Annotated in this window: 46 protein-coding genes, 2 tRNA genes and 1 pseudogene; 21 read left to right on the top strand and 28 right to left on the bottom strand. The window is 70.6% G+C overall.

Annotated features, from left to right (window positions below):
* Together PV410_RS40145 and PV410_RS40140 are read left to right on the top strand one after the other, a co-directional pair.
* Positions 1 to 1,039: pseudogene (locus PV410_RS40145) on the top strand (peptidase); the annotation flags it as partial.
* A 70-nt stretch (positions 1,040 to 1,109) separates the two neighbouring features.
* Positions 1,110 to 1,182, top strand: a tRNA-Lys gene (locus tag PV410_RS40140).
* 88 nt (positions 1,183 to 1,270) lie between these two features.
* On the opposite strand, the gene PV410_RS40135 is transcribed toward PV410_RS40140, so the two are convergent.
* The 5 genes from PV410_RS40135 to ehuB form a co-directional block, all read right to left on the bottom strand.
* The gene (locus PV410_RS40135; protein WP_500331431.1) at positions 1,271 to 2,026 is read right to left on the bottom strand and encodes an IclR family transcriptional regulator; all 756 of its coding nucleotides are present in this window, start codon (positions 2,024 to 2,026) and stop codon (positions 1,271 to 1,273) included.
* A 214-nt stretch (positions 2,027 to 2,240) separates the two neighbouring features.
* Complete coding sequence (gene ehuA / locus PV410_RS40130; protein ID WP_499512043.1) at positions 2,241 to 3,050, bottom strand: ectoine/hydroxyectoine ABC transporter ATP-binding protein EhuA; 810 nt, start codon at positions 3,048 to 3,050, stop codon at positions 2,241 to 2,243.
* Positions 3,040 to 3,675 carry an ectoine/hydroxyectoine ABC transporter permease subunit EhuD gene (gene ehuD, locus PV410_RS40125; RefSeq protein ID WP_500331429.1) on the bottom strand — a complete coding sequence of 212 codons (636 nt, stop codon included), beginning with the start codon at positions 3,673 to 3,675 and terminating at the stop codon, positions 3,040 to 3,042. The genes ehuA and ehuD overlap by 11 nt, the downstream gene beginning before the upstream one ends.
* 11 nt (positions 3,676 to 3,686) lie before the next feature.
* Positions 3,687 to 4,352, bottom strand: a complete 666-nt coding sequence (gene ehuC, locus PV410_RS40120) for an ectoine/hydroxyectoine ABC transporter permease subunit EhuC (RefSeq protein WP_500331435.1) — start codon at positions 4,350 to 4,352, stop codon at positions 3,687 to 3,689.
* 54 nt (positions 4,353 to 4,406) lie between these two features.
* Positions 4,407 to 5,324, bottom strand: coding sequence for an ectoine/hydroxyectoine ABC transporter substrate-binding protein EhuB (ehuB, locus tag PV410_RS40115; protein ID WP_500331427.1), 918 nt, complete (start codon positions 5,322 to 5,324; stop codon positions 4,407 to 4,409).
* 141 nt (positions 5,325 to 5,465) lie between these two features.
* Here ehuB and PV410_RS40110 point away from each other — a divergent pair, with 141 nt between their 5' ends.
* Positions 5,466 to 6,950, top strand: a complete 1,485-nt coding sequence (locus PV410_RS40110; RefSeq protein WP_500331425.1) for an NAD-dependent succinate-semialdehyde dehydrogenase — start codon at positions 5,466 to 5,468, stop codon at positions 6,948 to 6,950.
* Positions 6,951 to 7,171: 221 nt separating this feature from the next.
* Here PV410_RS40110 and PV410_RS40105 read toward each other — a convergent pair whose 3' ends face one another.
* Positions 7,172 to 8,266 (bottom strand): LLM class flavin-dependent oxidoreductase, encoded by a 1,095-nt coding sequence (locus PV410_RS40105; RefSeq protein ID WP_500331423.1) that lies wholly within the window; start codon positions 8,264 to 8,266, stop codon positions 7,172 to 7,174.
* A gap of 67 nt (positions 8,267 to 8,333) precedes the next feature.
* Positions 8,334 to 10,187, bottom strand: coding sequence for a putative bifunctional diguanylate cyclase/phosphodiesterase (locus PV410_RS40100; protein WP_500331421.1), 1,854 nt, complete (start codon positions 10,185 to 10,187; stop codon positions 8,334 to 8,336).
* A gap of 315 nt (positions 10,188 to 10,502) precedes the next feature.
* Here PV410_RS40100 and PV410_RS40095 point away from each other — a divergent pair, with 315 nt between their 5' ends.
* Positions 10,503 to 11,753, top strand: coding sequence for a M6 family metalloprotease domain-containing protein (locus tag PV410_RS40095; protein ID WP_500331433.1), 1,251 nt, complete (start codon positions 10,503 to 10,505; stop codon positions 11,751 to 11,753).
* 4 nt (positions 11,754 to 11,757) lie between these two features.
* On the top strand, positions 11,758 to 12,990 hold the full coding sequence (locus tag PV410_RS40090) for a M6 family metalloprotease domain-containing protein (RefSeq protein WP_500331420.1): 1,233 nt from the start codon (positions 11,758 to 11,760) through the stop codon (positions 12,988 to 12,990).
* A gap of 71 nt (positions 12,991 to 13,061) precedes the next feature.
* On the opposite strand, the gene PV410_RS40085 is transcribed toward PV410_RS40090, so the two are convergent.
* From PV410_RS40085 to PV410_RS40055, 7 genes are all read right to left on the bottom strand, one after another.
* Positions 13,062 to 13,134 (bottom strand) — tRNA-Lys (locus PV410_RS40085).
* A gap of 53 nt (positions 13,135 to 13,187) precedes the next feature.
* Entirely contained in the window at positions 13,188 to 13,736 is a 549-nt protein-coding gene (locus tag PV410_RS40080) for a bifunctional DNA primase/polymerase (protein WP_500331418.1), read from the bottom strand.
* Positions 13,737 to 13,848: 112 nt separating this feature from the next.
* Entirely contained in the window at positions 13,849 to 14,220 is a 372-nt protein-coding gene (locus tag PV410_RS40075; protein WP_499512035.1) for a DUF8844 domain-containing protein, read from the bottom strand.
* Positions 14,221 to 14,296: 76 nt separating this feature from the next.
* Positions 14,297 to 15,622: an AAA domain-containing protein gene (locus tag PV410_RS40070; protein ID WP_500331416.1), complete on the bottom strand. Its 1,326-nt coding sequence runs from the start codon at positions 15,620 to 15,622 to the stop codon at positions 14,297 to 14,299.
* Positions 15,619 to 17,178: a hypothetical protein gene (locus tag PV410_RS40065; RefSeq protein WP_500331414.1), complete on the bottom strand. Its 1,560-nt coding sequence runs from the start codon at positions 17,176 to 17,178 to the stop codon at positions 15,619 to 15,621. The genes PV410_RS40070 and PV410_RS40065 overlap by 4 nt, the downstream gene beginning before the upstream one ends.
* On the bottom strand, positions 17,169 to 18,263 hold the full coding sequence (locus PV410_RS40060) for a hypothetical protein (RefSeq protein ID WP_500331412.1): 1,095 nt from the start codon (positions 18,261 to 18,263) through the stop codon (positions 17,169 to 17,171). Before PV410_RS40060 ends, PV410_RS40065 begins: the two co-directional genes overlap by 10 nt.
* Positions 18,264 to 18,341: 78 nt before the next feature.
* The gene (locus PV410_RS40055) at positions 18,342 to 19,226 is read right to left on the bottom strand and encodes a phosphatase PAP2 family protein (RefSeq protein WP_500331411.1); all 885 of its coding nucleotides are present in this window, start codon (positions 19,224 to 19,226) and stop codon (positions 18,342 to 18,344) included.
* A 260-nt stretch (positions 19,227 to 19,486) separates the two neighbouring features.
* Between PV410_RS40055 and PV410_RS40050 the strand changes: the two genes are divergently transcribed.
* A complete protein-coding gene (locus tag PV410_RS40050) occupies positions 19,487 to 20,170 on the top strand; it encodes a TetR/AcrR family transcriptional regulator (protein ID WP_499512030.1) in 684 nt (227 codons plus the stop codon).
* 94 nt (positions 20,171 to 20,264) lie between these two features.
* Here the strand turns inward: PV410_RS40050 and PV410_RS40045 are convergent, their stop codons facing one another.
* Both PV410_RS40045 and PV410_RS40040 read right to left on the bottom strand, forming a co-directional pair.
* Complete coding sequence (locus tag PV410_RS40045) at positions 20,265 to 21,761, bottom strand: cellulose binding domain-containing protein (protein ID WP_500331409.1); 1,497 nt, start codon at positions 21,759 to 21,761, stop codon at positions 20,265 to 20,267.
* A 534-nt stretch (positions 21,762 to 22,295) separates the two neighbouring features.
* Positions 22,296 to 22,661, bottom strand: a complete 366-nt coding sequence (locus PV410_RS40040; protein ID WP_500331407.1) for a hypothetical protein — start codon at positions 22,659 to 22,661, stop codon at positions 22,296 to 22,298.
* A 327-nt stretch (positions 22,662 to 22,988) separates the two neighbouring features.
* Between PV410_RS40040 and PV410_RS40035 the strand changes: the two genes are divergently transcribed.
* Both PV410_RS40035 and PV410_RS40030 read left to right on the top strand, forming a co-directional pair.
* On the top strand, positions 22,989 to 24,014 hold the full coding sequence (locus PV410_RS40035; protein WP_500331405.1) for an HNH endonuclease: 1,026 nt from the start codon (positions 22,989 to 22,991) through the stop codon (positions 24,012 to 24,014).
* Between the two features lie 796 nt (positions 24,015 to 24,810).
* Positions 24,811 to 25,809 (top strand): hypothetical protein, encoded by a 999-nt coding sequence (locus tag PV410_RS40030; RefSeq protein WP_500331403.1) that lies wholly within the window; start codon positions 24,811 to 24,813, stop codon positions 25,807 to 25,809.
* A 250-nt stretch (positions 25,810 to 26,059) separates the two neighbouring features.
* Here PV410_RS40030 and PV410_RS40025 read toward each other — a convergent pair whose 3' ends face one another.
* Both PV410_RS40025 and PV410_RS40020 read right to left on the bottom strand, forming a co-directional pair.
* Complete coding sequence (locus PV410_RS40025; RefSeq protein WP_500331401.1) at positions 26,060 to 26,653, bottom strand: P-loop nucleotide/nucleoside kinase family protein; 594 nt, start codon at positions 26,651 to 26,653, stop codon at positions 26,060 to 26,062.
* A complete protein-coding gene (locus tag PV410_RS40020; RefSeq protein WP_500331399.1) occupies positions 26,623 to 27,381 on the bottom strand; it encodes a GntR family transcriptional regulator in 759 nt (252 codons plus the stop codon). Before PV410_RS40020 ends, PV410_RS40025 begins: the two co-directional genes overlap by 31 nt.
* Positions 27,382 to 27,836: 455 nt before the next feature.
* Here PV410_RS40020 and PV410_RS40015 point away from each other — a divergent pair, with 455 nt between their 5' ends.
* Genes PV410_RS40015 through PV410_RS40005 form a run of 3 tightly spaced genes read left to right on the top strand, consistent with a single transcriptional unit; the run spans position 27,837 to position 29,364 of the window.
* Entirely contained in the window at positions 27,837 to 28,100 is a 264-nt protein-coding gene (locus tag PV410_RS40015; protein ID WP_500331397.1) for a DUF6284 family protein, read from the top strand.
* Positions 28,097 to 28,969, top strand: coding sequence for a DUF2637 domain-containing protein (locus PV410_RS40010; RefSeq protein WP_500331395.1), 873 nt, complete (start codon positions 28,097 to 28,099; stop codon positions 28,967 to 28,969). The genes PV410_RS40015 and PV410_RS40010 overlap by 4 nt, the downstream gene beginning before the upstream one ends.
* Entirely contained in the window at positions 28,969 to 29,364 is a 396-nt protein-coding gene (locus tag PV410_RS40005) for an RRQRL motif-containing zinc-binding protein (RefSeq protein ID WP_500331393.1), read from the top strand. Before PV410_RS40010 ends, PV410_RS40005 begins: the two co-directional genes overlap by 1 nt.
* Before the next feature lie 62 nt (positions 29,365 to 29,426).
* Here the strand turns inward: PV410_RS40005 and PV410_RS40000 are convergent, their stop codons facing one another.
* Positions 29,427 to 29,696 (bottom strand): hypothetical protein, encoded by a 270-nt coding sequence (locus PV410_RS40000; protein ID WP_500331392.1) that lies wholly within the window; start codon positions 29,694 to 29,696, stop codon positions 29,427 to 29,429.
* Positions 29,697 to 29,837: 141 nt separating this feature from the next.
* Here PV410_RS40000 and PV410_RS39995 point away from each other — a divergent pair, with 141 nt between their 5' ends.
* Both PV410_RS39995 and PV410_RS39990 read left to right on the top strand, forming a co-directional pair.
* Positions 29,838 to 31,952: an ATP-binding protein gene (locus PV410_RS39995; RefSeq protein ID WP_500331390.1), complete on the top strand. Its 2,115-nt coding sequence runs from the start codon at positions 29,838 to 29,840 to the stop codon at positions 31,950 to 31,952.
* Between the two features lie 204 nt (positions 31,953 to 32,156).
* Positions 32,157 to 32,624 carry a hypothetical protein gene (locus PV410_RS39990; RefSeq protein WP_500331389.1) on the top strand — a complete coding sequence of 156 codons (468 nt, stop codon included), beginning with the start codon at positions 32,157 to 32,159 and terminating at the stop codon, positions 32,622 to 32,624.
* Between the two features lie 6 nt (positions 32,625 to 32,630).
* Here PV410_RS39990 and PV410_RS39985 read toward each other — a convergent pair whose 3' ends face one another.
* A complete protein-coding gene (locus PV410_RS39985) occupies positions 32,631 to 32,945 on the bottom strand; it encodes a hypothetical protein (protein WP_500331387.1) in 315 nt (104 codons plus the stop codon).
* 186 nt (positions 32,946 to 33,131) lie between these two features.
* Between PV410_RS39985 and PV410_RS39980 the strand changes: the two genes are divergently transcribed.
* The 6 genes from PV410_RS39980 to PV410_RS39955 all read left to right on the top strand — a co-directional run bounded on the left by PV410_RS39980 (position 33,132) and on the right by PV410_RS39955 (position 38,341).
* A complete protein-coding gene (locus PV410_RS39980; RefSeq protein ID WP_500331385.1) occupies positions 33,132 to 33,860 on the top strand; it encodes a DNA methylase in 729 nt (242 codons plus the stop codon).
* Entirely contained in the window at positions 33,857 to 34,747 is an 891-nt protein-coding gene (locus PV410_RS39975; protein WP_500331383.1) for a bifunctional DNA primase/polymerase, read from the top strand. Before PV410_RS39980 ends, PV410_RS39975 begins: the two co-directional genes overlap by 4 nt.
* A gap of 169 nt (positions 34,748 to 34,916) precedes the next feature.
* Positions 34,917 to 36,065, top strand: coding sequence for a DUF3631 domain-containing protein (locus PV410_RS39970; protein ID WP_500331382.1), 1,149 nt, complete (start codon positions 34,917 to 34,919; stop codon positions 36,063 to 36,065).
* Between the two features lie 180 nt (positions 36,066 to 36,245).
* Positions 36,246 to 36,464 carry a helix-turn-helix domain-containing protein gene (locus PV410_RS39965; protein ID WP_500331380.1) on the top strand — a complete coding sequence of 73 codons (219 nt, stop codon included), beginning with the start codon at positions 36,246 to 36,248 and terminating at the stop codon, positions 36,462 to 36,464.
* 75 nt (positions 36,465 to 36,539) lie between these two features.
* Positions 36,540 to 37,715: a site-specific integrase gene (locus tag PV410_RS39960; protein WP_500331378.1), complete on the top strand. Its 1,176-nt coding sequence runs from the start codon at positions 36,540 to 36,542 to the stop codon at positions 37,713 to 37,715.
* 386 nt (positions 37,716 to 38,101) lie between these two features.
* Positions 38,102 to 38,341 (top strand): hypothetical protein, encoded by a 240-nt coding sequence (locus PV410_RS39955; RefSeq protein ID WP_500331376.1) that lies wholly within the window; start codon positions 38,102 to 38,104, stop codon positions 38,339 to 38,341.
* Positions 38,342 to 38,411: 70 nt separating this feature from the next.
* Here the strand turns inward: PV410_RS39955 and PV410_RS39950 are convergent, their stop codons facing one another.
* Together PV410_RS39950 and PV410_RS39945 are read right to left on the bottom strand one after the other, a co-directional pair.
* Positions 38,412 to 39,800 (bottom strand): sensor histidine kinase, encoded by a 1,389-nt coding sequence (locus PV410_RS39950; RefSeq protein WP_500331374.1) that lies wholly within the window; start codon positions 39,798 to 39,800, stop codon positions 38,412 to 38,414.
* Positions 39,797 to 40,474, bottom strand: coding sequence for a response regulator transcription factor (locus tag PV410_RS39945; RefSeq protein ID WP_500331372.1), 678 nt, complete (start codon positions 40,472 to 40,474; stop codon positions 39,797 to 39,799). Before PV410_RS39945 ends, PV410_RS39950 begins: the two co-directional genes overlap by 4 nt.
* Before the next feature lie 108 nt (positions 40,475 to 40,582).
* Between PV410_RS39945 and PV410_RS39940 the strand changes: the two genes are divergently transcribed.
* Positions 40,583 to 41,137, top strand: a complete 555-nt coding sequence (locus PV410_RS39940; RefSeq protein WP_500331370.1) for a hypothetical protein — start codon at positions 40,583 to 40,585, stop codon at positions 41,135 to 41,137.
* On the opposite strand, the gene PV410_RS39935 is transcribed toward PV410_RS39940, so the two are convergent.
* Both PV410_RS39935 and PV410_RS39930 read right to left on the bottom strand, forming a co-directional pair.
* Positions 41,134 to 41,997, bottom strand: coding sequence for a spermidine synthase (locus PV410_RS39935; protein WP_500331368.1), 864 nt, complete (start codon positions 41,995 to 41,997; stop codon positions 41,134 to 41,136). The two genes, PV410_RS39940 and PV410_RS39935, sit on opposite strands and share 4 nt — an antisense overlap.
* Positions 41,998 to 42,030: 33 nt before the next feature.
* Positions 42,031 to 42,429 (bottom strand): hypothetical protein, encoded by a 399-nt coding sequence (locus tag PV410_RS39930; RefSeq protein WP_500331366.1) that lies wholly within the window; start codon positions 42,427 to 42,429, stop codon positions 42,031 to 42,033.
* A 177-nt stretch (positions 42,430 to 42,606) separates the two neighbouring features.
* Here PV410_RS39930 and PV410_RS39925 point away from each other — a divergent pair, with 177 nt between their 5' ends.
* Positions 42,607 to 43,929: an NsdA family TPR-like regulatory protein gene (locus PV410_RS39925; RefSeq protein ID WP_500331364.1), complete on the top strand. Its 1,323-nt coding sequence runs from the start codon at positions 42,607 to 42,609 to the stop codon at positions 43,927 to 43,929.
* Positions 43,930 to 43,942: 13 nt separating this feature from the next.
* Here PV410_RS39925 and PV410_RS39920 read toward each other — a convergent pair whose 3' ends face one another.
* From PV410_RS39920 to PV410_RS39905, 4 genes are all read right to left on the bottom strand, one after another.
* Positions 43,943 to 44,983 (bottom strand): hypothetical protein, encoded by a 1,041-nt coding sequence (locus tag PV410_RS39920; protein WP_500331362.1) that lies wholly within the window; start codon positions 44,981 to 44,983, stop codon positions 43,943 to 43,945.
* A gap of 71 nt (positions 44,984 to 45,054) precedes the next feature.
* Positions 45,055 to 49,839, bottom strand: a complete 4,785-nt coding sequence (locus PV410_RS39915) for an RHS repeat-associated core domain-containing protein (protein WP_500331360.1) — start codon at positions 49,837 to 49,839, stop codon at positions 45,055 to 45,057.
* Positions 49,840 to 49,938: 99 nt separating this feature from the next.
* Positions 49,939 to 50,124, bottom strand: coding sequence for a hypothetical protein (locus PV410_RS39910; RefSeq protein WP_500331358.1), 186 nt, complete (start codon positions 50,122 to 50,124; stop codon positions 49,939 to 49,941).
* 10 nt (positions 50,125 to 50,134) lie between these two features.
* The gene (locus PV410_RS39905; RefSeq protein WP_500331356.1) at positions 50,135 to 50,755 is read right to left on the bottom strand and encodes a hypothetical protein; all 621 of its coding nucleotides are present in this window, start codon (positions 50,753 to 50,755) and stop codon (positions 50,135 to 50,137) included.
* Positions 50,756 to 50,874 lie beyond the last annotated feature (119 nt).

Raw genomic sequence — 50,874 nt, 5'->3', positions numbered from 1 at the left:
GTCATCAGGGACAAGATCATCGGACACTCCGCAGACCCTGCCGATGAAGATCATTGACTGCCAGCCGACACGCCGATCTCATTCTGAAACGATCAGTTACTACGGCCGGACGAAGGCCCCGGGCGGTGGCTTCCGCTACAACATCCCCTCCTACGGCCCCGGCTTCGGCTTCGGCGAGCGCGAGAGCTACCCCTCGCTGCGCACCGAGTGGCTGACCCCGCTGCGCGGCGCGGCCTTCTGGTACGAGGACCACTCCGTCCTCGGCCCGCAGGACGAGACCCTGCAGGAGATGCGCAGCGGCAACGACCGCGTGACGGCCGGCCGTCACTACCGCACCGAGTGGTTCGCCCCCGTCCAGCGCCCGCGCCTCGGCCAGGGCTTCTGGGGCCCCAGCCGTGACGCCGCCGGTGGCCTGCAGTTCAACATCACGCCGTGGACGGACTCGGGCGCCGGCCACTCCGGATCCATGCCGGACGACGAGTACGACACCGGCACCATCGCGCTGTACCAGGGCGACACGCTGCTGCGGAAGTCCGCCGGCCGGGCGCTGTACCTCTTCGACCCGGTCCCCGCGCAGACCCTGCCGTACCGCCTCGTCCTGGACGCCTCGCGCGACGCCGGCCGCTGGCGCACCTCGGTGCGCAGCCGTACGGAGTGGGGCTTCCGCTCCGGCGCGGTCCCGGACGGCGTCTGGGAGCAGGACATCGAGCTGCTCCAGCTGGACTACGACGTCACCACGGACCTCGCCGGCGACGTGCGGGCCGGCGCCAAGGTGCCGCTCGGCCTGTCCGCCGCCACCCAGGAGTGGCTCGACGACGTGACGCGGGCCACGTCCGCGACGCTGTCCGTGTCGTACGACGACGGGAGGACCTGGCGGCCCGTGCCCCTGCGGCGTGCCGCCGGCGGCACCGGCCACTGGTCGGCCGAGCTGCGAACTCCCCGTACCCCGGGCGGGTTCGTGTCCCTGCGGGCCACGGCCTCCGACGGCCGGGGCGGCACGGTGGAGCAGGAGGTCGTCCGGGCGTTCGGCCTGAGCTGATCCGGTCCGGTACGGGGTCGGAGGGAGCGGTCATGAGCACCCCCTCCGACCCCGTATGATTGTCCTGCACGCGCCGCTAGCTCAACTGGCAGAGCAGCTGACTCTTAATCAGCGGGTTCGGGGTTCGAGTCCCTGGCGGCGCACAGCGAGAGGGCGCCCCTCCTTCGGGAGGGGCGCCCTTCGTCGTGTTCCGGTGGGCGTCATGCCTCGTGCGCCGGACGGCCCCGGGCCTCAGAGGGCCAGTGACAGCAGCACCGGCGCCGCGCGTTCGTTGAGGGTGTCGGCCGCGCCCTTGAGGCGGTGGGCCTGGGTGACGGGGAGGGAGAGGGCGAGGCAGCCGACCGTCCTGCCGACGGTGATCGGGATGGCGGCGCAGACCGTGCCGATCGCGTACTCCTGCAGGTCCAGGGTGGGAGCGCTGGCCGGCTGGCTCTCCAGCTTGGTCAGCAGCACCTTCTCGCTGATCGTGGTCTTGGAGGTGAGCCGTACCGTCTTGTGCCGGGACAGGTGGTCGCGGCGCCCGTTGTGGTCGAGCTGGGTGAGCAGGCACTTGCCGACCGCGCTGGCGTGGGCGGCGAAGCGGAAGTCCACCCACTCGTTGACCTTGGGTGCTTCCGGGCCGTCCGCGAAGTCGACGATCTTGACCTCGCCGTCGTCGTAACGGCTGAAGTAGACGGCGGCGCCGACCTCGTCGCGCAGCGCCGCCAGGATCTTCTTGATCTTCTCGCCGAGCGCCAGGTCGCGGCTGGCGCTGCCGAGCAGGACCAGCGACTCGCCGACGGCGTAGCCGCCGCCGGGCAGCGCGTTGAGGTAGCGCTCGCGGTTGAGCATGGCGAGGAGTTGGCCGAGATAGCCGATGGGTACTCCGATCTCACGGGCGAGCTGCTCGGCGGTGACGCCGTTCCTGTGCTTGTCCACGGTCTCCAGCACGCGCAGTGCGTGCTGGACCGCGTAGACCGGCGCGACCTGTCGGTGCTCAAGCGCCACGGTGTCCCCCTACAGGTGTGACCGTTTGCGTCCTTGCTGTAGCTAGTGGTCACGGCTGCCGGGCACGACAGCGAGCCCGGCAGCTGGGCCGGATTCCACGATAGCCTCAATGCGGTTTGCAGTAGAGCCCGTTGAAGCTTTATGTGGGCGGCCGCAGGCGTATACGCAGGAACGGGCCACTCTGGCATATGCCAACGGCACGGCCCACTTTTCCTCAGAGCACCGCACCGAGGAATTCCCGGGTCCTGTGGTGCTCCGGGGAGCCGAAAATGCGCTCCGGCGGACCCGACTCGACGACCCGTCCGCCGTCAAACATCAGTACGCGGTCCGAGACGTCCCGGGCGAACCCCATCTCGTGGGTGACGCAGAGCAAGGTGATGTCCGTGCTGCGGGCGACGTCCCTGAGCACGTCCAGCACCCCGGCCACCAGTTCGGGGTCGAGCGCCGAGGTCACCTCGTCCAGCAGCAGGATGTCGGGCCGCATCGCCAGCGCGCGGGCGATGGCCACCCGCTGCTGCTGGCCGCCGGAGAGCCGGGTGGGGTGGGCGTCCTGCTTGTCGGCCAGGCCCACCAGCTCCAGCAGCCCGCGGGCGCGCTCGGCGGCCTCGTCCCGGTCCAGGCCGAGGACGTGCACCGGGGCCTCGGTGACGTTGTCCAGCACCTTCATGTTCGGGAAGAGGTTGAAGTGCTGGAACACCATGCCGATCCGGCGGCGCGTGCCGCGCAGGTGCCTCTCGTCGGCCGGCACGAGCCGGCCGCCGCGGCCCGGCATGTGCGAGAAGGGCTCGCCGTCCACGTGGATGACGCCCTCGGTGGGCCGCTCCAGGGTCATCAGCAGCCGCAGGATGGTCGTCTTGCCCGAACCGCTCGGGCCGATCAGGGTGACGCGCTCACCGCGCCGGACCTCCAGGTCGAGGTGGTCCAGCACGGTGTTGTCCCCGTACCGCTTGACCACCTGGTCGAAGCGGACGGCGGGCGCCGCCGGGCCGGACTTGGCGGGGGTGGGGGACTCGTCAGTGAGCAAGGCGCTTCTCCAGCTTCCGCATGAGGACCGAGGTGGGGCAGCTCGCGACCAGGAAGATCACGGCGGCGATGGTGAACGCCTCCAGGTAGGCGAAGTGGTCACTGCCGAAACGATTCGCCTCGTGCACCATCTCGTCGACGGTGATGACCGACAGGAACGGTGTCTCCTTGAACATCGAGATCACGTAGTTGCCGAGGGCCGGCACGATCTTCCGCACCGCCTGCGGCAGCACCACGGCGGACCAGGTGCGCGCCCGCGGCAGCGACAGCGCGACCGCCGCCTCCCACTGCCCCCTCGGCACCGCCTCGATGCCCGCCCGGTACACCTCCGAGGTGTACGTCGCGTAGTGCACGCCCAGCACGGTGATGCCGATCACCAGCGGGTCCAGTCCCGGGACCAGCACCCACACCGCGAAGAGCTGGATCATCACCGGAGTGGAGCGCACGAACTCCACGACCGCCCGCAGCGGCAGCGTCACCCAGCGGCTGGGGGTGCGCCGCAGCACCGCGATGCCCAGACCCAGCGTGACGGCGAGCAGCGAGCCGAGCACCGTGGCCAGCAGGGTGATCCCGAAGCCGTGCAGGATCAGCGGCAGGCCCTCGCGGGCCGTCTCCCAGTCCCACATCAGACCCGACCTCACGCCGGCTGTCCGAGCCGCGCCTTGGCCACGGCCTCCAGGCCGTTCATGGCCAGTGTCAGCGCGTACGCGAGGACGAAGTAGATCACCAGGAGCAGCAGGTACGCCGTCGCGGTGTCGCCCGTCGTCGAACGGAGCTGGTCCATCTGGAAGGTGACGTCCGAAATGGTGATCAGCGACATCAGCGGGGTGCACTTCAGCAACTGGATCAGCAGGTTGTTGAACGGCGGGATCATCTGCGGCCAGGCCTGCGGCAGGACGACCAGGCGCATCCGCTGCCACGGCGTCATGCTCAGCGCGACGGCCGCCTCCCGCTGCCCGCGGGGCACGGCGTCCAGGGCGCCCCGGACGACCTCCGAGCCGTACGCCCCGTAGTTGAGCCCGAAGGCGACCACGGCGCAGGCGAGCGGCACGAGCTTGAAGCCGAGGATCGGCAGCGCGAAGAACAGCCAGAACAGCTGGACGTACAGCGAGGTGCCGCGGAAGAACTCCACGACCACCCGGGAGGTCCCGCGCACGGGCATCCGCCGCGAGCGCGCCATGAAGCCGAGGACGAAGGCGATCAGCAGCGCGAGCGCCGCGCCGAGGACGGTGGCCTGCACGGTGACCCACAGACCCGCGCCCACACTGGGCAGCGAGTGCGTGAACTGCGTGAAGCCGGACATGGATTCACCGGCGAGGTCACCGGCGGGGAAGGGGTACGAGGACAAGGCGCCGCCTCACGCCGCGCACAGCTGCGCCGTGCGCAGCGTCGCCGGCGGGACCTCCGCCTTGGTGAAGCCGTACTTCCCGATGAGGGACGTGTAGCGGCCGGGGTCGGCGGTGATCTTCTTGAGTTCCTTGTTGAACGCGTCGCGCAGGTTCGTCGCGTCCCGCCGGAACACCGCGCCGCCCGGGCTGTACTGCTTGCGGCCGCCGACCACCGGCAGGAAGGGGTCGAGCACCTCCACCGCGGCGCCCTTGTTGGTGCGGGCCAGCCAGCGCAGCGAGATCCCGGTCAGCGCGAAGGCGTCGATCCGGCCGGCGAGCAGTGCGTCCACCCCGTCCTGCTGCTTGGCCAGGGACTTCACCGAGGTCAGCGGCACCCCGGCGGCATCCGCGTAGTCCGCCTCGACCGCCGCGCTCAGCACGCCGACGGTGACCTTCTGGCGGGCGCAGGACACCAGGTCGCTCAGCCCCTTGGGGTTGCCCGCGCGGACCATCAGGGCGGTCGGCGAGACGAACTCCGGCTCCGAGAAGATCACCTTCTGGCAGCGGTCGGGCGTGATCGCCATCCCGGCGCTGACCACGTCGAAGCGGTCGGCCGTCAGGCCCGGTATGAGCGCGCCGAAGTCGGTGAGCGTGGGCCGCAGTTCCGGCACCCCGAGCGCCGTGAAGATCTCCCGGTGGAGGGTGGGCGCCTCGCCGGACAGCTCGTCGCCGTCCCGGTACCCGTACGGCGCCTCGCCCGCGAAGCCGACCCGCACGTACCCCTGCTTCCTCAGCTTGGCCAGCAGGTCCCCGTCGCCGGTGGGCGCGCCGGTGCCGGCCTGCGTACGGCTGCACGCCGCCAGCAGCCCGGGGACCGCCACGAGACCGCCGACGCCTGCGGTACGGGAGAGGAAACCCCTGCGGGACAGGGGACTGCGCTCGGACATGGACCAGACCTCCGGTAGTTCGCTTCCGTGCGGTGCGGTGACCGCACGAGGGCCGCGCCTACCCCGGCGCACAGGGGGCATTCATGCGAATCTGGTGGGGTACCCGATGTACGGAACGTCCGCGGGAGGCAGGGAGCTGCCATGAGCGACAGCACCGAAGGGAACGGCAAGCGCGAGCAACTGGTCGTGGAGCGGGTGCCGAAGGCACTGCTCGTCGGCGGCCGCTGGCGGCCTGCGAGCGACGGGCGCGAGTACGAGGTGGAGGACCCGTCCACCGCGCGACCGCTGTGCGCCGTGCCGGACGCCGGGGCCGAGGACGCCAAGGCCGCGATGGACGCCGCGGCCGCCGCGCAGGAGGGATGGGCGGCCACGGCGCCGCGTGAGCGCGGGGAGATCCTGCGCCGGGCCTTCGAGCTCATCGTGGAGCGGCAGCAGGAACTCGCCCTCCTGATGACCCTGGAGATGGGCAAGCCGGTCGCCGAGTCCCGCAGCGAGATCCTCTACGCCGCCGAGTTCTTCCGCTGGTTCTCCGAGGAGGCGGTGCGCATCGAGGGCGGCTGGCGCACCGCGCCCGACGGCAACGGCCGGATCTGGGTGATGCGCCAGCCCGTGGGCCCGGCGCTGCTGATCACCCCGTGGAACTTCCCCATGGCCATGGGCACCCGCAAGATCGGCCCCGCCGTCGCCGCCGGCTGCACCATGATCGTCAAGCCGGCCCACCAGACGCCGCTGTCCATGCTCGCCCTCGCCGAGATCCTCGGCCAGGCCGGGTTGCCGGACGGCGTGCTCAACGTCCTCACCACCTCGCACCCCGCGGAGATCAGCGGCCCCCTGACGGAGGACCCGCGGCTGCGCAAGCTCTCGTTCACCGGTTCCACGGGCGTCGGGCAGAAGCTCATCGAGCTCAGCGCGCGACAGGTGCTGCGCACCTCCATGGAGCTGGGCGGCAACGCCCCCCTCATCGTCTGCCGGGACGCGGACCTGGAGAAGGCCGTGGAGGGCGCGGCCATCGCCAAGATGCGCAACATCGGGGAGGCCTGTACGGCGGCCAACCGGATCTACGTCCACCGCGACATGGCCGAGGCCTTCACCGGGCGCCTCGCCGAGAAGCTGGGCTCCATGGTCGTCGGCCGCGGCACCGAGCCCGGCACCCAGGTCGGCCCGCTCATCGACGGCGCGGGCCTGGACAAGGTGGACCGCCTCGTGCAGGACGCCGTCTCGGCCGGGGCCCGCGCGGTCACCGGCGGCGCCCCGCTCTCGAACCGCCCCGGGTACTTCTACCCGCCCACCGTGCTGGCCGACGTGCCGCCGGACGCGGCGATGCTCCGGGAGGAGATCTTCGGGCCGGTCGCGCCGGTCGTCACCTTCGAGGACGACGACGAGGCGATCCGGCTGGCCAACGACACCGTGTACGGCCTGGTCGGCTACGTCTTCACGGAGAGCCTGCGGCGCGGCATCCGCTACGCCGAGGAACTGGAGACGGGCATGCTCGGCCTGAACAAGGGCGTCGTCTCCACCCCCGCGGCGCCCTTCGGCGGCGTCAAGCAGTCCGGGACCGGCCGCGAGGGGGGCGCCGTGGGGATCGACGAGTACCTGGAGACGAAGTACGTGGCGGTGGACGTCTAGGCCGTGTCGTCAAATGATCGCCGGCCGCCCGAAGGGCGGGCCCAGCGGCGTCTGGTGCGGTGCATCGCAAGGCGGAGAGTTGTCCTCGTAGTGGGCTACTCGGACGATTCGACAACGTAGCGTGGGGGCACCCCCGGCCGAAGGCTGGGGGAGTGCCGTACCAGGCGTCGCTGGGCAGGCGGGCATTTGACGACACGGCCTAGGGCCCGGACCCCGCGGGGTCAGGCGCCGCCGGGCAGGCCGTACGCGTCGGCGATGAGCTCGTAGGAGCGCAGCCGCGCGGCGGGGGTGTGGGCGTTGGCCGTGATCATCAGCTCCTGCGCACCCGTGCGCCGCACCAGCGCGTCCAGGCCGTCCCGGACCGCGTCCGCCGTGCCGTGCACCACGTTGCCGAGCCAGGCGTCCACGAAGTCCCGCTCGGCCGGGCTGAACTCGTACGCCTCCGCCTCCTCGGGGGTGGGCACCAGGCCGGGGCGTCCCATGCGCAGCCGCAGCATGGCCAGGGCGCCGCTGAGCACCTGCCGGCGGGCGTCCTTCTCCTCGTCCGCCGCCAGCGCCGCGACGCCGATCAGCGCGTACGGCTCGTCCAGCACCTCCGAGGGCCGGAAGGACCTGCGGTACATCTCCAGCGCCGGTTCGGTGTTCGCCGCGGAGAAGTGGTGCGCGAAGGCGAAGGGCAGCCCGAGGACCGCGGCCATCCGGGCGCTGAAGGTGCTGGAGCCGAGCAGCCAGATCGACGGCCGCGCGGCGGACTGCACGCCGCCCGGAACGGTGCCCTGCACGGGACCGGGGATGGCGTGGATCCGGGCGTAGGGGTGGCCGTCGGGGAAGTCGTCGTCCAGGAAGCGGATGAGTTCGGACAGCTGCTGCGGGAACTCGTCGGCGCCCTCGTTCAGCCGGTCGGTGCGGCGCAGCGCGGCGGCGGTGGCGCCGTCCGTGCCCGGGGCGCGGCCGAGGCCGAGGTCGATCCGGCCCGGCGCCAGGGCCTCCAGGGTGCCGAACTGCTCGGCGATGACCAGCGGCGCGTGGTTGGGCAGCATGACGCCGCCGGAGCCGAGGCGTATGCGCTCGGTGTGGGCGGCGAGGTGGGCGAGGATCACGGCGGGGGAGGAGGACGCGACCCCGGGCATCGAGTGGTGCTCGGCGACCCAGTAGCGGTGGTAGCCGCGGGCCTCGGCGAGCCGGGCCAGCGTGACACCGGCGGCGAGGGCGTCCCCCGCGGTCAGTCCGCTGCCGACGCCCGCCAGGTCGAGGACGGAGAGCGGGACGGGTGCGCTGCCGAGGGTGGTGCCTCGTACCGGGTCGTTCGTGTCCACGTTCCTGCGTCGCCTCCTGCGGCCGGTTCCTCGTCTACGGCAACGAGCAACCGGAGACCGGCTGCGGCTATTCCCCGGGGCCGGAACCGGGGGCCGGGCCGTAGCCGCGCAGCGCGGCGATCCCCTCGGGCGGCACGGGCCGCGAGTACAGCCAGCCCTGCCCGGTGTCGCAGCCGATCCGGCGCAGCCGCTCCGCCTGCTCGGCGTTCTCCACGCACTCGGCGGTGACCGTCAGGCCGAGCCGGTGGGCGAGCTGCACCAGCGCCTCGACGATCGTCTCGTCGGCCGGGTTGGGGTGCAGGCCGTCGCGGAAGCCGTGCACGAAGCTGCCGTCGAGCTTGAGCGCGGAGACCGGCAGCCGGCTGAGGTAGGCGAGGTTGGAGTAGCCGGTGCCGAAGTCGTCGATGGCGATGCGCACGCCCATCTCCTGCAGGGCGTGCAGCGCCTGCAGGGGCCGTCCGGCCGAGCCCATCACCGCCGACTCGGTGAGCTCCAGTTGCAGCAGCCCGGCCGGCAGCCCGGTGTCGTCCAGGATCTCCGCGACGTCGGCGACCAGGTCGGAGTCCCAGACCTGGCGCACGGCGACGTTGACGCTGACGAAGATCGGGTCGTCGGGCCAGTCCTTCTGCCACTGCCGCGCCTGGCGGCACGATTCGGCGAGCACCCAGCGGCCGAGCTGGACGATGGAGCCGTTCTCCTCCGCCAGCGGGATGAACCGGTTCGGCCCGAGCAGCCCGAAGTGCGGGTGCTGCCAGCGCACCAGGGCCTCCACCCCGCGCAGGCTGCCGCTGCCGAGCTCCACCAGGGGCTGGTACTCCAGCGTGAACTCCCCGCGCTCCACGGCCTGCCGCAGGGTGCTGGACAGCGCCTGCTTGGTCATCCGGTGGGCGTTGCGCTCGGGGTCGAAGAGCGTCCAGCGGGCCTTGCCGTCGGCCTTGGCCCAGTACAGCGTGGTGTCGGCGGCCTGCATGATGCCGGTGGCGGTGGCCCCGGCGGCCTCGCGCTCGACGACGCCGATGCTCGCCGAGACCGCCAGCCGCTGCCCGGCGAGGTCGAACGGCAGCTGCAGCGCGGTCAGTACGGATTCGGCGAGCCCGGTGGCCTGCCCGGTGCCGGTGGAGTCCTCGACGAGGACGGCGAACTCGTCGCCGCCCAGCCGGGCGACGAGCGTCCCGCTGCGCCCGAGCCGGCCCGCGCAGTCCGACAGCCGTCCGGCGACGGCCTTGAGCAGCCGGTCGCCGACCCGGTGGCCGAGGGTGTCGTTGATGGCCTTGAAGCCGTCGAGGTCGAGGTAGCACAGGCCGATCCGGCCGGTGCGGCTGTCGGCGCCCTCCAGCGCGGTGGCGAGGCGCTCGAAGAACAACTGCCGGTTGGGGAGCCGGGTGACCGGGTCGTGCATCCGCAAGTGCCTTAGCTGCTCGCGCAGTTCACGGGTCTCGCCCAGGTCCTCGACGGACAGCAGGACGCCGCCGGGCACGGGCACCACGACGACCTCGGCCCAGACCGTGCTCCCGTCCGGTCCGCGGACGGGTCTGGTGCGGCGCAACTCCCCGCGCCGGCCGGTCAGCACGTCCTCGTACTCGGCGTACTCCGGGCTCTCCCCGAGCGGGGGGACCTCGCCGCCGGCGCCGGTGAGGCCGACCAGCTCCGCCGCGGTGCGGGCGGTGAGCAGCACCGGGTCCGCGCCGAGCAGCGCGCCGAGCGCCGGATTGGCCTCGCGCACCCGGCCGTCGGGACCGACCAGGGCCATCGGCAGCCGGGCGACGTTGAAGGCGGCGCGGTAGTCGCGCACCTCCGAGGCCGGACGTTCCGGGGCTGACCGTTCCGGGGCCGAAGCGTGACGTTGAGTGACCGTCGTGGCCGCCGCCTCGGGCTCGAGGTCCGGGCTTCCCGAGGGTCCGCCCACCGCTTGCTCCCGCATAGGTGTCGTCTCGCACACATGGTCGTGGAGGAATCGAATGACCGCCAAGAGGCGGCGTTCATGCTGGAAATGTGCCGATCATAGACGTTGGGGAATTGCCGCGGCCACCGCCGTCGTGGTGATTCTCGGCACGTGGGATGCGATCTTGATCATTTGTGATTGGCCGCTGAATTCCATTGATCGCTTTTCGTCACTCATTACGCACTGTAGTGATCGGACGGTAACCCGGGCGGCGCAGCACAACAGGGCAAAACATAGCAAACCGTAGCAGCGTGATGTGGGTGTCCCGACCCCGTACGGGAGGTCCACGTGCCGCTGTCAGGGCTACCCAAACGTGCGCATCGGCGCTTCCGCCGGCGCGTCCGCGGGCATGCCCCCGACGGGCTCCGGGCGGCCGTCGCCGCCGTCAGCGTCTTCGCGGCCGTCGTCGCGTGGACGCTGGTCACCGGCCCCGCGGCCGGGGGCTCCGACTCCTCGCTGTGCGCCCTGCCGCGGACCCGGGCACACCACTCCGAGGGCGTCAGCGCCTGGAACACCGCCTACCCGCGGGCCCGTGGCGACGTTGACGCGCTGATGGTGTTCCTGGCGTTCCCCGACGCCGCCCCCACCATCAGCCCCGGCGAACTGGCGGCCGATCACTTCCCGGCCACCGCCGACTTCTTCGCCCGGGCCTCGTACGGCACCTTCCGGCTGCGGCCGCGCATCCTGCCGCACTGGCTGCGCATGCCCGCGGCGTCCACGGCGTACGGCATCGGCCGGGACTGGAGCCCCGCCCTGCGCGCCCGCTACCTGCGGGACGCCGTGGTGGCGGCCGACCGGGAGGTGGACTTCTCCCGGTACGGGGTCGTCTACCTGGTGGCCGACCCCGACGCGCCCGGCGTCGACCCGGACGCCACCAAGGTGGTCAACCTGGGCAGACCGGTCCGTGTCGACGGTGCGGACCTGCACCGCTTCGTCACCGTCTTCGAGGGCCACCCGCCGGACGTCAACGTGCTCGCCCACGAGACCGGGCACGCCTTCGACCTGCCCGACCTCTACTACCGGCCGCCCCAGGGCAGCAACGCCGACTGGGACACCCACGTCGGCGACTGGGACCTCATGGGCAGTCAGTTCGGGCTGGCCCCGGACTTCTTCGCCTGGCACAAGTGGAAGCTGGGCTGGCTCGGGCGCTCGCAGGTCCGCTGCGTCACCGAGGGCGGCACCCACACCTTCCGCCTGAGCCCCGTCGAGCAGCGCGGCGGCACCAAGCTGCTGGTGCTGCCCGCGGGCCTGGACGGAGCCGTCGCCATCGAGGCCCGCGCCGCCCTCGGCAACGACCGCCTCAGCTGCGGCCAGGGCGTCCTGATGTACCGCGTCCGGGCCGACGTGTCGTCAGGCGACGGCCCCGTGGACGTCATCGACGGCCACCCGGGCAGCGGCGACTGCTGGGAGTCCTCGGTGTACCCGCCGCTCGCCGACGCGCCGCTGCGCAGCGGGGAGACGTACGCCCTCGGCCGCTCGGCGCACGTCCACGTGGCGGACCGCCACTCCGACGGGTCCTGGACCGTCCAGGTCACCCAGGGCTGAGCCGATGCGAGGACCCCGGGCGCTCGCGGTCCTGGCATCGGTGCTCCTCTTCGCGGCCGGCAGCACCGCCGCCACCGAGGGCGCACCCGCAGCGGCCCCGCCGGCCGACCGTCCCTGCGCGCTGCGCGCCGCGCCGGGCGTCACGATGTCCGAGGGCTTCGGGGGCGCGGACGGGAGCGAGTTCGCCCGCGCCACCGGCGAGGTGCGGGCGCTCACCCTGCTCGTCGACTTCCCGGACAAGCCCGCCCCGTACAGCGCCGCCGAGCGCTACCGCGAGTTCTTCCCCGCCGTGCGGCACTGGTTCTACCGCGCCTCGTACGGGAAGCTGCGCTACGTCTCCACGCCGGTGCTGCGCTACATCCGCATGCCGAAGCCCTTCACGTCGTACGGGATAGGGCGCGGCTACGGCTGGCGCACGCACACGGCCATGATGCGGGACCTGCTGCGCGTCGCCGACCGGAAGATCGACTTCTCCGGGTACGACCTGGTCAACGTCCTCGTCACGCCCAACGCCGGGCCGCCCGCCGAACAGGCCGTCCTCTCGGTGACCTGGACCGGCGCCTCGGCCGCCACCACCGACGACGGCACGAGCCTGGACCGGGTCTCCCTGGTCTACGGCCACGACCAGTCCGGCGCGCGGGTGCTCAGCCACGAGAACGGCCATGCCTTCGGGCTGCCCGACCTGTACTCCGTCGAGGACTTCGGGCACACCGACACCCTCGCGGGCCAGTGGGACGGCATGTCCCTGGACTGGGGGCTGCAGGGCGACCTCTTCGCCTGGCACAAGTGGCGCCTGGGCTGGCTCGACGACTGGCAGGTCGTCTGCGTCCGGGACCCGGGCGCCCGCTCGGTGCACCTCACGCCGGTCGAGGTGCCCGGCGGCCGCAAGGTGGCCGTCATCCCCCTCGGCCGGACCCGCGCGTACGTCATCGAGGCGCGCGCCGCCCGCGGCAACGACAGCGAGGCCTGCCGCGAAGGGGTGCTGATCTACCAGGTGCGCACCGACGTCGACTCGGGACACGGACCCGTCACCGTCGAGGACGCCCATCCGCGCACCACCGCCTGCGAGTACAGCAGCGCCACCTTCAACGCGCTCAACGACGCGCCGTTCTCCTCCGGCGCACGCTTCACCGACCGCGGCCGCGGCCTCACCGTCGACGTCCTCGGCCGGGACCCGGACGACGAGGGCTGGACGGTGCGGATCACCACCTCGCGCCCCCTGTGGGACGGCCCCTAGGCCATGGCCCCGACATGACGAAAGGCGCCCTCCCGATGGGAGAGCGCCCAGGTCAACGGCTGTGCCGTGAGTGCGCCGCCAGGGACTCGAACCCCGAACCCGCTGATTAAGAGTCAGCTGCTCTGCCAGTTGAGCTAGCGGCGCTCGCTGACGTCGTAGAGATTAGCATCCGCTTGCGGGCGGGTGAAAATCGATAATCAACCGGCCTCCGCGCGGGCCGCCCGGACGCAGGCCCACAGCAGGACGTCGGCCCCGGGGAGCCAGGGGCGGCGCGTGTCGGGGGCGACCAGCCAGCGGGAGCGCCCGTGGCCGGTGTCGCCGTACGGCGGGGGCAGCGCCACCGAGTCCCCCTCGCCGTGGCAGAGCACCGGCGGCACCGTCAGCCCCCACTCCTCCCAGGTCAGCAGCCCGGGGAGGCGTGCGGCGGTGCCCGGCTCGGCGAGGAGCAGCACCCTGCCGCGGAGCATGGCGGCCGGGCCCGAGCCGGGGCCCGAGGACCACAGCTGCTCCAGGACCCGGCGTCCGAACAGGGCCGGCAGGTTCACCGCATCGAAGGCCGTCCCGCAGGGCAGCACGCTGGGCGCCGTGGGCCGTGCGGACCACAGCGCCCGCACGCTGCGCGGGAAGGCGCTGGCGGAGGCCAGCCAGTCGGCCCCGTCGGGGGTGGGGTACTGCGCGTACGGATATGGGTGGGAGGCGGACTCCGGCACGCCCCCCGGCCATGTGTGCCACTGCCAATCACTCATGACCCATACAACTACCGTGAGTGAACGTTTCGCTACGCGACATCGCCCGAAGGCCGGACACGCCCGCCATGTGTCGGGTACCTTGCCCCGAACGCATATGCCAGGTGCGTCGTCAGGACAGCGCTGCGTCCCCGCCCCGCATCAGGCCCTCGCCGAACTCGATCATCCGCTTGGCGTAGTCCTCCGACCAGCCCGCCTGCGCACCGATGGCGGCGGGGGTCAGCCGGTCGAACCGCTTGGGGTCGGCGAGCTGGGCCGCTGCTATGGCCTGGAACTCCGTCGCCCGGTCCGCGGCCGCGCGGAAGGCGAGGGTGAGCTCCGTGGAACGGGCCAGCAGCTCCCGGGGGTCCTCGATGGACTCCAGGTCGAAGAAGTGCTCCTCGTCCTCGGCCAGGGCGGCGGGCTCGAACAGCAGCTGGGCGGGTTTCAGGCGCGGGGCGGGCTGCTTGCCCGCCGCGCTGTGAGCCGACTGCGGCTCGGACATGAACGTACCTCCAGGATCGTCAGCGCCTTCCATTGTCCCGCCCCGCGCAAGAGTGCCCCGGGCGACGGCCGGCGCGTTACGGCCGCCAGGCCACGCGGTGCTCGGACAGGTGGGCCAGCACGGCGTGGTTGGCCTCCCAGCCGTCCGGGAACTTCACGGTCACCCCGAGCTGGACGGGCTCCGTCGAGGGGTGCTCGTCCAGCAGCTCCGAGACCCCGGCGCGGCACACCACGATGCACGCGTGCCGGTGGCGCGAGGCCAGCACGCACAGCCGGCCCGTCTCCAGGTGGAAGGCGGTGGCGTCGGGGCGCCCCGACAGCGGGTGGAGCACCACGGTGACGTCGAACTCGCGGCCCTGCAGCCGGTTGGCGGTGTCCACGGTGACCCCGGTCACGCCCAGGTCGGCCAGCGCCGCGCGGACCGCCGCCGCCTGGTCGCGGTGGGCGGTGCCCACGGCGATCCGGTCCGGGCCCACCGGGGCGGTGCCCTGCTCGGAGACCGCCACGCCGCCGCGGTCCAGCAGCCGCCGTACGACCAGTGCGACCGCGCGGACCGCCTCGGGGTCGGTCCGCGGGGTGCGCCGTGCGGGCAGCTCCAGCAGGCCCCAGCCGGACGCCGCGGCCTCGTCCACCACCCGGTCCGGGCCCGAGCCGTCACCGGGCACGCCGAAGGAGAGCCGCCGGTCACCGTGGTCGGTGCCGCTGCGGAACGGGGTGTACGGGTAGAAGGCGTCGGAGACCAGCGGCGCGGCGGAGGCCGGCAGCCGCCAGGAGACCGGCAGCCTGTGCTGCGGCAGTCCCGGGTTGTGGGCCAGCAGGGTGACCACCGCGCTCGCCGACGGGTCGTAGCTCAGCCCCGCCCACTGCTCGGCGCCGACCACGCTGAACGGATCCAGCTGGCCCGGGTCGCCGACGAACAGCGCCCGCTCGAACAACCCCGCCACCTGCAGCAGCGCGTCCGAGCGCATCTGGTAGGCCTCGTCGACGATGGCGTGCCGCCAGGGCTCGGTGTCCTTCACGAAGGCCCACTTCGCGGCGGTCGCGATCACCACCTTGGCCCCGGCGAGGTCGGCCGCCTTGCTCGACTTGAGCACGGCCTCGTGGCGGTCGAGCACCGGGTCCGGGGGCGAGTCGCTGCCGTGCAGCCGGCCGATCGGCAGTCCGGGTTCGGCGGTGGCCAGCCGGTCCACCAGGTCGTCCACCTGGGCGTTCGTCTGGGCGACCACCATCAGGGTCTCGCCCGCCGCGACCAGCTCACGGGCGGCGCGCACCACCAGCGTGGACTTGCCCGCGCCGGGCGGCGAGTCCACCACGACGCCGCGGTGCGTCCCGTGCAGGGTGTCGTGCAGGATCCGCTCGGTCGCGGTGCCGGCCGCCCGGGCGGCGTCGCTCACCGGGCTCACAGATAGTCCTCCGTGGTCGCGGGGTCAGGGCTCTCGGCGACGGCGGCCGCGGTCGTGCCCGCGGTCGTGCCGGCGGTCACGCTCGCGGCCGCGGTGCCCGGGGGTCCGCCGTGCGTCCACGGGGTGTCCTCAGGCTCCGGCAGCCCGGCGCCGCCACGCGGCGCGTGCTCGAACAACGTCCAGCACACCTCGTCCCCTTCCTCCGGCACCGTGCCGGGCTCGGGGACCTTGCCGCGGCCCATGCCGTTCACCACCCGCAGGAGCACCGCACCGGGCCCGGCCCACTCCACGAACTGCGCCTGCTGCGTACGGCCGTCCGTCAGCGCGCGGTAGAGCTTCGCGTCCTCGTCCAGATGCGGCCGGTCCTGTGTGAGGACCGTCACCAGCGGGCGCGGCTTGGGCACCTTGCCCTCGCTCATCGCCATCTCCACCCGGACCACCCGGCCCGCGAAGGCCTCGCCGGCCAGTCGGCGCCCGGCCATCACCAGCGGGTCGTCCAGCGCTTCCTGGGCCTCCAGCCGCACCTGGGCGGTCTCCCGGCCGGCGAGCTTCTGCGCCGCCGACACGGCGTCGTCACGGCGGGGCTGCGGCGGCTCCCCGGCGCGCACGCGGTCCCGGTGGGAGGTGTACGACCAGCGGTCCCGTTTCCAGCGGTCCGCGACGCGGGCGCCCTCGGGCAGCTCGCGCAGCAGGTCCAGTGACCGCCACACCGCGTCCCAGGTGGGGCGCATCTGGGCGGCCAGCAGGCGGGCGATGTCCTCGCCGGCCCCGGTGATCCCGGCGTCATAGCGGGCGGTGGCCGGGGCGAGCACCGTGTTGTCGAAGACCGGGTCCGTCGCGGGGCCGGCCGGCGGGAACGTCAGCAGGCCGTCCGGGCCGCGGTGGGACTCCGCGCGACGGGCCGCCTCCATGCCCGTCATGCCGTCGGTGGGTTCGATCCAGGCCAGCAGGGCGCCCAGGTGCTGGTCCTCGAGGTTGCTCTGGCCGGTCGCCCAGTGCCGGGTGAGCAGTTCGGTGGCGGACAGCAGCAGCGCGGAGCCGGGGGTGCGGGCGCGTTCCCCGTAGTGGGTGAGCCAGCGGCCGAGCAGCGGCACCCGGGCGGGGACCGGGTGCGGCTCGTCGGGGTCGTCCTCGGCGGTGCGGCGGAAGCGGGTGGAGCGGCCGAGCAGGCGCACGTACTCCACCGCGGGGGTGTTCGCGACCACGATCTGGGGTGCGTCGGCGCAGACCTCCGACTCCTCCCGGTTGCGGGTCGCCGGCTCGGTCTCCGTGTCGTCCGCGTAGGACTCCAGGTAGGGCAGCACGACCTGCGCCAGTTCGGCCAGGAAGGCGAAGCGCAGATCGCGGTCGCGCGGCTGCGGCACCGCCAGCAGCCGGGGCTCGTCCCGGTCGGTGCCGACCAGGGCGCCCAGCGGGGCGCCTACCTCACCCGCGGTGGTCAGCGGGACGAGGACCAGCGGCCGGTCCGACAGATGGCGGTGGCGCACCGTCGCCAGCGGGGTCGCCCGGCCGGTCGCCATGGCCTCCGCGCGGGCCAGCACCGAGATCAGCGACATCCCAGCGCCTCCTCCCGCAGGGCCTGCGCCCGCCGCAGCGCGGCGACCGCGGGATCCGCCGGATCGCCCTCGGTGCCCAGCGCGGCCGCCAGCACCTGCTCCACTTCGGTCAGGGCGCCCAGTTCACCGCGCACGCCGCGGCCGAGGACCTCGACCGCGCCGCAGGCCCGGGCCTGGTCGCGGCAGTGGAAGGACAGCTCGCAACTGGCCAGGCACTCGGGCGCGTACGCCGCGGGCAGCAGGTCCACCGCATCGGAGAGCTCCGCGGCGGGGCGGGTCGCGGTCCGTCCGTCGTCGGTGAGCCGCAGGTCGAAGGTCGTGCCCTCGGGGAGGGCGGCGGCGATCTCCTCGATCCGGGTCAGCCGGGCCAGCTGCCGCCGGGTGACCGCCAGTTGTTTGCGCACGTCGACGAACTCGGCGGCGGGCAGGTTGGAGAAGTCCTTGGGGCACACCAGCAGCACCCGGTGCTCCGGGGTGCCGAACCCCAGCCGCTCCAGCGCCAGGACGTACACGGCGGCCTGGCGGGCCGCCGCGCCGACCTTCACGGCGTCCGCGGAACCGTCCAGGATCGGGAAGGACTTGACCTCCACCACCGTCCACGAGCCGTCCGGCCGCACGGCGATGGCGTCCGGCTCGAGGTAGACCGGGGAGTCGGCGACCTCGAGCACGAGCAGGGGGTGGTCGAGCAGCGTCCACCGGCCCGCCGCGGTCGCCTCCTTGAGCGCGAGGCGGGTACGGGCCACCCGGCCCTCGGGGCCCGGGGCGGACAGATCGGGCAGCACGGCGTCCGCGGTCTCGGGCGCGCTCAGCAGGCGCAGCAGCTCGGCGCACCCCGCGGCCTTCACCCGGGCCTCGAAGGCATGGCCCCGTACGAACGCGAACTGCGACTGCCCGAAGGGCGCGGGGTTGCCCAGGACGCGCGCCACCGCCGCCTTGTCCACGCCGGCGGCGTCCAGCAGCGCCCGGCGGCGGCACCCGGGGTTCGCGGCGAGCGCCGCCAGGGCGCGCGCGTCCATCGGGCGCGGCACGGTCGTCGGGCCGCGCAACGCGGCCAGCCGCTCTCGCAGATCGTGCGTAGTGCTCACCCGGGCAAGTCTCGCACCCCCCACCGACAACGCGGGCCACAATGCGGAGGCCGCGGGTCCGCGACCTCCGCCGGAGGGTCAGCGCCGCGGTTCGACCGCGGTTCCCGGCAGGAACCCCACGTCCGCCGGGGCGACGTCGCGGGAGGTCGCGACGACGGTGGAGGAGGCGGGCCGCGGCGTCGCGAACCGGCTGCGCGCCCCGTCGCGTATGAGGTCCACCACACGCAGCGCGGGCCGCGCCAGCAGGAAGCCGATCCCCATCACGGCGATCCCGGCGAGGGCGTCCAGCAGGTAGTGGTTGGCGGTGCCCATGACCACGAGGGTCGTGCCGAGGGGGTAGAGGACGCCCAGGGCGCGGACGAAGGGCGTGCGGCCATGGCGCCAGAGCATGATGCCGCACCACAGGGACCAGCCGACGTGCAGGCTCGGCATGGCCGCGTACTGGTTGGTCATCCCGCCCAGCCCGCGCGGCGCGCTCGCCTCCGCGCCCCACCAGCCGTACGAACCGTACTGCGCCATGGTGTCGACGAAGCCGTGACCTGCGGCCAGCAGCCGCGGCGGCGCGGTCGGCATGAGCGTGAAGCCGATCAGGCCGACGAGGGTGGACATCAGCAGCCATGTGCGCGCGAAGCGGTAGACGGTCGGCCGCCGGCGCCACAGCCAGACCAGCACCAGTGGGGTGACCAGGTAGTGGAGCGAGGCGTACCAGAAGTCGGCGGGAACACCGAGCGACCGGTAGCGGCTGAAGAGGGAGTTGAGTGAGCGCTCGGGGTCGATGCTGAGCGCGCGTTCCAGGTGGAGTATGGCGATGCCGTGGTCGACAGCCCGGCCCACGTCGCCGCGTACGAGGAGGCGGCCCGCGGTGTAGAGGCCGTAGACCACCGCGATCAGCGGTAGCTCGGTCCACCAGCGGAGCCCGCCCCGGTAGGCGGACGCCCGTGGGGCGGTGGTGCTCATCGTCATCCGGCCGTTCTCCCCCCATCTCTCCCATTGAGAGTCGCTTCGATCTACCGTACGACGTACGCTAGGCAACCCGGGCAGCGCCCCCGACTATTCCCTTCACCACCGATTCGTCCTGGATTCACGGAGCCGTGCTCGGGAAGACGTGCGAAAAGACGCCCCGCTTCCTCCCCGGGTTGCCCGGGAACGCGGGAGAATCAAGGAAACCGCTCGACCTTCCGACCGCTCGCGCACGATTCCCCCCGACCGGACACACATCCCTCATGACTGTCACCCCGCCGGCCCGCTCCCCACGGCGCCGCGTCCCCCGCAACACCCTCAACCCCGACCGCATCCTCGACGCCGCGGTCGGGCTCCTCGACCGCCACGGGCCCGAGGCCTTCACCATGCGCGTGCTCGCCCAGGAGCTCGGCGTCGCGACCATGGCCGTCTACTCCCACTTCAAGGGCAAGGACGAGATCATCGACGCGGTCAACGAACGGCTGCTCGCCGAGATCGAGATGCCCCCCGGCTCCGGCGTGCCGCGCGAGCAGCTTATTGAACTCTGTGTCGGTGTGTACCGGCTTTTCAGTGAGCATCCCTCCGCGCTGCAACTGCTGACGAGCCGCCCGCTCCGCGGCGACGAGGCCATCGCCGTCATCGACCGGATGCTCTGCCTGCTGATCACGGCGGGACTGGACCCGCCCGCCGCCGCGCGCGCCCAGGTGGCGCTGATGCAGTACACGGTCGGCGCCGCCCTGTGGGTGGTGCGGCGCAAACGCGCGGAGTGCGAGGAGGCCGAGGCCGGGCTGCGCGAGAGGATCCGCAGCCGGCTCGCCGACCTGCCGCCGGACAGCTACCCCTCGCTCGTGGGGCTGGCCCCCGAACTCGTCGCGGCGCAGCAGTCCGGCCGCGCGCAGTATGAGGCCGGGCTGTCCGCGCTGCTGGACGGCCTGCTCCGCTCCTGAGCGCGGCGCGCACGGGAGCGCCCCGGCCGGGGCGGGGTGTGAACTGCCGGCCGGGGGCGCCCGTGTGGGGGGAGGGGGATGGTCGCGTGCGGCCTCAGCCGCCGTAGGACGCGAGGGCCTTGGAGAAGGCGCCCGCCTCCTGGAGGATCGAACTGCACGTCGCGTCGGCGACGTTCTTGGCACCCCCGGGGCACTGCTTGTCCCGCGTGCCCGACCACATCGACAGCCAGCCCAGGCCCTTGGACCGGGCGAAGGTCACCAGCTGCGTCGCGTCGTCGACCCTGAAGACCTCCGTGGTGACGTCGTTCACGCCGATCATCGGGGTGACCGCGACGGCCTTCCAGGCCGCGGCGTCCGACAGCCCCAGCACGCCCTTGAGCTGTCCCTGGGTGGCGGTGGCGGCGTCGATCGCGTAGCCGCCCATGTCGCCACTGAAGGAGGCGCCGTAGTCCATCGCCATGATGTTGACCGCGGTGATCCGCACACCGTGGGACCTGGCGTCCGCCAGCAGGCCGACACCGTCCTGGGTGAGGCCGGTCGGCATCACCGGCAGGGTGTAGGAGATCTCCAGGCCGCTGTGGCTCGCCTGGAGCTGCGAGACGGCCTGCGCCCGGCGGGTGTTGGCGGCCGTGTTGGCGATGGCGCCGCCCTCGACGTCGAAGTCCACCTTGGTGAGCTTGTAGGTGTCGACGACCTTGGCGTACGCCGCGGTCAGCGCGGAGACCGAGGAGCAGGTCGTCGCCAGCTCCGAGCCGGACGCGCCGCCGAAGGAGACCCGTACGTCACCGCCCGCCTTGCGCAGGTCGCCGATCTGGGCCGCGACGCCGTCGTTCGCCAGGTCGCTGACCCCGCCCCACTTGGGCGTGCAGCCGCCGCCGTCGGTGACGAAGGCCAGGTTGTACTGCTTGACGCCGGTCGCCCGGGAGTGGGCGAGCAGGTCGAAGGCCGGGTAGAGCGAGGTGTCGACGTACGGCGCGAAGCCTGCGGAGGACGGCGAGCCGGTGCCCGAGGTCGGACTCGCGGTCGCGGTCGGGGTCGCGGTGGCCGTGGGCGAGGAGGTCTTCGTGGGGGTGGCGGTCGGCGTCCTGGTGGGGGTGGCGGTCGCCGTCGGGCTCACGGTGGCGGTGGGGCGCCCGCTGGGGGAGGCGGTCACGCCGTCGTCGACGGAGCACTTCACGTCGTTGATCCGGCAGTTGACCGGATCGCCCGCCTTCGCGGCGGACTTGGTCACGAAGCCGAACTCGGCCGTCTTTCCCGCGGCGATGTCCTTGTTCCAGCTCGCGGGGCGCACGGTCACGTGCTGCCCGGACGCCGTGTAGGTGGCGTTCCAGAGCGAGCTGATGCTCGTGCCCGCGGGCAGGTCGAACTTCAGCGTCCAGTCGGACAGCGTCGCGTTCGAGGAATTGGTGATCTCGTACTGGCCGGTGTACCCGGTGCTCCAGTCGCTGGTCTTGCTGTACGCGGCACCGACGGTGGCGGCCTGGGCCGAGCCCGCGAGCGCGAAGGCCCCGGCCGCGACGACCGCGCCCGCGGTCACGCCCCCGAGGAGGGCGACCTTGCGGGTGGGACGACGACGATGTGAGTTCCTCATGAGGCCGCACGCTAGCGATGCCGATTCGGACAAATGCCCAGTTCCGTGCGGGCGTTCGACTTCTTATGGCGCGCTTAAGATCAGGCTAAGCAGTGCCTGAGGCAGGGGGTGTCGCTACCCGTCTATGGCCTTCGGCAATGGACTTCAGTGTCCGTGGTAGTCCAGGAGCGACCGGATGATGCTGCAGCCGGTGGCTCCCCCTGTGGCTCCCCACATCGAACAGCTGTAGAGCACATGGCGTTGGGAGTGATCACCCAGTGACCACCGCGTAGTGCCGGGGGTCCGCGGGCCCAGGCCGTGATTGCGGCCATGTCGCACCGCAGCATGGCCTCTTCGTCCCGAACGCGATTCCCACCCCCCCGTGACCTCCATGCATGCCCGGCGAACTGCGGCTCTCGCCCCTTGCTGTCCGCCCCCGTCCAGCACAGATCGTTGCTGGCCTACATGTGTGGCCCCCCCGCCTGGCTCCCTCGCGACAGAAGGTAGGTGAGAGTGTGGGCTGGCACCCCGAAGGCACGTCGCAGAGCCTGGTGGTCAGAAGATGTTCCGGTTCCGATGCTGATCTTTGATCTCGCGAAACTCTTGACGGGCCTCCCCGTTGTCCAACCCGCCGTCCATGCGCAGGAGCAGATCCAAGACCGCATCACGGGTCTCAAGCGACCCCTTCCACTTCTGCTGGGGCTTCAGCCAAGTGTCGAGCGCCGTCAGAGAAGCCACCAGGACCGATAGGACTGGGACCCAAGCCACCAGCCAGGTTCCAACACCGCCAGAAAGGTTCTGTCCAGCGGCAACGATTGCCGACGCTGTGATCAAGATCAAACGAGACAAGTAGTAGGTAGAGCCGTACACGTACGCGGCGCGATGGCGAGCCTGCACGTAACTGCGCACCATGTCGCGCATCGGTTGCTCCGTTGGCATACCCGCTCCCCCTCCTGGCGTCCTGAGCAACAGTCTGGCTGCGCACGATCGACTGGGGGATCCATATGGCGGGAATCGGAACCCCGGTTTTCACGACCGCACGCTTCCACGACCAAACAGCCACCTGACCTGCGACGGCGTTGATCAACAGGGCTCTAAGCGCAACTGCCTGGCCGCAGGTTGGCCGCAGCACTTGGAAGACGCCCCTCGCAGTCGCTCCACTCACGTGTGAGCAGACGGCAGACCCGATGGGAGTCGGCGAGAACGGTTGCCTAACGGCATGTCAGTGGTGACGCCTACCCTTCCACCATGCGTAAAGGTGCGATCACCCGAGACGGTGTCCTTGCAGCCATAGCTGAGTACGACGAGTTGGGCCGAGACAGGTTCCTGTCCGAGTACGGGTACAAGCCGGCTACCGGGTACCTTCTCGTGTACCAGGATCGGACATACGACTCGAAGGCCATCGCCGGAGTGGCGCACAAGTTCGATCAGGGCCGAGCGTTGGGGTGGACCGAGTTGAGTGGGGGAAGGTCACACGCTGCCAAGTGGCTGGACCGACTGGGCTTTGTGATCCGCTCCGCGCGGAGTCCCGACTGGACGCGCGACGAGATCATCCTCGCCTGTGACCTGGCAATGGCCAACGGCTGGAAACGACTGGAATTCAACGACCCGCGCGTTATCGAACTCTCCGCACTACTGCAGACGATGCCGATCCACCCTGTCGAAGACCGTACGGAGCTGTTCCGGAATCCCAACGGTGTGGCTCGCAAGACTGCCGACATCACGTCCCGGCACCCGGACTACCGTGGAAAGCCCACGAACGGCAACGCGCTCGATGTCGAAGTCATGAACGACTTCCTTGCCCGGCCTGCCGAGATGGCAGAGGTAGCCCTACGCATCCGGCGCGGACTCACCACAGGCGAGTTTCAGGATCTGCCCACAGAGGCCGAGGAGGAAGACGACTACAGCGCGCCCGAGGGCAGGTTGTTGATACGCCTCCACAGGAGCCGCGAGCGCGATAAGGGGCTACGCAAGCGGAAGATCGACGCAGTGATGCGCCAGGGCCGCCGGCTCGCCTGTGAGGCATGCGGCTTCGACTTCGAGGCAACATACGGCCCGCGGGGCGCTGGATACATCGAGTGCCATCACGTCGTGCCCTTGCATGAGGCTGGCGAAGGGCGAACCAATCTCAGCGATCTCGCCCTGATCTGCGCCAACTGCCACCGGATGATCCACCGACGTGCGCCGTGGCCCACACCCGGCGATCTCCGAAACCTCATCGCGGAAACAACAGACCGAAGTCTGTCAGGCCCGGACGCACGCGTCCGGGCCTGACAGACGCTGACCGATCCAGCCAGAGCCGCGGGCATGGGCTTTCCCGGACACAGCGGCGTGGGCGGCCAAGGACGGGGTCCCTGGCCGCCTAGCGTCCGCGGCTTGCGTCGCCATCTGATCCGTAGGCGAGTGCACACAGCACTCCAGCAAGCGCTAAGCGCACATGCACGGTCGCGAAGCAGCCCCTAAGAGCATGATCAGTTCTTGGATGCTCACTTGTGTACGTGGCCGTTGATGTCAGCCGCTGATGTCAGGCCTTGCTCGTCGAGCGCACATGCGGCCAGCGCTACGCGCGAATCGCCGTAATCAGGGCAGCAACGGCGCCGATCACACCCGCGATGGGGGTGGCGACCTCTAGGAGTCGGTTGACCCACCGCCGGGTGTCACCTGTACGCTCCCGCTTGGGTGGGCTATCAAATTCCATTCTTGCTGGTCCTCCAATCGATGCGAGCCGTGAGGTGTGGCGCCGGACGGCTCATGCACGTAGAGGCCCCGCTCCTGTCCGTGAGACAGGGCGGGGCCTTTCCCATCGTTCCGATCCAAGCCCGTCCGGACCTGAGAATGCGAGCCAAGCGGCCACTTCCGTCAACTCCCGGACACCATAGACACAGTTGACCTAGGCTCTCTGCTCTATCGGTGGACGATGCCGGACGACACCGGACGAGTCCGGACACAGAGCGGACAGGGGAGCCTCATGGATGTAGCGGGTCAGCTTCGCGAACTCCGCACCCAGGCAGGCGCACCCTCCATCCGTACCCTTGAAAGACTTATCTCCAGACAGGGCAGGCAGCACAGAATGGCCCGCTCGACAATTCAAGAGAAGCTTTCCGGACGCAGCTCACTGAATTTGACGCAAGTGCTCTCAATTGTGGAAGCACTCGCAGAACATGCCCGCTTGAATGGCAACCCGCTACCACCGAATGAAATCGACCAGGCGGTATGGCGAGAACGCATAGTCGCATCACCCGAAAGGCAGCCAGATACTAGGCGCGTTGATAATCTTGATTACGCGGCGCCAGCACTTGACTGGAATGTTGAGCCACTCAAATATGCCCACATGAACGACCTAGTTGCCATCATGCAAGACTCCACAGCCCTACCAGTGGCCAGGTGGCTACCAAAGGTATTGCGCGGCATGATGCAGGCAGAAATGGACATCACTGGTTTCCTCAAGAAGGCTGCACAAGACACCCCCCTCAACGTGGTTCAAACACTGACATCCCTGGAGGATGAATTTCCTCCGACCGACCAAGTCGGATGGACGATCACAGAAAATAACATGACCGTCGGACCTCTCCTAAGGTATGCCGCCGACGGTCACGGCCGAAACGCTACGCCCGCCATTGTCGCAGGGCTACGACGCTCAAACCTCGGCCACCTCGTCAATGATTTTCTAATCAGGCTGGCATCAGGGTATACGCCTGCAAATCTCTTGGCCATCGTGGACCATCTTCGCTCAGCCGCCCTAAACAAAGACGCGGAGCGACTGCTTGGCTTCATTGGCGGCCATCGACCGGCCGCTCGATTCGTCGACACTCTCACTAACTTTCAAAAGGGTGGGAGGATAGGCGATGCGGAGAAAATACTAAAAGGCGTCGCCGCGGAAAACTGGTATCGAGCACGGGGGATCGTGGAAGTGCTTGAGAATTCGTCAGCACCACACGAAGTTTTTCGACAAGTAGCTCTTGGCGTGCCCTGGGGGAAGCATTCAGAGTATGCACAGCACCTTGAAGAGGCAGGCCTCAAACAATTTGCGGCACTGGTGCAGAAGGTTGCGACAGAAGCCCCGTTCTAATACTTCGACTGAAGCTCGCGGTCTTGTCGGAGTATGGCTTGGGCTGCCTCTTACCAGCCCTGTACCGTCCGTAGGCTCCACGCCAACAACTGTCGAGGCACTGCTCCAACGATCTTCTGCCGACTCCGCCCGTGACCACGGGAAGAGCGATCGGAGGGGCAAAGGCCGCCCATGCGCGTCGGCGGCAACACGATCGACCCCGCGCACCGGACGGGGCTAAGGCCCCTCCTGTACGTCTGTCCTGTTAGCGTCAGAAACCAGACGCTTCCAACGCTGCGATTACGGCTGTTGGGTCGCCGTCGTACAGCACGTGTGGTTCCTCTGCCGTGGGAGGGATGAACCGGCGGCGGTAGCGCTGCAGGTCACTCTCGGAAAAGTAGATCGAGTTGGGATCGTCCGCATGGAACTCGTTCCTCTTGCTGATCCTTGCCCACAATTCGTCATGAGTGGCAGCCAGAAAAACGAGTACAGGGGTCGCGCCAGCGTCGGCGGCGATGGCGCGCCATCTGGCTCGGTCCTCGGGTGTCCAGAAACCATGATCAACGACGACATCGTGCCCCGCCTTGAGTCGTTTCCGGAGCTCGACAGTGACGTCTTCGAGGACCGGCCGCTCAAGTGCGGGGAAGGTCCCCCGGGGGAAGTCCACTCCGTAGACTCCATGCCGTCGGTACATCTCTTCATCTGGGCACAGTCGTACGAACCCGCGAGCGGTGAGCACGCGGGAAAGGGTGGTCTTGCCAGAGCCAGGGAGTCCAGCCATCAGGACGCAGAACGGCGAGCGCGAAGACGCTGCAAGCGCCTCCCCTCCAACCGTCACGACGTGACCTCCGACTCTGTGCGCCATGTCCGGCCAGGCCCGCCGAGGTCCACTCCGTATTCCACGGTGTTGCCCTCGCTGTCGACGAACTTTGCTGTCATCACGACCACCGGCTCCGCTACCGGATTATCGGGGTCCAACTCCAGGAGCAGTGAGTACTCCGGCGTCAGTCGTCGGGCCGAGGCTGTGTCGATGCGGTGGCTGATCGGGTGGCCAGTCGCTTGAGCGATGAGTTGAAGCGAGGTTCCGCCTGTCAGACGCTCACTCCTCGCTAGCTGAGGGATCAGCTTGCTGTAGTACGCGGGAATCCACGACGTGCTGTGAGCGACGATGCCGTGCCGGTCCCTGTACACCCGGCTACGGCGTACAACGTCCGAGCCGGGTGCAATGTCCAGTGCTTGCGCCACTTCAGCAGGCGCGGGCACCACCGCCGCTTGATGTGAGTCAGACCTCTCGCCTGCTCCCCAGCTCGACCCGGTGCGGCGTCCGCGGTCCTGCCGTTGAGACCCCGAAGACATTGGAGCCGGCTGGTCCATGACTTCAGTGCCAATGCCGTGGATGCCTCGGACGAGCCCCTCAGCGCGCAACTTGCGTAGGGCCTTCTCGACTGTTGCGGTGCTCACCTTCCACTCTTCCGAGAGGTTTTTGATGCTCGGCAAGAGCGTTCCTGGCTGGAGCTGACCTGAGGTGATCAGCTCCATGTAGTGGGCGGCAATCTTCGCGTACGGCGCCCGATTGTCGGCCTGGCCTGCCATGTTGCCTCGCTCCTGGTCGTCACTTCCCTGAGGTTCCCTAGCTTACCGCTTGACACCGCAGGGAACCCTAGGGAACCTTAGGGATGTACCTGTTGACCGATGACCGGTCAACGGGTGCCGGACCTCAATGCGCCCTGCTTCAGGGCCCATTCGGGGTCAAGGGGCCCGGGACAGAGCGGGCCGAGGGACCCGGACCCCTGGTCAACCGGAGGGCTGAGAGACCGAAAGGTCACGTCTCCACACGCCTGCAACGGGAGCGCGCTCCCGAAGGAGACAGCGACACGCACGTACGACCCTCCGCAGCTCTGCTGCTGCGGCCCGTTGCCTCCGCTGCTCGTCTCGTACGAGCAGCGCTGAGGGGAGCCGGGTCTTCCTGCTCTAACGGCGCGCACCCCCGGTGCTGGAACACCGGGGGTGCTGTTCGGGCCGTTCCTCCGTGAAAGGAACTGTGACCCATGGTGTACATCGCTGCACGTCAGCCGGTTGTTACCGGCGCCTTGTCCGATGGTGAACCGTCGGACGTAGAGCTGTTCGCGATCGAGCGTGAGATGCCCGTCGTCCTGGCGGAAGTCGAGCTGCTGGACGCACAGATCATGACGCTCGACCGCCCCCCGTCCGAGGTGGACGCCCGTCGGCTGCGCCGGGCCCGCCGGCGTGTGCTTGCCGCCCGGCGGAACCTCGCCAACGGCCCCGCGGGCCGGACGGGCGGTGCGGCGTGAACCTCAAGCGCAAGGGGCGGGCCGCCTTGGTGCTGGCCCTGGTCGGCGTCGTTGGCATGGCCTTCCGGGTTTCTTGGAATGCCCTGCGCGACGTTGCTGAGACGATTGGCGCGGACGCCACGGCGGCGACGCTGTATCCGTTCGTGGTCGACGGCCTGATGGCTTTAGCGCTGATCGCGACCCTGGTCCTGACCGATCGGGACCGACGGTTCGCCCTGCGGGTGCTGGCGACGTACACGGTCGCTTCGCTGCTGCTGAACTACGTGCACGGCCTGGTGCCGGAACTGCACGGCGGGTCGGTCGACTGGGGTCGACTGGCCGACTGGGACCCGGCGAACTGGGCCCTGGTGCTGCTGGCCACGTCGCTTCCGGTCGGGTCGATCTACTTCGGCTCCGACCTGGTGGCCAAGGTGCTGCACCACCAGTCGACCCCGCACACGAATGCGGAGGAATCGACCGAGACCGAGAAGAATCGGTCTACGGCTGACCTGGAAGAGTCGACCCCAGCGACACCCATCGCGGTGCCGGTCGCGGTTGAGCTTCCCGCCCCGACCCCGCCCGTCGTGGTGGAGCCTGTCGCGGCGATCGAGTCGGTACCGGTCGCGGTCGCCGCGGCGGAGTCGACCCGGCCCCGTGGGGCGACCGGTCGGGTCCCCGAGGTGGCCCGGACGCCTCGACCGGTACGGACGGCAGATGAGCTGCTGATCGAGGCCCGCGAGGCGACCGCGGGTTGGGCGGTCGAGGATCTGACGGCGGAGGGCATCCGCCGCGCGGTCCGTACGTCGCCGGCCAAGGCCCGCGTGCTGCGCGAGACCCTGCGGGCAGAGCGCACCGACGGCCCCGGCGACACCGATGAGGTTGTTGCCTGATGTCGCCGGCGTTCGGGAAGTGCTACGACCCGTCCGGCGCCACGTGGGGGATACCCACCTTCCCGTGGCGCCTCGCGCCCGACGGCTACGCCACCCGCAGGCAACTGCGCGCCCGTGGCCTGCGCCCGGGTGGTCAGCCGGTAGCGGCTCAACTCATGCGGCACGCGCGCCGGCGGAAGTCCGGGGTGCTGGTCGCCTACCTCTACCGGATCGACCGGGCCAAGCCCGTGCGGCCGATGACCCCCGGGAAGCGGGCCGCGCTCGCCGCGGCGATGACCGCCCGCCGCACCTGCCCTTCCTGCCGGACCGATGCCGGTTACTGCATCCCGACGTCACTCGGCATGTGCGTGACCTGCGCCTACCCCGACGAACCGCGCGCTGCCCGCCCCTGGTGAACCGCCCGTCAGCTCCGACCGTCGCAGGGCCGGTTCGACTCCGGCCCGGGGCACACACGTGATCACCACCCGATGTCGGCCGGCCGCTGATGTCCACAGGGTGCCGGATTGCCGTCCTGATCTACGACCACGACATCGTAATAGCCCCCCGAGTTGACCATCACAGAGATGCCCTGACCATGCATGACGACGTCGAACGGGCACTCCACAGGCTCTGCATGCGTCACGACGGTGAAGTTATCACCGGGACGCATCCAGTGATCGGTTCCCCAGGGCTCCAAGAACAGGCAGAGCAGGCCGTCTGTCCCGTTGTTCACGCTGATCTTCGACACACGCGCACCCTACCGAGCACCCCACCGCCGCAACGGCCTCGTACGGGGGCATCCCCGCTTCGCTCGGTTTGTGTGTGCCCTGCGCGTACCCCGACACCGATGTGACGCCCCCGCGCCGGGGCAGTCAGGAGACCCCCGAGCATGAGTGACAACGTCGTTCGACTGTTCAAGGACAACTCCACCGGCACCGCGCCCGCGGACGTCGAGAGCAAGCCCGTACCGGCCCCCGAACAGCCGCAGCTCACGCGGCGTTGGGTCCGCAGTGGGCGCGCGGTGAAGTCGGCTGCGACGCACGAGCGGACCAAGACTGTGGCGCGTGCGGTGATCCGGCACGGCATGTACGTCCTCGGTGGGACGCGGATCGTGGTCCGTCGCACGTGGGAGGGTCGCACGGCGGCCCGGTATGAGCGGATGCTGCGCGCGGCGGAGGCCGCGGGGCAGTTCGATGAGGCGATGCAGTGGGAGGAGCGCGGGCAGCGCTTCCGTGCCGCCCGGCACCGCCGGCGCATGGACCTGCTGTACTCGCCCATCGCCGCGGCCAAGGGCATCGTGGTCGGGACAGGTGTCGGCATCGGTGGCCTGGTCGCCCTCGGAATCGTCATGGCGATCGCCACCAAGGACGTCACCGACGTCGTCACCCCGATCATGGCCGTGATCAAGTTCATCAACCTGATGATCACGATCGTCCAGGTGGTGTGGGGCCCCATGGTCCAGATCGGCCCGTTCCTCGCGCTGCTGGCCCTGTGGGCCGTCGGACGCCACCAGCAGGCGGCCCCGCAGTGGACGATGCCCGCGAACGTCCGGTCGGGCGAGGGGGAGCCGATCACCCCGTCCATCGTGGTCAAGGCCCTGCGCGACCTCGGCGTTCCCGCGCTGCGAGGGGCCATCAAGGAGATGGGCGACGCCGGCGCCTCCATGCTCGGACCGATCCGGATCGCCGGCTGCGGCGTCGAGGTCGACGTCACCCTCCCCTCCGGCGTCTCGACGATCGAGGTGCAGAACCGGCGCCGCAAGCTCGCCGAGAACCTCACGAGGCACGAGCACGAGGTGTTCATCACCATCCCCACCGCGGCCCGCACGGTCCGGCTGTGGATCGCCGACAGTGGTGCGCTGGACGAGCCGATCGGCCCGTCCCCGCTCACGACGGACGACACGCTGACCGCCGACTACGCCAAGGGTCGGGCCCCGTGGGGCCAGGACCTGCGCGGCGACGCCGCGGGCTTGAGCCTGTATCAGCGGCACCTGCTCATCACGGGCCTGTCCAACCAGGGCAAGACCGCAGCCCTGCGGGCGCTCGCCCTGTGGCTGGCCCTCGATCGATCGGTTGAGTTTCGGGTCGCGGACCTCAAGGGCGCGGGTGACTGGGCCATGTTCGACGGCCTGGCCACGGTGCTGATCCAGGGCCCGACCGATGACCACGTGATCCAGGCGACCGAGATGGTCGAAAGCGGCGTCACGGAGATGGAGCGCCGGCTGACCGCCCCGCCCGGCAGCGTGTTCCCGCCACTGATCGTGCTGGTCGATGAGGCGCAGGTCGCGTTCATGTGCCCGCTCAAGGACGAGGACAAGCGACCCTACGGCGGGTCCAAGGCCACGTCGCGGTACTTCATGGCGGCGCGGAAGATCCACAACCAGGGTCGTGCGGTGAACGTGCTGCTGTGGCAGGGCACCCAGGATCCCACCGACCAGAACCTGCCCAAGCTCGTGCGGGAGGGTGCCCACACCCGCGCGTCGCTGGCGCTCGGTACGGAGTCGCAGGCGCGGATGGCGCTGGGGGACAAGGCCGTCGACGGCGGGGCCGCCCCCAACCTGCTCCGCCCGGGGCTGGACAAGGGCACGGTCGTCGTCGCCTCCGACGGCATCGCCATCCCCGCGGGGCAGGCGTCCATCACGGTCCGCACGCACTACATCGACACGGACACCGCGGCTGAGATCGCCGACCGGGCCAAGGCCCTGCGGGACGGGGTGACCACGCTGCGGGTCATCGAGTCCGGTGAGGACCGTGACCCGCTGGTGGACATCGCCAGCGTGCTCGGGGACGCGTCGCGGGTGTTGACGCAGGACGTGCTGAAGCGGCTGGCGACGTTGAACGCGGATGCCTACGGCGGCTGGTCGTTCATCGACCTCAAGCGCGTCCTGGACGGCACCGGGGCCGAGCCCTACAAGTCCGACGGCCGGATGGTCATCGGACGCGACCGCCTCGCCCGCGCGCTCGCCAACCGCGACAGCGATGGTTCCGCTTCCACCAAGCAGTAGAGGGAGCGGCACCCCCGGCGGGTCAGGGAGGCAGGGAGAACTCCCTGAACCCCTCCCTGACCCGCCTCCCTGCCCCTGACCAGTACAGATGATCCATCAGGGAGTCAGGGAGGACCGCAGGTCAGCACCCCTCAAACCCCCTCCAGGGGCACCCCGGCAGGGGGTGCCTCAGCCTCCCTGCGCCATGCCGAGAAGGGATTCCGCATGTTCCCCGAGACCTCCGGTCACGCGCCCGTCGAGCGGGTCGTGACCGTCCACCAGCCCGTCCCCGTCGTCCCGGTCCAGCCGTACGCGGCCCCGCTCGTGCCCATACAGCCGAACAGTGCTGCCACCGTGACGAGCGTCGTCCTGCCCGACGGCCGCGTCGCCACCGGCTACACCCTCACCCCCGCTCCGACACCGGCGACCATCGACGCGCGGCCGGCTGTCTCCCGAACCGCGGTGAACATCGCGCTCGGGGGTGTCGGTTTCGCCGCCGTGTGCGGCGGGATGGTGCTGCTGACGACTTTCATCGCCGCACTCGCGGCCCTGGTCCACCAGCTCATCATCCTGGCCGCCGTCATCTTCGGCGGATGGATCGCCGCCCAAGTCCTGAGCAGCAGTCGCAAGACCGAGGGGACGACGGTCAACATCCGCAAGGCCGTCTTCAAGCGCAACCACTTTCATGGTTGACCCCAGTTAAGGCGCGTCGCTGCTCCGTCGACTGCTGTTCATGAACTGAGCCAGCCCCATCAGGACGATGCCAGCCAGCAGAATCACGCTGCCGGTCAGGGTGCCCCACGCCCGAGTGTCGGGGTCGCTGAGTACCAACCCGAAGACCGCCTGCCAGGAGAGGGCGAAGGCAAGCACCAACTGACCGCAGCCGTAGAGGCGCAGGCGGCTGACATGGCGCCGGTTCCAGGGGAGCACCCAGCCACGGGTAATCGCTGCCACGCCGGAGACGGCGACAAGCGACGCCAGCAAGACGAGCGCTATGCCCAAGTAGAGCTTCACGGTTCCCCCTACGAGCCGGACCCACGCCGAACACTCGCGTGATCATGACATCCGCCGACCCGCGCGTCCACGCGCTTCCCCGCACCTGTCGACCCTGACGACTGACACGAGTCGGGGCGGCCGTCTCTCGCCAAAGTCACGGCCGCCCCGGTCTCAGTCCCCATCACAGAACTGGAGACCTCCAGAATGACCCAACCCACCCCCATCAGGCGAGGCTTAACCCGGCCGCGCCTGCTGGACCTGTTCTCCTGCGCCGGCGGGGCCGCCATGGGCTACCACCACGCAGGGTTCGACGTGGACGGCGTCGACATCGCCCACCGCCCCCGCTACCCCTTCCCGTACCACCGGGGCGACGCATTGGAGCGCCTGGCGGCGCTCGTCTTCTCGGGGGAGATCGAGCGGTACGCGTTCGTCCATGCCTCACCGCCCTGCCAAGCCGGATGCGCCCTGACCGTGGGTACCAACGCCTCCCAAGGCTGGGGCGGCACCCACACCGACCTGGTCGCCCCGACACGGGAACTGCTTGACGCCACCGGCCTGCCGTACGTGATCGAGCAGCCCAACGGGCGCGCCGACATTCGCAAAGACCTCTCCCTGTGCGGAGAGATGTTCGGACTCGGAGTCTTGCGCCACCGGAACTTCGAACTCGGAGGCTGGACCGTGACCCGGCCGGCGCATCCCAGGCACCGCGGCTACGTGCGTGGATACCGCCACGGCGTCTACCGGGACGGCCCGTACGTTGCCCCGTACGGCTCCGGCGGGGGCAAGGCCACCGTCCCGGAGATGCAGACGGCGATGGGTATCACGTGGACGGACGTCCGCGAGGAGCTGACCGAAGCCATTCCGCCCGCCTACACGCAGTGGATCGGCCGCGCCTACCTCGCGGCTGTCGGCGTCGGGGCGGTGGCGGCATGAATGCTCTGCTGAATGCCGCACTGAACGCGGCTGAACACGGCTGGCACGTCTTCCCGCTCCACGCCCGTCGCAAGACACCCGCCCTGCACGGTGAGCGTTCCTGCCCCCGCGGCGGAGACTGCGCGGCCGGACACCTCAAGTGGGAACAGCGCGCCACCACCGACCCCGACCGTATCCGCGCCGCGTGGTCGCACAGGCCGTTCAACGTCGGCATTGCCACTGGCCCCTCCGAGCTGGTGGTGGTCGATCTGGACGTGTCCAAGGACAACAGCAGTACGGACGCGCCTCGCGGCGCGGCGACCTTCCAGGCGCTCTGCGAGCGCGCCGGCAAGGCCGTCCCCGACACCTACCGGACGCGGACCGCGAGCGGCGGAGAGCACCTGTACTTCACCGCCCCACCAGGCGTCTGCCTGACCAACACCGCAGGGACCATCGGCCCGTTGGTCGACACCCGCGCGTGGGGCGGATACGTCGTCGCCGCCGGCTCCGAAACCTACGTGGGACGCTACGAGGCCGTAGGCGGCCCTGTGGCCGTCCCGCTGCCCCGATGGCTCCAAAGCATCCTGGAGCCATCCCCCAGACCCGTACAGGCCCCCTCAGTAGCCGTAGCGGGTCAATCACGCCGATATGCTGACATAGCGCTCGCCAACGAGACGCGGAACGTCGCTGGCGCCCAACAGGGCGCGCGCGAGGCGACGTTGTTCCGGGCCGCCCGCGCCGTGGGGCGGTTCGTCGCGTGGGGCGACCTCCCCCGCAATGTGGTTGAGCAGGCTCTTCAGGAAGCGGGCGAGACGGCCGGGCTACCGGCGTCCCAGTGCCGCTCCACCCTGCGCAGCGCCCTGAACTGGTCCATCGCCCACAACCCGCGACACCGGGACACGGCATGACCACCCCGCCCAGCTCTCCACTGAAGAGCATCCCCACCCCCGACGACCCCCGCCCCGCCGAACCGGCCCGCGCCCCCGCGGCGGGTGGTGCGCCGAAAGTCGTCGCCCGTGAGGGCGTCCTGTCAGCCCTTCTCCCTGACCCGCAGCAGACCGACCGGAGGACTGCCCCATGACCGACGGCGCAGCACTGCTGAACGAGGTGGAAGCCTTCCACCGACGCTTCAACGCCTTTCCCACCGAAGCCGCATACGTCGCGGTCGCCCTGTGGGACGCGCACGCGCACCTGCTGGAGTGCTTCGACTCCACACCACGTTTGGCGTTCCTGTCCCCGGAACCGGGGTCGGGGAAGTCGCGGGCGCTGGAGATCGTGGAAACCCTCGTCCCGCACCCCATGGTCGCGGTCAACGCCTCCGCCGCAGCCCTGTTCCGGGCCGTGTCCGGCAGCGGCGGACGGCCCACGATCCTGTTCGACGAGATCGACACCATCTTCGGCCCCAAGGCCGGCGACAACGAGGAACTCCGAGGTTTCCTCAACGCCGGCCACCGACGCTCCGGCGTCACCTACCGGTGCATCGGCGACGGCGGCAACCAGACCGTGCAGGCATTCCCCTCGTACTGCGCGGTCGCCGTCGCCGGACTCGGCTCCCTGCCCGACACGATCCTGACCCGCTCCGTCGTCATCCGCATGCGCCGCCGCGCCCGCACCGAACGCGTGGAGCCGTTCCGGGCCCGCGTTCACGAGGCTGAGGGTCACCGGCTGCGCGACAGCCTCGCGCAGTGGGCGGAGCAGGCCCGCGGGTTCGTCATGGGCGCCTGGCCGCAGATGCCCGACGGCGTCACCGACCGGCCCGCGGACGTGTGGGAGCCGCTGCTCGCCGTTGCTGATGCTGCTGGCGGGGACTGGCCCCGCCGCGCCCGCGACGCCTGCCTCACCCTCGTTCGGGCCGCCCAGTACACCGACAAGCACAGCATCGGCATTCGGCTGCTCACCGACCTGCGCGACCACGTGCTGATCGGCGTCGACCGGCTCCCGACCATCTCCATCCTGGACAGGCTCAACGCCCTGGATGATTCCCCCTGGGCTGACCTGGACGGCAAGCCCCTGGACAACCGGCGACTGTCGCGGATGCTCGCCGAGTACATGACCGGCGACAACGAGCCCATCAGGTCCCGGAACATCCGCACCACCGGCGGCATCCTGAAGGGTTTCCACGCCAAAGACCTGGACGACGCCTGGGCCCGCTACTGCCCCCCTCCCCAGAAGTCCGCTACAGCCGCTACACCGCTACATCCCAGCTCACAGGCCATGAATCTGTAGCGGCAACCCCAGATGTAGCGGCTACGCCCCCGAACCCCCGAAGTGGGCGTAGCCGCTACATCCAACCCCTCCGCTACAAGAAACCACCCGCTGACCTGCGATGTAGCGGCGTAGCGGATGTAGCGGACTTCCCAGAAGGGGGCCGCGGCCCCTCGGCTTGCCAGAAGGAGAGACAGCGCAATGGCCACGCCCTCTGCCCACTCCGATCTGTCTCCGCGCCTGCACCGCGTGGAAGTCGCCGCCCAACTCCTCGGCGTGAAGCGCTCAACCGCGTACGAGGAGATCCGACTCGGGCGCCTCCGGACGGTACGCATCGGGCGGCGCCGGCTGGTCCCCACCGAGTACATCAACGAATACATCGAACTGCTCAAGCACGAGTCCGAACAGATCGCTTGCTGAGCCTTCGTCATTACTCGACCCGGAGCCGCGTCCCTTGGGGCGCGGCTCCGTCCATGAAAGGCGAACATCCACGTTATGGCCGACACTTCACCAGGGTCCGGCAAGGCAGGTAACGGCGAAGACTCCATCTATTGGGACAAGTCGAAGAACCGCTACGTCGGTGCGATCTCCCTCGGATACACCCCCGCGGGGAAGCGGAACCGTGCGAAGGTCTCAGGCAAGACCAAAACCGAGGTGCGCGCGAAGATCCGTGAGCTTCGGAAGGAGCTACAGGAAGGAGTCAAATCCGCGGCGACGTACACGGTCGCCGAAGCGGTGCGCGATTGGCTTGCGCAGGGGCTTAAGGGGCGGGGTCAGAGCAGTATCGAGACGTACCGGATTCTGGCAGACACCCACGTGATCCCTGAATTGGGGAAGGCGAAACTCCGTGACCTTGAGGCCGACGCTCTCGACGGGTGGCTGGATGCGAAAGCCGCGGTCCTGGCGACTCAGTCACTGAAGATGCTGCACTCCATCGTGCGGCGTTCCATCACGCATGCGCAGCGCAGGGGAAAAGTCGCGCGCAACGTGGCCGACTGGGTCGAGGTGCCCGAGGGGCGTCCGGGTCGTCCCAGCAAATCCCTCTCTCTCACGGAAGCGGAAGCTGTTCTCTGCTCGCAGGAAGGTACGTGGATTCACGCCTACGTGGTCATTTCACTGCTGGTGGGAGTCCGCACCGAAGAGGCGCGACCGCTCACGTGGAATCACGTGCACGCCGAGCCAAGTGACGGCGCCAAGCCGCACATTGACGTCTGGCGCTCTGTGCGTCGGCATGGGGAGACGAAGACCATGAAGAGTCGTCGCTCGCTCGCGATGCCACGTCAAGCCGCGGCGGTCATGGAGGCGCACAGGCGCCAGCAACAGCGGGCGTGCGCCGCACGTGGTGTCGAGTGGCAAGGAGACGGACTGGTTTTCCCGTCGGATGCTGGCGAGAGGCGCACTGCTCACGACGTGCGGATGAACTTCCGGCGCCTCCTCAAGGACGCTGGGTTCACGCACCCCAGTGAGTGGACGACCAGGGAGCTGCGCACGAGCTTCGTATCGCTGCTGTCGGACCACGGCATCCCGATTGAGGTCATCGCGCGCGTGGTCGGCCACAGTGGGACCAGCACGACGGAACGCGTGTACCGGAAGCAACTACGTCCGGTGATCACCGACGGGGCAGACGCCATGGACGACATCTTCCGGGGCAACGAACAGGGCCCGGCGTGAGTCGCTGAGCACCACAGTGGCTCCCAGTCTGGCTCCCCGACGCCGTAGGGGCCCACGCGGCAACGCTCTGACCTGCAATAGAGGAGGTCAGAGGAGCTGCGTGGGCTTACGGCGCGCTTAAGGGAGCCATCGGGGCCGGTTAAAGGTTCAGACCTCTGCGGGCGGCGCGGTGCTGCTCGCGGCCGGTCGGCCAGTCGGCCGGTCCCCGCCGCCCGGGGGCAGGCGGCCTTTGTCAAGCCCCGAAATCCGGGGGCATGACGCGGGGCACGGGGCCGGGGTTAATGGAGACATGGGTGCACGCAGAGCCGGGAATTCGAAGTGAAATTCCGGACAGGACCGTTCGCCGTACATCCCTCCCCGTAATTCCTCACGCAAGGAGAATCCCGATGACTCGCACACGACGTCTGGTAGTCCTCACCGCTTCCGCCGCCCTGGCCGCGGGAGGTGCCCTGATCCCCGCCACGGCCTTCGCCGCGCCGGCGTCGGCGCAGGCCGACTCCGTGGTGACGCAGACCTCCCAGCAGTGGGCCGGCGCCGTCAGCGGCTACGTCAGTGACGACTACTGCTATTCCGGGGAGGACGCATACTATTACTACTACGAGGCCTGCGACATTTACTGGGGTTGACCCGGAACGGCCGTCGCGAAATCCGGCTCGCATACCTGCCGGGTGGTGGGAGCCACCCGGCCTCGATCGTTCAGAGCCCCGTGGCCGCGGCGGTCCGCTTCAGCCGCCTGCGGCGCACCACGCGGTGGTTCCGCTTCCCGCCCGCGGCGAGCGGCCGCAGCGCGATCCACACCCGGATCTCCGCGCCTCCCAGCACCGAGGAGCCGAGCCGGACGTCGCCCCCGGTGGATTCCGCGAGGCGCCGTACGATGTCCAGCCCGAGGCCCGTGGAACCGTCGCCGCCCGCGCCCTGGCCGCGCCGCAGTGCGGCCGCCGGGTCCTTGATGCCCGGGCCCGCGTCGGAGACCAGCACGATCACCGCCTCCTGGCTGCTGTGCACGTCCACCGCGAAGGCCGTGCCCTCGGGGGTGTGCCGGAAGACGTTGCCGAGCATGGCGTCCAGCGACGCCACCAGATCGGCCCGCGCCACCGGCACCCGCACCGGGCGTTCGACGCCCGCGGTGCTCACCTCGCGGCCCTGGTCCTCGGCGAGCGCCGACCAGAAGGCCATCCGCTCCCGGATCACCTCGGCCGCGTCGCAGCCCACCGCGACCGGCTGGCTCTGCGCCTGCTGGGCCCGCGCGGTGCGGATGATCTGGTCCACCTCGCGCTCCAGCTGGGCCACCGCGTGCCGGGTCTGCTCCCCGGCGGGGCCGTCGCCGAGCGAGGCCGCGTTGAGCCGCAGCACGGTCAGCGGGGTCCGCAGCCGGTGCGACAGGTCGGCGGCCAGCTCCCTTTCGTTGGCGAGCAGTTGCACCACCTGGTCCGCCATCGCGTTGAACGCGACGGCGGCGGAGCGCAGTTCGGCCGGTCCGTCTTCCGGGACGCGTACGGTCAGGTCCCCGCGCCCCAGGCCGTGCGCGGCCTCCGCGAGGCGCTCGGCCGGCCGCACCAGGCGCGTGCCGAGCCGGTCCGCCACGGCCACCGCGCCGACGATCAGGCCCACACCGACCAGCGCCAGCACCGCCCAGGCGGCGGTGACCCCGCGGCTGACCTCGCCGTCCGGCACGAACACCTCGACCACCGCCACCGAGCCCGAACCGACCGCGGTCGGCTGCAGCAGGGCGTAGCCCCCGGCCACCGGGACGGTGGAGGCCCGGCCCAGTTCCGACGCCCGGTCCAGGTCGGCGTCCGGCGCGTGCGGGTCGCCGATCTCCACCCCCGCCGTGCCCTCCGTCGCCGGCACCCGCACCGCGATCCGGCCGTCGGCGCCCGCCTGCGTCGAGGCCACCGCCCGCTCCAGCTGGGTGCGGTCGGTGGTGATCGCCAGCGCCGGCCCTATGGCCGCGGCCTGCCGCTCCGCGTTGCCGATCGCCCGGTCCCGGGCCATCTCCTTGACGGTGAGCGCCAGCGGCACCGCGAAGGCGACGACGACCATGGCCGTCACCGCGACGCAGACCTTGACCAGCGCCCACCTCACCGCGGTGGCTCCAGCTTCACACCCACCCCGCGCAGCGTGTGCAGGTAGCGCGGCCGGGCCGCGGTCTCCCCCAGCTTGCGCCGCAGCCACGACAGATGGACGTCGATGGTCTGGTCGTCGCCGTACGACTGCTGCCACACCTCCGACAGCAGCTCGCGCCGTGCCACCACCACGCCCGGCCGGGCCGCCAGGAAGGAGAGCAGGTCGAACTCACGGCGGGTCAGGTCCAGCGGCGCCCCGTCCAGGACGGCCTGGCGGCGCAGGACGTCGATCTGCAGCCCGCCCACCCGCAGCACGCGGTCCGCCTCCGCCGACCGCGAGCGGCGCAGCACCGCCGCCATGCGCGCCGACAGGTGCTCGACCGAGAACGGCTTGATGAGGTAGTCGTCGGCGCCCGCGTTGAGCAGCCGCACGATCTCCGACTCGTCGTCCCGCGCCGTCGCGATGATCACCGGCACGTCCGTGATGCCGCGCAGCATCTTCAGCGCCTCGGCCCCGTCCAGGTCCGGCAGGCCGAGGTCCAGGATCACCACGTCGAAGCCGACCTGCGCGACCTCCCGGAGCGCCTCCAGGGCCGTGCCCACGCTCCGTACGGAGTGCGCGGCCTCGGTGAGGTGCCGGATGAGGGCGGAGCGCACGAACTGGTCGTCCTCGACCACGAGCACACTTGCCATGGCCCGCAACTTAGCCCATGAGGGGGATGCCGGGTGGGCGCGAGCACGTCAGAACCTGAAGCGCAACCCCCGGCTCCGTTCGGCGGGTGCGTCCGGCACTATGGGCGGATGCGAAAAGGACTGGCGCACGCCGGAGCGTGGACGCTCGCCACGAGCGCCGCCGTCGCACTGTCGTGGTTCGGCGTCCACCACGTGCTGGCGGGCACGGCCTACGACCCGCCCCGGGCCCTGCCGATCTCCGAACCGGTCTCCGACAAGGTCCCCGCCCCCACGCAGTCCCCGGACGGCGGAGCCACCCACCGCGCGGCCGGGCCCACGGCCACCGGCCCGGCCCGGACCGCCCCCGCCATGCCGCGCACCCCGTCCACCGCCCCGGCCCGGCCGCCCGGTTCGGCCACCCCCGCCACCACCTCCTCCGCCGACACCAGCAACGTGCACGGCTACACGGTCGAGGGCGGACGGGTCGTGCTCGACCTGGGCGAGACCTCGGCGACCCTGGTCTCGGCGACGCCAGACTCCGGCTGGGAGATGAAGGTCTGGAAGCAACCGGAGTGGATTCGCGTCGACTTCGTCTCGGCCACCACGACCTCGTCGCTCTTCTGCACCTGGAACGGGCATCCGCCCACCGTCGACACCTACAAGGCGCAGAACACGGGCGGTTAGCGGAACACCGACTCCGGGGGAGCGGGCGAGGCCGCCGCCGTGGCGTCGGTGACCGGCGCCGCGCCGCCCGCGAAGGCGTCCAGCTCGCTGCCGTGCTCGACCCGCCCCGGATGCGGGTCCGAGGCCACCCGCCGGGTGAACTCCGCCACGGGCAGTTCGCCGTCCGCGGCCACCAGGATGACGTTGCCGAAGCGCCGCCCCCGCAGGACGGCGGGATCCGCCGCCAGGCACGCGTGGGGGAAGCAGGCCCGCACCGTCGCGATCTGCGCCCGCAGGAACTCCAGCCGTCCGCCGTCCGCCACGTTGGCGGCGTAGAGCCCCCTGGGCGTCAGCGCGCGCCGCACCTGCGCGAGGAACTCCGTACTGGTCAGGTGGGCGGGCGTACGGGCCCCGCCGAAGACGTCCGTGATGACCAGGTCCGCCCAGCCCTCCGGGACCTTCGCCAGGCCCTCGCGGGCGTCGCCGCCGCGCACCTTGATGCGCCAGGTGCGGTCCCAGGGCAGTTCCCGCCGCACCAGCTCGATCAGCGCGGTGTCCAGCTCCACCACCTGCTGCGTCGAGCGCGGCCGGGTCGCCGCGGTGTAGCGGGCCAGGGTCAGCGCGCCGCCGCCCAGGTGCAGCACGCGCAGCGGGCGGCCGGGCGGCGCGGCGAGGTCGACGACGTGGCCGAGCCTGCGCTGGTAGGAGAAGTCCAGGTGCTCCGGGTCGCCGAGGTCGACGTGCGACTGCGGCGCCCCGTCGATCAGCAGCGACCAGCCCCGCGGCCGGTCCCGGTCCGGCACGAGCTCGGCGAGACCCCCGCCGACCTGCTCGCGTATGCCGTCCGGTGCCTTCGTCGTCCTCGTCCTGCGCGGTGCCATGCACCCCAGTATGGGCGGCGGGCGACGCGGGGCTCAGAGCCGGTCGGCCAGCTCGATCATCCGGGCGGCCTCGCCCAGCGCGTCACGCAGCACCGCCGGGTCCGTCACGGCGCTGTCGTCGTGCGGGGGCACCAGCCAGCCGGTGCCCGCCACCGGCGGCTCCCGCAGCTCGCCGGGGACGGTGAAGCCGCCGCCCTCGGTCTGCGTGCAGGCGCTGCCCGGCATGTCCCAGCCGTCGGCCGTGCCCGGCGGCACCAGGAAGCCGAGGCTGTGACCGGAGCTGTCGTGCAGCACGGGTCCGAGACCGGTCCGCATGCGCAGGATGTCCACGGCCTCCAGTCCCTGCCGGGTCGGGACGGTGACCAGATCCCATGGTTCGTCCAACAAGGCGAATCCTCCTTGGGGTCGGACGGTGGGTTGCACGGTGTCCAACGCGCGCGGACGTCAACGGCTACGCCCGCTTGACGCCGACAGGGGTGGCGTTTCATGGCGAATGGAGGGTGAGATATCCCTTTTGTAGCCAAACCCACGGTACTCGGGCCCTCACAGCGAGTACGGTCGTCGCGCCGCCAACCGGCACCGCACCGACCGTCCAACGGGAGCCCGGCGATGCACTCGTCACCTTCCACCCCCAACACAGCCTTCCGGCGCCTGCGCGGAGACCGGTCCCCCGGCGAGTTCGCCGCCGCCGTGCGCCGCGCGGGGCGGGACATCGGCGAACAGGTCAGCTGCGACGCCCGCTACATCGGCCGCGTGGAGTCGGGGGAGATCCGCTGCCCCAACTACGCCTACGAGCGGGTCTTCCGGCACATGTTCCCCGGCCGCGACCTTGCCGACATGGGCTTCGAGCCCCGTGAGCTGGTCCGCGGGCGGCGCGGCACGGCGGTCCCGGCTCCCCGGCCGGCCCCGTACGAGACCGAAACCGACGAGGAGAGCGACGTGCTGCGTCGCGCGTTCATGACCGGCGGCCCGGCCGCCATCGCCACGACCCTGATGCTGGGGCCCGCCGCCGCGGCGGAGCCGGTGCACAAGGTCGGCAGACCCCAGGCCCGGGCTGTCCGCGCGGCCGTCCGCGAGATCCGCCTGCACGACGACCGGCACGGCGCCGGCGCGCTCTACCGCCAGGCCGGCCACTCCCTCGGGGCCGCCTACCGCCTCCTCGACGAGGGCACCTACAGCCAGGCCGTCGCCGAGGACCTGATGGGCGGCGCCGGTGAACTCGCCATCTCCGTGGGCTGGCTGGCCCACGACTCCGGGCGCCTCGCCGATGCCCGCTCCTTCTACGGCGAGGCCCTCGCCACCGCCCGCATGGCCGGTGACCGCGCCCTGGAGGCGCACGCCTTCTGCAACGCCTCCTTCCTCGCCCGCGATGCCGGGCGCCCCCGCGAGGCCGTCCGCGCGGCCCAGGCCGCCCAGCAGGCCGCCCGCCACCTCGGCTCGCCGCGCCTGCTCTCGCTGCTCGCCCTCCGCGAGGCGGGCGGCTGGGCCGGCCTCGGCGACCGCCCCGGCTGCGAACGCGCCCTCGCCCGCGCCCAGACCCTGTTCGGCAGCGGCCCCCGCGCCGCGGACCCCGAGTGGATGACCTTCTACGGCGAGGCCGAACTCGCCGGGCTGGAGGCCCAGTCCTGGTCCGCCCTCGGCGACCACCACCGCGCGGTCGAGCACGCGCGGCGCGCGGTCGGCCTGCAGGCGCCGCACTTCACGCGCAACGCCGCGCTGTACACCGCGGAACTCGCCGACAACCTCGCCTCCGCCCGACACGTCGACGAGGCCACGGACGCCGGCATCCGCGTCCTGGACCTCCTGGGCCGCGTCCAGTCCCCGCGCGTGCGGGGCATGCTCTCCTCCACGGCCCAGACCCTCCAGCCGTACTCCCGGCGCAAGGACGTCGCCGAATTCCTGCGCAGGCAGGCGCAGTCGCGGCCGGCGTGAACCGGCGACGCCGCTATGCGGGCAGGGCCTCGGGGTCGCCCGCCCGCCACCGCAGGACCCTGTCCTCACTTACGGTGATCCACGTTCCGTCACCCAGGGGGATGGGTTCGGGACTCACGGAGAAGGGGTACACGATCTCCGCCAGGGGAGCCAGCGTCGCGGTGTCCCACAGGAAGTGCCGGGATTCCTCGGGCCAGATGTCCTCGGCCACCGCCGCCAGCACACGTTCACGGTCGACGAATCCCGGGCCGCCGACGAACACCGCTTCCGGATCGTCCAGCACGGTCGTGGCCTCGGCGTGTGCCGCCGTCCGGCACAGACCGGACGGCGCCGGCTCGTACCGGGTGAGGATCTCGCCGCCTCTGGTCAGCTTGAGGAACGACGTTCCGTCCAGGCTGTTTCCGGTGAACGGTTCGTCCGCGGGGCCCGCCGGTACGGCGGAGATGTCTCCGTCGCGGAGCGAGACCAGGAGGGAGTGCGCGTCGTCCTGCCCCTGACCCGCCGACAGAAAGACGAAATTCGCGGCGACGAGGCTTTGCTGGAATTTGTAGAGCGCGGAGAAGGAGGGCAGCGTCCTTTCGCCGAGCAGCTCACCCGAGCCGCTGTCGAGCGCGATGCAGAGGTCGCCGTCGTACGTGCCGTTCGTGACACGACCCACGATCGTCGCCAGCACGACGTCGTCCGAGGGCATCGCGACGCACGCGCCGCGACCCAAGCCGTCCGCGGCCCAGGCGTCGTGGTCGAACGCCCACCGGACGGAACCGTCGGCGGCGAGCGAGGTGATCCGGTGCCGCCCGCCGACGAGCAGTCCGTCCGGTGTCGGAGTCGCGTAGCTTGACTCGTCCGGTACGGGGGCCGTCCACGTCCGCGTCCGGGAGAAGACCCGAGACAGGTCATCGGACAGGCGGCGAGTGGTGATCTCCGGACCGTCGTGACTCACGATCCAGTTGGCGCCATCGCGTACTTGCCAGCCGTCCCGTCGTCCGAGTGACTCCTCGACGCCGGGGCAGTCGTCCTCGGCGACGAGCTCCGCGGAGATCCTGCTGAGAGCCATGATGCTGAACGTGTCCTGTCTCGGGTCGAGGGTTCACTGCCGGCGGTCGCCGTCCCGCGGGGACCGGGGGATCAGCTCGGATGATACCGACCGGGCCAGTAGAACTGCCTTTGGTGCGTCGGCTTTTCCTCCTGGTGGACCGGCCCGGTCATCATTCCCCCGCTCGCGCGGATCAGAGGCGCGCAGATGTCGGCGCAAACGCTACGGGACGCGGCTCCGTGCGTGGGGTTCCAACTGGCGCCGCCGCTGCTCCTGTGCATCCTGTTCAGGAAATTCAGGATGTTCTGCTCTGAATGGCCCCCCCTTTCCTTGGGGGGCGGCTTCGGCATGTACTGGTCTTTCGGCAGGGGAATGGCGCCCAGTTGCTTGGCGAGTTTGATCTGGGCCCCCGTGAGGGGGGTCCTGCTGGTGCCGGCGACGAAGATCCGGGGTCCTTCCGGCGTATCGGCATGGATCGCCGCCACCGTCTGGTACTGCCTCTTCTCTTCCGGGAGGACGTGGGCGATCTGGGTGGCGATGCTCTCCAGGGAGGTCAGGCACGGTGTGAGGCCGAGCGGGTCGGCCCAGGTGTGAGGGTTGTGGACGTACGTCGTGGGATTGGGGGCGGGACCCAGCCCCAGGGGGTCCGACGACACGTATCGTGCGGTCTCGGGGTCGTAATGCCGGAAGAAGTTGTAGTGGAGTCCGCTCTCCGGGTCGAAGTACTGCCCCGGAAACCGGAGGGGCGTGTAGGCCGTGGCGTCGGCCGGCCAGGCGGTGGAGCCCCACAGTGCCGAGCGGCTCCGCCAGGCTATGTGACCGTCCTCGTCGACGAGTTCCGAGGGGCTTCCGACGAGGTCGGTGACGATCGCGAAGAAGCGCTCGTCGACCTCGTCCTGGGTGGCGTCGTCGACCGTCTTGTGCTCGGTCTGGGCGACCGGTCGGGAGCCCTGGTAGTCCCAGGTCAGGCTGATGCGTGCGGACGCCTCCGACGGACCGGTGCACTGCTCGGCGAGGTCCGGCCCGTCCCACGTGAAGTCGGTCTGCTCGACGACCGAACCGCCGTCGGGCGACATCCGCTGTTTGGCGATGCGCCGGCCGAGGGGGTCGTAGAGGTAGCGCCAGACGGTGCCGTCGGGCGTGACGACCCGGGAGAGCTGGTCGTCGGCGTCCCACTCGTACCGCCAGGTCTCCGGTTTACGTGAGAGCCGCGTCTTCTGCCGCAGCGTGATCCGGCCCTGCGCGTCGAACTCGTACCGGATGTTACCGGCCCGCGAGATCCGGGTCCCCGCGTACTCCCGCTCTCCGCGCGCCTCCGCGCCCGGATGGCGGTCGGGCCAGGAGGCCAGCGTCTGGTTGCCCGCTGCGTCGTAGGCGTAGGTCTCCTCCCACCCCCGGGCGGTGACCCGGGTGACCCGGCCGATGGTGTCCAGTGCGAAGGAGCGGCGGCCCGAGAGCTGGTCTTCGACGGTCACCAGGTTCCCGTCGGGCCGGTAACCGTATTCCCGGCGCTGGACGGGCCGTGGGGCCTCGGGGGCGCCGGCGGGCGATGTGAGGGTGAGGGTCTGTCCGGTGAGTCGGCCCATGGCGTCCCACGCGTGGCTCAGATGCAGGCCGCCGCGCACGTGGCGGGCGGTCTCACGGCCGAGCGCGTCGTGCTCGAACGTGATCGTGCGACCCGACGTCACGAGCGCCACGGCGTTGCCTGCCGGATCGTACGTCCACGAGGCCGTGGCCCCGCTCGGCGTCACGCGGTGGGTGCGGCGGCCGGTGAGATCGTATGCGCTGGCGAGGACCCGGCCGTTCACGGATTCGGCGATCACCCGTCCCACGGCATCGCGGGTGAGGGACAGTTCGGCGTCCTGGCTGATCGCCTGCGCCAATCGGCCCTCGGGATCGTGCCGGTAGGTCGTCGACTCCCCGTTCGCGAGCTTCTCGGTCACGCGGCCCATCGCGTCGTGGGTGAAGCGGACGGTCTGCCCGGCTCCGTTGGTGTGGGCGACGAGCCGGCCTGCCGCGTCGTACGTGTAGCCCAGGGTCCGCCCGTCGAAGTCCCGCTCGGCGACCAGGAATCCGGCCGTGTCGTAGGTGTAGTCCCACGTCAGCCCTTGGGGGTTCCGCACGCTGGTCAGCTGCAGTTCGGAGTCGTGGTGGAACTCGAAACGTGATCCGTCCGGGTCGGTACGCGCGGTCAGCAAGTCGAAGTGCCCGTACTCGAAGCGGGTGACCTGCCCCAACGGGTCCGTCTGCGTGACGCAGTTGCCCTCACCGTCGTAGGTCCACGATTCGGTTGTCCCGTCGGGGCGGATGACGGCGGCCGTGTGACCTTCCACGGTGCGGAGGACGGTCGTCGTCGCGCCGCTCGGGTCGCTGACGGTCGTGAGCCGGCCGAAGGCGTCGTATCCGTACCGGGTCGTGTGGCCGAGCGGGTCGGTGATGGCGACGGGCAGGCCGGCGGAGTTGTGCTGGGCCCGACTGGTGTTGCCCAGGGCGTCGGTGACGCAGACCACACGTCCGCGGTCGTCATGGACGTAGCGGGTGACCGCGCCGGTGGGGTCGGCGAGAGCGGTGAGATTGCCTGCCGCGTCGTATTCCTGGCGCCAGACCGCACCGTCCCGGCCCGTGATCACGGTCGGGAGGCCCGACTCGTCGTACGCGGTGGTGATGCGCATCGCGTCGGGGCTGATGACGGTGGTGAGGCGGCCGTCCTCGTCGTACGCGTAGTGGGTCGTGTGACCGAGCGCGTCGGTGGTTGTGAGGACGTTGTCGCTGTCGTCGTACTCGGTGCGGGTGGTGTTGCCCAGAGGGTCGGTCGAGGCGACGACCTGGAGCCGGTCGTTGATCACGTGGCGAGTGGTGTGCCCGAGCGAGTTCGTGGCGGTGGTGACGGTGTGCCCGGGTGACGGGTCGGCACCGTCGTACGTGTACGCATAACGCAAGTGGCCGTCGGTCCCCCCCTGTGAGACGCAGCGGCTGCGGTGGTCGTAGGTGTACTCGTACCGGCGGCCGTTCGTGTCGGTCCAGGCGACCATCCGGTGGTCGCCGTCGTACTCGAACCGCGTGGGGTTCCCCGAGGAACCGGTGACCTCCGTGAGGTTGCCGGCCGTGTCGTGCCCGTAGCTCACGACCAGTTGGTCGGAGCCGTCTTCCGCCGCACCGGCCAGGTGGATGGCGGTGACCCGGGCCTGATCGTCGGTGGTGAGCTTGAGGTGGTAGCCGGCCGAGTGCCGGATGGCCAGCGGGGCCCCGGTCTCGTGGTGGTGGTCGAACGTGATGCGGTCGCCGTTGCGGTGGGACATCTCGTCCAACAGCGCCAGCCCCGGTGCGTGGACGGCTTCGGCGAAGTAGCGGGTGTGGCCGGCGTCGGGGTCATGGACCGCCCAGTCCCCCTGGGGAGTGCGGGTCAGCGGCCAGCGCGGTCCGCGGGCGGGCAGGACGTGCTCCCCGGGGCGAGGAAGGTCGTAGGACAGCAGCAGTCCGGTCTCGGTGACGAAGACGATGCCGCGGTCGTCGAACTCGAGGCGCTGGTCGACGGTGGAGGCCCAGGACCTGCCCACGTGCCGGCCGGCCCGGTAGGACGACTCGAACTTGCGGGTGAAGGTGAGGGGGAGCATGCCGGGCAGGACGATGTCCGCCGCCCTCAGGAACACCCTGCCGGTCGCGACGTCGACCGGGTCACCGCAGTCCTTGATCGTGTGGTCACGGCGTGTGCTGTTGTTGGGGTGGTCCATGTCGAGGCTGTCGCGAGTGCTGCTCCGGCCCGGTCCTCGGCCTGCTGACGCCGGTCGCGTGCCGGCGCCCGCATGGGGGCCCTTGGGATCGTTCCTGCCTCCCTTGGCGATGCGGTCCAGGTCCCCGGCGATCTTGTCGTCGTTGTCGCGGTGGTTCTGGTGCATCTGCTTCAGGCCCTTGCGCATGTCGTTGCGCACATGGCCCACGGCCTTCTCGGCCGCCTCGCCGATGCCGTCCACGATCTTCGTGGCGATCGGCATGACGTGCTCGGCGATCTCGCCGCGGCCGCTGGTCCGGCCCTTGGCGTTGCGGGCCCGGCCTATGTGCCCCTTCGACTTGCCGTGCAGGGAGCCGGTGATGCCGTCGAGCTGGGTGTCGATCCGGTCGAAGCTGTCCCCGTCGCTCTGGAAGTGACTGCCCCCGCCGCCCCCGCCCCCGCCGCCACCTCCGCCGCCTCCGGCGCTGGCGAGGGTGAAGCTGTCGGCCTGCTTCTTGGCGCCGTCGACGCCCTCGCCGAAGCCCTCCTTACCGGCGTCGGCGGTCCGGCCGAGGTCGACGCCCTTCTGGAGGCCGAGGGCGTTGGAACCGACCTGGATGATCAGGTCGGCTGCCATCGACTCCAAGGCGGCGTAGATCGGGGCGGTGGCGATCGACATCAGCTGGTCGACGACCTGGTTGATGACCTCGCGGAAGATCTTCTTCACGATCATCCGGGTCGCTTGGGTCGCGGCGGCCCCGGCGAAGCTCGACAGCCCGAGCGTGAAGGGGGCGGAGGCGATGGTCGCTACGATCTCGGCTGCCAGGATGCCGAGTTGGACGATCGCCGCGACTTTGGCGACTTCGATCGCGATCGCCACCCCGTCGAGCGCCGTCGCCCCCATCCGCGCGGCCTCGGCGAGATTGGCCAGATGCGTGCCTTTGACCTTGCCCCAGTGCGCCTCGAAGGCGTCCATCGCGGCGCCCGCGTTCGCGCCCAGCAGCTCCTGCACGGCGGTGTGGGCGTCCATGGCGCCGCCGTCGATGTCGTCCGCGAAGTCCCGCAGCGACGTGGCCATCTCGCGGTAGTCGTCCTCGTCGACGTTCGGCCACGCGATGCCGATCAGGTCGAGCACGTACGCCAGTTCGTCGGGCAGTACGACACCCACCGCGGACACCCCCGTGTCTCTTCTTGACTGCAGCTGCAGAGATTTTGACGCTACGTGAGAGGCTGCAGTTCCTCAACTGCCCTGGGGATGACGGGCTGTCTATCGGACGCGCCACCTGAGCACGGCGTCGAGCCAGCCGATGACGGGCTCCCCGCCCGCACCCACGTGGTGCCGGCCGTTGCGCACGAACGCGTCCTCGAAGGCCCGGTAGCTCCAGGGCAGGTCCGCGAGTTCCATGATCCGGTCCAGAAGATCGTCGGCGACGTCCCGGAGTTGCCCGGCCATGACGGCGAACCTAACGCTTCGGCCGGACGACGACGCCCGCGCGGCGGTAGGCGCCGTACGACATGGCGTCGTTCCCGTCGAGGAGGATCACGTACGCCTCGCCCCGCGACCAGCGGACGTGCCGGGTGGCGTCGACGTCCCTGTACGGCCAGGGACCCGCGGGTTCCGGTTCCCCAAGGCGGTCGCGCAGCAGTGCCGCCATCCGCCGGTACTCGGCGTCGTAGTCCTCCGCCGTCGCCTCGCGCCGCACGTCGGGGCGGCTGTGCCAGGGCCCGAACTCGTTGTCCCACTCGGCCGGGTCTTCCGGGTCGGCGAAGTACGCGAAGGGGTGCAGGACGTAGCTCCCCTCACCGCACCCGGGGTGGGCGCACACCACGTCGGGGGAGCCGTCGTCCATGCAGCCGGGAGCCTCTCCGAGCTCCAGCCACCAGTCGTCGACGCCCTCCTCACGCCCGGGCAGGAACTGGACCTCCCACCAGCCGATGACCGGCCCCTCCTCCTCGTCCTCCGGGACCTCCCAGCCGTTGGCCACGAACGCGTCCTCGACCGCCCGGCAGCTCCACGGCAGGTCCGCCAGAGCGATCATCCGGTCCACGAAGGCCTCGTCGGCGCCGAAGAGTTGTATCGCCATGGCACGCGACCCTAGCGGCCCGGCCTAGGTGTATTGCCTTGTGAGGTTGGGGACGCGGCTGGCGGGTGGTTTGCCGTTCAGCGCGGTGTGTCCGCGGTGGTGATTGTAGGTGTGCAGCC

This window comes from Streptomyces sp. PA03-5A (assembly GCF_033792725.1).
In the GTDB taxonomy this organism is placed as follows: domain Bacteria; phylum Actinomycetota; class Actinomycetes; order Streptomycetales; family Streptomycetaceae; genus Actinacidiphila.
Note: the sequence above shows the minus strand (reverse complement) of the source record. Positions and strands in the feature narration are given on the sequence as shown.

Coding starts and splice junctions, on each gene's coding strand:
- ehuD (WP_500331429.1), bottom strand. CDS start 3,675: ATGTGGGACTGGGAGACGGCCCGCGAGGGCCTGCCGCTGATCCTGCAC.
- ehuC (WP_500331435.1), bottom strand. CDS start 4,352: ATGTCCGGCTTCACGCAGTTCACGCACTCGCTGCCCAGTGTGGGCGCG.
- ehuB (WP_500331427.1), bottom strand. CDS start 5,324: ATGTCCGAGCGCAGTCCCCTGTCCCGCAGGGGTTTCCTCTCCCGTACC.
- PV410_RS40110 (WP_500331425.1), top strand. CDS start 5,466: ATGAGCGACAGCACCGAAGGGAACGGCAAGCGCGAGCAACTGGTCGTG.
- PV410_RS40100 (WP_500331421.1), bottom strand. CDS start 10,187: ATGCGGGAGCAAGCGGTGGGCGGACCCTCGGGAAGCCCGGACCTCGAG.
- PV410_RS40090 (WP_500331420.1), top strand. CDS start 11,758: ATGCGAGGACCCCGGGCGCTCGCGGTCCTGGCATCGGTGCTCCTCTTC.
- PV410_RS40080 (WP_500331418.1), bottom strand. CDS start 13,736: ATGAGTGATTGGCAGTGGCACACATGGCCGGGGGGCGTGCCGGAGTCC.
- PV410_RS40075 (WP_499512035.1), bottom strand. CDS start 14,220: ATGTCCGAGCCGCAGTCGGCTCACAGCGCGGCGGGCAAGCAGCCCGCC.
- PV410_RS40065 (WP_500331414.1), bottom strand. CDS start 17,178: ATGTCGCTGATCTCGGTGCTGGCCCGCGCGGAGGCCATGGCGACCGGC.
- PV410_RS40055 (WP_500331411.1), bottom strand. CDS start 19,226: ATGACGATGAGCACCACCGCCCCACGGGCGTCCGCCTACCGGGGCGGG.
- PV410_RS40050 (WP_499512030.1), top strand. CDS start 19,487: ATGACTGTCACCCCGCCGGCCCGCTCCCCACGGCGCCGCGTCCCCCGC.
- PV410_RS40045 (WP_500331409.1), bottom strand. CDS start 21,761: ATGAGGAACTCACATCGTCGTCGTCCCACCCGCAAGGTCGCCCTCCTC.
- PV410_RS40040 (WP_500331407.1), bottom strand. CDS start 22,661: ATGCGCGACATGGTGCGCAGTTACGTGCAGGCTCGCCATCGCGCCGCG.
- PV410_RS40035 (WP_500331405.1), top strand. CDS start 22,989: ATGCGTAAAGGTGCGATCACCCGAGACGGTGTCCTTGCAGCCATAGCT.
- PV410_RS40030 (WP_500331403.1), top strand. CDS start 24,811: ATGGCCCGCTCGACAATTCAAGAGAAGCTTTCCGGACGCAGCTCACTG.
- PV410_RS40025 (WP_500331401.1), bottom strand. CDS start 26,653: ATGGCGCACAGAGTCGGAGGTCACGTCGTGACGGTTGGAGGGGAGGCG.
- PV410_RS40020 (WP_500331399.1), bottom strand. CDS start 27,381: ATGGCAGGCCAGGCCGACAATCGGGCGCCGTACGCGAAGATTGCCGCC.
- PV410_RS40015 (WP_500331397.1), top strand. CDS start 27,837: ATGGTGTACATCGCTGCACGTCAGCCGGTTGTTACCGGCGCCTTGTCC.
- PV410_RS40005 (WP_500331393.1), top strand. CDS start 28,969: ATGTCGCCGGCGTTCGGGAAGTGCTACGACCCGTCCGGCGCCACGTGG.
- PV410_RS39995 (WP_500331390.1), top strand. CDS start 29,838: ATGAGTGACAACGTCGTTCGACTGTTCAAGGACAACTCCACCGGCACC.
- PV410_RS39990 (WP_500331389.1), top strand. CDS start 32,157: ATGTTCCCCGAGACCTCCGGTCACGCGCCCGTCGAGCGGGTCGTGACC.
- PV410_RS39980 (WP_500331385.1), top strand. CDS start 33,132: ATGACCCAACCCACCCCCATCAGGCGAGGCTTAACCCGGCCGCGCCTG.
- PV410_RS39975 (WP_500331383.1), top strand. CDS start 33,857: ATGAATGCTCTGCTGAATGCCGCACTGAACGCGGCTGAACACGGCTGG.
- PV410_RS39970 (WP_500331382.1), top strand. CDS start 34,917: ATGACCGACGGCGCAGCACTGCTGAACGAGGTGGAAGCCTTCCACCGA.
- PV410_RS39965 (WP_500331380.1), top strand. CDS start 36,246: ATGGCCACGCCCTCTGCCCACTCCGATCTGTCTCCGCGCCTGCACCGC.
- PV410_RS39960 (WP_500331378.1), top strand. CDS start 36,540: ATGGCCGACACTTCACCAGGGTCCGGCAAGGCAGGTAACGGCGAAGAC.
- PV410_RS39955 (WP_500331376.1), top strand. CDS start 38,102: ATGACTCGCACACGACGTCTGGTAGTCCTCACCGCTTCCGCCGCCCTG.
- PV410_RS39945 (WP_500331372.1), bottom strand. CDS start 40,474: ATGGCAAGTGTGCTCGTGGTCGAGGACGACCAGTTCGTGCGCTCCGCC.
- PV410_RS39940 (WP_500331370.1), top strand. CDS start 40,583: ATGCGAAAAGGACTGGCGCACGCCGGAGCGTGGACGCTCGCCACGAGC.
- PV410_RS39935 (WP_500331368.1), bottom strand. CDS start 41,997: ATGGCACCGCGCAGGACGAGGACGACGAAGGCACCGGACGGCATACGC.
- PV410_RS39925 (WP_500331364.1), top strand. CDS start 42,607: ATGCACTCGTCACCTTCCACCCCCAACACAGCCTTCCGGCGCCTGCGC.
- PV410_RS39920 (WP_500331362.1), bottom strand. CDS start 44,983: ATGGCTCTCAGCAGGATCTCCGCGGAGCTCGTCGCCGAGGACGACTGC.
- PV410_RS39910 (WP_500331358.1), bottom strand. CDS start 50,124: ATGGCCGGGCAACTCCGGGACGTCGCCGACGATCTTCTGGACCGGATC.
- PV410_RS39905 (WP_500331356.1), bottom strand. CDS start 50,755: ATGGCGATACAACTCTTCGGCGCCGACGAGGCCTTCGTGGACCGGATG.